At 64.5% G+C, this 54,352-nt stretch carries 54 protein-coding genes, 1 pseudogene and 2 riboswitches (1 of these 57 running past the window's edge); of the genes and pseudogenes, 24 read left to right on the top strand and 31 right to left on the bottom strand.

What is annotated here, in order from left to right; translation table 11 throughout:
• Positions 1–5 precede the first annotated feature (5 nt).
• A complete protein-coding gene (locus CIT39_RS22520; RefSeq protein ID WP_094972196.1) occupies positions 6–470 on the bottom strand; it encodes an SRPBCC family protein in 465 nt (154 codons plus the stop codon).
• Positions 467–802 carry an ArsR/SmtB family transcription factor gene (locus CIT39_RS22515; RefSeq protein ID WP_063195294.1) on the bottom strand — a complete coding sequence of 112 codons (336 nt, stop codon included), beginning with the start codon at positions 800–802 and terminating at the stop codon, positions 467–469. Before CIT39_RS22515 ends, CIT39_RS22520 begins: the two co-directional genes overlap by 4 nt.
• 107 nt (positions 803–909) lie before the next feature.
• On the opposite strand from CIT39_RS22515, the gene CIT39_RS22510 reads away from it, so the two are divergent.
• From CIT39_RS22510 to CIT39_RS22485, 6 genes are all read left to right on the top strand, one after another.
• Complete coding sequence (locus CIT39_RS22510; RefSeq protein ID WP_244607434.1) at positions 910–1,584, top strand: TetR/AcrR family transcriptional regulator; 675 nt, start codon at positions 910–912, stop codon at positions 1,582–1,584.
• Entirely contained in the window at positions 1,581–2,369 is a 789-nt protein-coding gene (locus CIT39_RS22505; protein WP_094972195.1) for an HlyD family secretion protein, read from the top strand. Before CIT39_RS22510 ends, CIT39_RS22505 begins: the two co-directional genes overlap by 4 nt.
• Positions 2,366–3,298, top strand: coding sequence for an ABC transporter ATP-binding protein (locus tag CIT39_RS22500; protein WP_094972194.1), 933 nt, complete (start codon positions 2,366–2,368; stop codon positions 3,296–3,298). Before CIT39_RS22505 ends, CIT39_RS22500 begins: the two co-directional genes overlap by 4 nt.
• Positions 3,295–4,458: an ABC transporter permease gene (locus tag CIT39_RS22495; protein WP_094972193.1), complete on the top strand. Its 1,164-nt coding sequence runs from the start codon at positions 3,295–3,297 to the stop codon at positions 4,456–4,458. The genes CIT39_RS22500 and CIT39_RS22495 overlap by 4 nt, the downstream gene beginning before the upstream one ends.
• 29 nt (positions 4,459–4,487) lie before the next feature.
• Positions 4,488–5,795, top strand: coding sequence for an adenylate/guanylate cyclase domain-containing protein (locus tag CIT39_RS22490; protein ID WP_094972192.1), 1,308 nt, complete (start codon positions 4,488–4,490; stop codon positions 5,793–5,795).
• A gap of 150 nt (positions 5,796–5,945) precedes the next feature.
• Positions 5,946–6,860: a PhzF family phenazine biosynthesis protein gene (locus tag CIT39_RS22485; protein ID WP_094972191.1), complete on the top strand. Its 915-nt coding sequence runs from the start codon at positions 5,946–5,948 to the stop codon at positions 6,858–6,860.
• A 111-nt stretch (positions 6,861–6,971) separates the two neighbouring features.
• Here the strand turns inward: CIT39_RS22485 and CIT39_RS22480 are convergent, their stop codons facing one another.
• Genes CIT39_RS22480 through CIT39_RS22470 form a run of 3 tightly spaced genes read right to left on the bottom strand, consistent with a single transcriptional unit; the run spans position 6,972 to position 8,433 of the window.
• The gene (locus CIT39_RS22480) at positions 6,972–7,433 is read right to left on the bottom strand and encodes a DUF488 domain-containing protein (RefSeq protein WP_094972190.1); all 462 of its coding nucleotides are present in this window, start codon (positions 7,431–7,433) and stop codon (positions 6,972–6,974) included.
• A gap of 8 nt (positions 7,434–7,441) precedes the next feature.
• Entirely contained in the window at positions 7,442–8,278 is an 837-nt protein-coding gene (locus CIT39_RS22475) for a DUF72 domain-containing protein (RefSeq protein WP_094972189.1), read from the bottom strand.
• Positions 8,279–8,301: 23 nt separating this feature from the next.
• Complete coding sequence (locus CIT39_RS22470; RefSeq protein ID WP_256471808.1) at positions 8,302–8,433, bottom strand: hypothetical protein; 132 nt, start codon at positions 8,431–8,433, stop codon at positions 8,302–8,304.
• Between CIT39_RS22470 and CIT39_RS22465 the strand changes: the two genes are divergently transcribed.
• From CIT39_RS22465 to CIT39_RS22450, 4 genes are all read left to right on the top strand, one after another.
• Entirely contained in the window at positions 8,381–8,761 is a 381-nt protein-coding gene (locus CIT39_RS22465; protein WP_094972188.1) for a hypothetical protein, read from the top strand. The two genes, CIT39_RS22470 and CIT39_RS22465, sit on opposite strands and share 53 nt — an antisense overlap.
• Positions 8,762–8,874: 113 nt before the next feature.
• Complete coding sequence (locus tag CIT39_RS22460; protein ID WP_094972187.1) at positions 8,875–9,078, top strand: hypothetical protein; 204 nt, start codon at positions 8,875–8,877, stop codon at positions 9,076–9,078.
• Between the two features lie 242 nt (positions 9,079–9,320).
• Positions 9,321–10,454, top strand: a complete 1,134-nt coding sequence (locus tag CIT39_RS22455) for a glycosyltransferase family 2 protein (protein ID WP_094972186.1) — start codon at positions 9,321–9,323, stop codon at positions 10,452–10,454.
• Positions 10,455–10,460: 6 nt separating this feature from the next.
• Positions 10,461–11,957, top strand: coding sequence for a glycosyltransferase family 39 protein (locus CIT39_RS22450; RefSeq protein ID WP_094972185.1), 1,497 nt, complete (start codon positions 10,461–10,463; stop codon positions 11,955–11,957).
• A gap of 5 nt (positions 11,958–11,962) precedes the next feature.
• Here the strand turns inward: CIT39_RS22450 and CIT39_RS22445 are convergent, their stop codons facing one another.
• Together CIT39_RS22445 and CIT39_RS22440 are read right to left on the bottom strand one after the other, a co-directional pair.
• Complete coding sequence (locus CIT39_RS22445; RefSeq protein ID WP_094972184.1) at positions 11,963–13,849, bottom strand: CHASE2 domain-containing protein; 1,887 nt, start codon at positions 13,847–13,849, stop codon at positions 11,963–11,965.
• Between the two features lie 79 nt (positions 13,850–13,928).
• Positions 13,929–14,444, bottom strand: coding sequence for a FecR domain-containing protein (locus tag CIT39_RS22440; RefSeq protein WP_162308619.1), 516 nt, complete (start codon positions 14,442–14,444; stop codon positions 13,929–13,931).
• A 654-nt stretch (positions 14,445–15,098) separates the two neighbouring features.
• Here CIT39_RS22440 and CIT39_RS22435 point away from each other — a divergent pair.
• Positions 15,099–16,190, top strand: coding sequence for a DUF2778 domain-containing protein (locus tag CIT39_RS22435; RefSeq protein WP_162308618.1), 1,092 nt, complete (start codon positions 15,099–15,101; stop codon positions 16,188–16,190).
• 29 nt (positions 16,191–16,219) lie between these two features.
• Here the strand turns inward: CIT39_RS22435 and CIT39_RS22430 are convergent, their stop codons facing one another.
• The 3 genes from CIT39_RS22430 to CIT39_RS22420 all read right to left on the bottom strand — a co-directional run bounded on the left by CIT39_RS22430 (position 16,220) and on the right by CIT39_RS22420 (position 18,890).
• Positions 16,220–17,545, bottom strand: coding sequence for a caspase family protein (locus tag CIT39_RS22430; RefSeq protein WP_094972181.1), 1,326 nt, complete (start codon positions 17,543–17,545; stop codon positions 16,220–16,222).
• A gap of 110 nt (positions 17,546–17,655) precedes the next feature.
• On the bottom strand, positions 17,656–18,285 hold the full coding sequence (locus CIT39_RS22425; protein ID WP_094972180.1) for a glutathione S-transferase family protein: 630 nt from the start codon (positions 18,283–18,285) through the stop codon (positions 17,656–17,658).
• Between the two features lie 11 nt (positions 18,286–18,296).
• Complete coding sequence (locus CIT39_RS22420; RefSeq protein WP_094972179.1) at positions 18,297–18,890, bottom strand: cysteine hydrolase family protein; 594 nt, start codon at positions 18,888–18,890, stop codon at positions 18,297–18,299.
• 129 nt (positions 18,891–19,019) lie between these two features.
• On the opposite strand from CIT39_RS22420, the gene CIT39_RS22415 reads away from it, so the two are divergent.
• Positions 19,020–19,859, top strand: a complete 840-nt coding sequence (locus CIT39_RS22415; RefSeq protein ID WP_094972178.1) for a LysR family transcriptional regulator — start codon at positions 19,020–19,022, stop codon at positions 19,857–19,859.
• A 126-nt stretch (positions 19,860–19,985) separates the two neighbouring features.
• A complete protein-coding gene (lepB, locus tag CIT39_RS22410) occupies positions 19,986–20,735 on the top strand; it encodes a signal peptidase I (protein WP_094972177.1) in 750 nt (249 codons plus the stop codon).
• A 94-nt stretch (positions 20,736–20,829) separates the two neighbouring features.
• Here lepB and CIT39_RS22405 read toward each other — a convergent pair.
• The 3 genes and pseudogenes from CIT39_RS22405 to CIT39_RS22395 all read right to left on the bottom strand — a co-directional run.
• Positions 20,830–21,024, bottom strand: a pseudogene (locus CIT39_RS22405) (GIY-YIG nuclease family protein); the annotation flags it as partial.
• A gap of 98 nt (positions 21,025–21,122) precedes the next feature.
• Positions 21,123–22,763 (bottom strand): chaperonin GroEL, encoded by a 1,641-nt coding sequence (groL, locus tag CIT39_RS22400; RefSeq protein WP_094972176.1) that lies wholly within the window; start codon positions 22,761–22,763, stop codon positions 21,123–21,125.
• A 44-nt stretch (positions 22,764–22,807) separates the two neighbouring features.
• Positions 22,808–23,122, bottom strand: a complete 315-nt coding sequence (locus CIT39_RS22395) for a co-chaperone GroES (RefSeq protein ID WP_008139213.1) — start codon at positions 23,120–23,122, stop codon at positions 22,808–22,810.
• 376 nt (positions 23,123–23,498) lie between these two features.
• Between CIT39_RS22395 and CIT39_RS22390 the strand changes: the two genes are divergently transcribed.
• Positions 23,499–23,786 (top strand): usg protein, encoded by a 288-nt coding sequence (locus tag CIT39_RS22390; RefSeq protein ID WP_094972175.1) that lies wholly within the window; start codon positions 23,499–23,501, stop codon positions 23,784–23,786.
• Positions 23,787–23,794: 8 nt separating this feature from the next.
• Here the strand turns inward: CIT39_RS22390 and CIT39_RS22385 are convergent, their stop codons facing one another.
• Positions 23,795–25,924 carry an O-linked N-acetylglucosamine transferase, SPINDLY family protein gene (locus CIT39_RS22385; RefSeq protein ID WP_094972174.1) on the bottom strand — a complete coding sequence of 710 codons (2,130 nt, stop codon included), beginning with the start codon at positions 25,922–25,924 and terminating at the stop codon, positions 23,795–23,797.
• Between the two features lie 221 nt (positions 25,925–26,145).
• Here CIT39_RS22385 and CIT39_RS22380 point away from each other — a divergent pair, with 221 nt between their 5' ends.
• The 3 genes from CIT39_RS22380 (at position 26,146) to CIT39_RS22370 (ending at position 28,975) form a co-directional block, all read left to right on the top strand.
• A complete protein-coding gene (locus tag CIT39_RS22380) occupies positions 26,146–26,673 on the top strand; it encodes a cupin domain-containing protein (protein WP_094972173.1) in 528 nt (175 codons plus the stop codon).
• 310 nt (positions 26,674–26,983) lie between these two features.
• Complete coding sequence (locus CIT39_RS22375) at positions 26,984–27,406, top strand: MgtC/SapB family protein (RefSeq protein WP_094972172.1); 423 nt, start codon at positions 26,984–26,986, stop codon at positions 27,404–27,406.
• A 351-nt stretch (positions 27,407–27,757) separates the two neighbouring features.
• Complete coding sequence (locus CIT39_RS22370) at positions 27,758–28,975, top strand: rhomboid family intramembrane serine protease (RefSeq protein ID WP_244607432.1); 1,218 nt, start codon at positions 27,758–27,760, stop codon at positions 28,973–28,975.
• 104 nt (positions 28,976–29,079) lie between these two features.
• Here the strand turns inward: CIT39_RS22370 and CIT39_RS22365 are convergent, their stop codons facing one another.
• Positions 29,080–30,348 carry a NupC/NupG family nucleoside CNT transporter gene (locus CIT39_RS22365; protein WP_094972171.1) on the bottom strand — a complete coding sequence of 423 codons (1,269 nt, stop codon included), beginning with the start codon at positions 30,346–30,348 and terminating at the stop codon, positions 29,080–29,082.
• 153 nt (positions 30,349–30,501) lie between these two features.
• On the opposite strand from CIT39_RS22365, the gene CIT39_RS22360 reads away from it, so the two are divergent.
• Entirely contained in the window at positions 30,502–31,740 is a 1,239-nt protein-coding gene (locus CIT39_RS22360) for an MFS transporter (RefSeq protein ID WP_094972170.1), read from the top strand.
• Positions 31,741–31,980: 240 nt separating this feature from the next.
• On the opposite strand, the gene CIT39_RS22355 is transcribed toward CIT39_RS22360, so the two are convergent.
• The 6 genes from CIT39_RS22355 to CIT39_RS22330 form a co-directional block, all read right to left on the bottom strand.
• Positions 31,981–32,739, bottom strand: a complete 759-nt coding sequence (locus tag CIT39_RS22355; RefSeq protein ID WP_094972169.1) for an SDR family oxidoreductase — start codon at positions 32,737–32,739, stop codon at positions 31,981–31,983.
• Positions 32,740–32,763: 24 nt separating this feature from the next.
• Entirely contained in the window at positions 32,764–33,522 is a 759-nt protein-coding gene (locus CIT39_RS22350; RefSeq protein ID WP_094972168.1) for a proteasome-type protease, read from the bottom strand.
• Positions 33,523–33,651: 129 nt separating this feature from the next.
• The gene (locus CIT39_RS22345) at positions 33,652–34,059 is read right to left on the bottom strand and encodes a carboxymuconolactone decarboxylase family protein (RefSeq protein ID WP_094972167.1); all 408 of its coding nucleotides are present in this window, start codon (positions 34,057–34,059) and stop codon (positions 33,652–33,654) included.
• A gap of 71 nt (positions 34,060–34,130) precedes the next feature.
• Positions 34,131–34,979 carry a transglutaminase family protein gene (locus CIT39_RS22340; RefSeq protein WP_094972166.1) on the bottom strand — a complete coding sequence of 283 codons (849 nt, stop codon included), beginning with the start codon at positions 34,977–34,979 and terminating at the stop codon, positions 34,131–34,133.
• Positions 34,980–35,148: 169 nt separating this feature from the next.
• Positions 35,149–36,093 (bottom strand): alpha-E domain-containing protein, encoded by a 945-nt coding sequence (locus CIT39_RS22335; RefSeq protein ID WP_094972165.1) that lies wholly within the window; start codon positions 36,091–36,093, stop codon positions 35,149–35,151.
• Between the two features lie 4 nt (positions 36,094–36,097).
• Positions 36,098–37,516 carry a circularly permuted type 2 ATP-grasp protein gene (locus CIT39_RS22330; protein WP_094972164.1) on the bottom strand — a complete coding sequence of 473 codons (1,419 nt, stop codon included), beginning with the start codon at positions 37,514–37,516 and terminating at the stop codon, positions 36,098–36,100.
• Positions 37,517–37,738: 222 nt separating this feature from the next.
• Between CIT39_RS22330 and CIT39_RS22325 the strand changes: the two genes are divergently transcribed.
• From CIT39_RS22325 to CIT39_RS22315, 3 genes are read left to right on the top strand one after another with little or no spacing between them, the layout of a single operon-like run.
• Positions 37,739–38,476 (top strand): competence/damage-inducible protein A, encoded by a 738-nt coding sequence (locus tag CIT39_RS22325; protein ID WP_094972163.1) that lies wholly within the window; start codon positions 37,739–37,741, stop codon positions 38,474–38,476.
• Positions 38,477–38,512: 36 nt separating this feature from the next.
• A complete protein-coding gene (gene gpt, locus CIT39_RS22320) occupies positions 38,513–39,040 on the top strand; it encodes a xanthine phosphoribosyltransferase (RefSeq protein ID WP_094972162.1) in 528 nt (175 codons plus the stop codon).
• A gap of 16 nt (positions 39,041–39,056) precedes the next feature.
• Entirely contained in the window at positions 39,057–39,719 is a 663-nt protein-coding gene (locus CIT39_RS22315; RefSeq protein ID WP_094972161.1) for a hypothetical protein, read from the top strand.
• 26 nt (positions 39,720–39,745) lie between these two features.
• Here CIT39_RS22315 and CIT39_RS22310 read toward each other — a convergent pair whose 3' ends face one another.
• Positions 39,746–40,768, bottom strand: a complete 1,023-nt coding sequence (locus CIT39_RS22310; protein ID WP_094972160.1) for a methionine synthase — start codon at positions 40,766–40,768, stop codon at positions 39,746–39,748.
• Between the two features lie 121 nt (positions 40,769–40,889).
• On the opposite strand from CIT39_RS22310, the gene CIT39_RS22305 reads away from it, so the two are divergent.
• The 3 genes from CIT39_RS22305 to CIT39_RS22295 all read left to right on the top strand — a co-directional run bounded on the left by CIT39_RS22305 (position 40,890) and on the right by CIT39_RS22295 (position 43,315).
• Positions 40,890–41,591: a glutathione S-transferase N-terminal domain-containing protein gene (locus tag CIT39_RS22305; protein ID WP_094972519.1), complete on the top strand. Its 702-nt coding sequence runs from the start codon at positions 40,890–40,892 to the stop codon at positions 41,589–41,591.
• 138 nt (positions 41,592–41,729) lie between these two features.
• A complete protein-coding gene (locus CIT39_RS22300; RefSeq protein ID WP_094972159.1) occupies positions 41,730–42,338 on the top strand; it encodes a 2-hydroxychromene-2-carboxylate isomerase in 609 nt (202 codons plus the stop codon).
• Positions 42,338–43,315: an NADPH:quinone oxidoreductase family protein gene (locus CIT39_RS22295; RefSeq protein ID WP_094972158.1), complete on the top strand. Its 978-nt coding sequence runs from the start codon at positions 42,338–42,340 to the stop codon at positions 43,313–43,315. Before CIT39_RS22300 ends, CIT39_RS22295 begins: the two co-directional genes overlap by 1 nt.
• Before the next feature lie 104 nt (positions 43,316–43,419).
• Here CIT39_RS22295 and CIT39_RS22290 read toward each other — a convergent pair whose 3' ends face one another.
• From CIT39_RS22290 to CIT39_RS22250, 9 genes are all read right to left on the bottom strand, one after another.
• Positions 43,420–44,310, bottom strand: a complete 891-nt coding sequence (locus CIT39_RS22290) for a crotonase/enoyl-CoA hydratase family protein (protein ID WP_094972157.1) — start codon at positions 44,308–44,310, stop codon at positions 43,420–43,422.
• 141 nt (positions 44,311–44,451) lie between these two features.
• Positions 44,452–45,873, bottom strand: a complete 1,422-nt coding sequence (locus tag CIT39_RS22285; RefSeq protein ID WP_094972518.1) for an amidase — start codon at positions 45,871–45,873, stop codon at positions 44,452–44,454.
• Positions 45,866–47,038 carry a M20 aminoacylase family protein gene (locus CIT39_RS22280; RefSeq protein ID WP_094972156.1) on the bottom strand — a complete coding sequence of 391 codons (1,173 nt, stop codon included), beginning with the start codon at positions 47,036–47,038 and terminating at the stop codon, positions 45,866–45,868. The genes CIT39_RS22285 and CIT39_RS22280 overlap by 8 nt, the downstream gene beginning before the upstream one ends.
• Before the next feature lie 14 nt (positions 47,039–47,052).
• Positions 47,053–48,558: a M81 family metallopeptidase gene (locus tag CIT39_RS22275; protein ID WP_094972155.1), complete on the bottom strand. Its 1,506-nt coding sequence runs from the start codon at positions 48,556–48,558 to the stop codon at positions 47,053–47,055.
• A gap of 255 nt (positions 48,559–48,813) precedes the next feature.
• Positions 48,814–50,463: an ABC transporter ATP-binding protein gene (locus tag CIT39_RS22270; RefSeq protein ID WP_094972517.1), complete on the bottom strand. Its 1,650-nt coding sequence runs from the start codon at positions 50,461–50,463 to the stop codon at positions 48,814–48,816.
• Between the two features lie 11 nt (positions 50,464–50,474).
• Positions 50,475–51,365, bottom strand: a complete 891-nt coding sequence (locus tag CIT39_RS22265; protein WP_094972154.1) for an ABC transporter permease — start codon at positions 51,363–51,365, stop codon at positions 50,475–50,477.
• Between the two features lie 21 nt (positions 51,366–51,386).
• Positions 51,387–52,328 carry an ABC transporter permease gene (locus CIT39_RS22260; RefSeq protein ID WP_162308617.1) on the bottom strand — a complete coding sequence of 314 codons (942 nt, stop codon included), beginning with the start codon at positions 52,326–52,328 and terminating at the stop codon, positions 51,387–51,389.
• A 165-nt stretch (positions 52,329–52,493) separates the two neighbouring features.
• Positions 52,494–53,795: a D-amino acid dehydrogenase gene (locus tag CIT39_RS22255; RefSeq protein ID WP_094972153.1), complete on the bottom strand. Its 1,302-nt coding sequence runs from the start codon at positions 53,793–53,795 to the stop codon at positions 52,494–52,496.
• A gap of 68 nt (positions 53,796–53,863) precedes the next feature.
• Positions 53,864–53,977: riboswitch (glycine riboswitch) on the bottom strand.
• A 3-nt stretch (positions 53,978–53,980) separates the two neighbouring features.
• Positions 53,981–54,084, bottom strand: a riboswitch (glycine riboswitch).
• A gap of 94 nt (positions 54,085–54,178) precedes the next feature.
• Positions 54,179–54,352, bottom strand: the 3' end of a protein-coding gene (locus CIT39_RS22250; RefSeq protein WP_094972152.1) for a M20/M25/M40 family metallo-hydrolase. Its footprint extends 957 nt past the window's final position; only the last 174 of its 1,131 coding nucleotides appear in the window; its start codon lies beyond the right edge, outside the window; it ends in the stop codon at positions 54,179–54,181.

Genomic DNA, 54,352 nt, shown 5'->3' with positions numbered 1-54,352 from the left:
CTTCCTCACTTGTCTTCGCCGGAGATGGCATCGAGCCGCTGCAGCACCTTGACCCAGCCGTCGCTCATGTTGCGATAAGCCGTGTCGTTCGTCGGCGTCACGAAGCCCGAATGCACCACGCGCACGCGCGTTCCTGCTTCGACCGGCGTGAGGGACCAGGTGACGACGGTGTCGAGCGCCGAGCCGTAGCCGGTATTGCTGGCGTCGCCGCCCTTCCAGGCATAGGCGAAGCGTTGGTTCGGCACGACCTCCAGAACGCGGCAATGGATCGTGCCATCCCACGCGCCGGCCGGATTGGTCTTGAAGGTGAAGGTATTGCCTTCGACCGCCTCGAAACCGGTCGGCGGCATCAGCCAGCGCGCGATCAGCTGGGCGCTGGTCAGCGCCTTCCAGATCGTCTCGGCGGCGTGAGGGAAGATCTCGTCGATGACGATGTCCTGGGTCTGGATATTGGAAGCAACAGCACTCACGGATCGATCTCCTTCAAGAGGTCACGCAGATTCTGGAAGCGCTCGCGCCAGAACACGCCGTAATGGTCCATCCAGGTGACCAGCGGTTCGAGTCCCTGCGGCGCGGCGCGGTAATAGACGTTGCGGCCCTCGGCGCGCTCGGCGACGAGGCCCGCCTGTTTCAGCGACTTCAGGTGCTGCGAGATCGCGCCCTGGGTCACGCCGCTGCCGCGCGTCAGTTCGGCGACGGTGATCTCCTTGCTTTCGAACACGCGCTCGAACACGGCCCGGCGGGTCGGGTCGGCGAGGGCGCGCATCACGGTGGTGACGGGGTTTGGAGCGGCTTCGATCATACCTTTCAATTAGTCAATACTAATACATTAGTCAAGACTAATTCGATCATTCGCCGCACACTCTTCGCGTCTTGACGATGACTGACTGGTCAGTCATAAAATGAGCCATGAGAAAGCCGGCCGACAAGCCTGCACAGAATGCGAGGCCTGCGTCCGTAGCCCGCGGAGAGGTGCCTGCATCGAACCGCGCTACGCGGGCGCAGGAGCGGCGCGCGGCGATCGTGGACGCCGCGATGGAGGAGTTCATCGCCCGCGGCTTTGCTGCAACGCGCCTCGACGACATCGCCAAGCGTGCCGGCGTCGCCAAGGGCACGATCTACCTGCACTTCAAGGACAAGGAATCGATGTTCGAGGAGCTGGTGCGCATCGTCATCGTGCCCGTCGTGGCGCGGCTGACTGCGCTGCCGCCGCCGACGGGATCGGTGCGCAACCTCATCGAGGCCTTTGCCGGCAATTTGCTGAAAGAAGTCATCGGCACCCGGCGCGGCGACCTGGTGCGGCTGATCGTGGCGGAGGGGCCGCGCTTTCCGGCCGTCGCCGACTTCTACTACCGCGAGGTCGTCTCGCGCGGGATCGCCGCCATGCGCGCGCTGATCGAGCTGGGCATCGCCCGCGGCGAGATCCGGGAGAAGGACCTCGCGCGCTATCCGCAGATCCTGGTCGCGCCGGCGATGATCGCGGTGATCTGGCAAAGCCTGTTTGCGCGGCACGCGCCGCTCGACGCGCAGGAGATGCTGCGTGTCCATCTCGATTTGATTTTTGGCGAACGGAGGACGACATGAGGTCGTCGCGGGTATTTTCTGTAGTTGCATTGGCGCTCGTGCTCGCAACCGGCCTTACCGGCTGCAACGACAAGCGCGATCCCGGCTTTCAGGGCTGGGTCGAGGCCGACATGATTTTCGTCAGCCCCGATGAAGCCGGTCGGGTCACGAAGCTCAATGTCCGCGAGGGTGATGAAGTCAAGGTCGGCGATGCCCTCTATTCCGTCGACGACGACCTCCAGCTCGCCGATCTCAACCAGCAAAAGGCAACGCTTGCCAACGCGCAGCAGACCTATGATCGCGCGGCCTCGCTGAGCAAGACTGGCTCGGGCACGCAGGCCAATCTCGACTCCGCCGTGTCGTCCCTGCGTGTCGCGGAAGCACGGGTGGTGACGTCGGAGACGCGGATGGCGCGGCGCAAGGGCTTTGCGCCCGTCGCCGGCACCATCCAGCAGATCTATTTCCGCGAGGGCGAGATGGTGGCGGCGCAGCGCCCGGTGCTGTCGATCATGCCGCCCGGCAACATGAAGCTGCGCTTCTTCGTGCCGGAGACCCAACTGCCGAAGCTTGCGATCGGCGATACGGTGCGCATCTCCTGCGACAATTGCGCGGCCGATCTCACCGCAAAGATCTACTTCATAGCGACCTCGGCCGAATACACCCCGCCTGTCATCTACAGCCTCGATGAGCGCAACAAGCTGGTCTATCTGATCCAGGCGCGGCCCTCGCGCCCCGACGCGCTGCGGGTTGGACAGCCGATCGACGTCTATCTCAATCCGAAGACCCCGATGGCGGACAAGCGATGAACGGCGGCAACGGCATCGCAATCGACGTCAAGGGGCTGACCAAATCGTTCGGCGGCCGCGAGGTCGTGCACGATCTGTCGATGCAGGTGAAGCGCGGCTCGATCTACGGCTTCCTTGGCCCCAACGGCTCGGGCAAGACCACGACCATCCGTATCCTCTGTGGACTGCTCACGCCCGATAGCGGCGAGGGCACCTGTCTCGGCTACGACATTTTGCGCGACGCCGAAAAGATCAAGCGCCAGGTCGGCTACATGACCCAGCGCTTCAGCCTGTATCAAGACCTCTCGGTGCGGGAAAATCTCGAATTCGTCGCGCGCCTCTACGGTCTCGCCGACGCACGCGGCGCCGCGCGCGACATGGTCAAGCGGCTCGGACTATCCGGGCGCGAGGAGCAGCTGGCGGGCGAACTCTCCGGCGGCTGGAAGCAACGGCTGGCGCTGGGGGCCTGTACGCTACCCAATCCGCAATTGCTGCTGCTGGACGAGCCGACGGCGGGCGTCGATCCCAAGGCGCGGCGCGATTTCTGGAACGAGATCCACGCGCTCGCGGCCGACGGCCTCACTGTGCTGGTCTCCACCCATTACATGGACGAAGCCGAGCGCTGCCATGAGATCGCCTACATCGCCTACGGCCATCTGCTCGCGCACGGCACGGTCGAGCAGGTGATCGCGAAATCCGCGCTGACGACCTACACTGTGACGGGCGAGGGGCTGAACGAACTCGCTGCCGGGCTCACCGGCAAGCCCGGGATCGACATGGTGGCGCCGTTCGGCACCTCGCTGCATGTTTCCGGCCGCGACGTGGCCGCGCTCGAAGCCAGCATCGCGCCGTGGCGGGAAAAAAGCGGCTTGCATTGGCACCAATCGTCGCCATCGCTGGAAGACGTGTTCATCGAACTGATGGGTCGCTCCAAGGACAATTTCCAATGAGTGCCGTCGACCATCCCGCGCCGCGCCGCGAAATCCGCGAGCGCTTCGGTTTCCTGCGGCGCTCTTATGCAATGCTGATAAAGGAGTTCATCCAGCTCAAGCGTGACCGCGTGTCGTTCGCGATGATCGTGATGCTGCCGGTGATGCAGCTGATGCTGTTCGGCTATGCCATCAACACCACGCCGCACAATCTGCCGAGCGCGGTGCTGCTGCAGGAGGACTCCGATCTCGCCCGCTCGATCCTGAAGGCTCTCGAGAACACGGCCTATTTCCGCTTCCTCTACGAAGTCCATGATGTCGAGGATTTCGACAACCTCCTGAAATCCGGCAAGGTGCTGTTCGGCGTGGAGATCCCGCGCGGCTTCGAGCGCGCGGTGCGGCGTGGTGACAGGCCGGCGCTGCTGGTGGCGGCCGACGCCACCGATCCGGTGGCGGCCAGCGCGGCGATCGGTTCGCTCGGCATGATCGTGCAGACCGCGCTCAAGCACGATCTCTATATCGGCGATCCCCCGGAGATGCCGTTCGAGATCCGCGCGCACGCCCGCTACAACCCGGCCGCGTCCTCCAGCCTCAACATCGTGCCGGGTCTCGTCGGCACCATCCTCACCATGACCATGCTGATCTTCACCGCGCTGTCGGTCACGCGCGAGGTCGAGCGCGGCACCATGGAGAGCCTGCTCTCGATGCCGATCAAGCCGGTCGAGGTGATGTTCGGCAAGATCGTGCCTTACGTGCTGGTCGGCTTCCTGCAGGCCTTCCTCATCATCGGCATCGGCGTCGGCCTGTTCGGCGTCCCCGTGCTCGGCAATCTGTTTCTGCTGGCACTGCTCTCGACACTGTTCATCACCACCAATTTGTCGATCGGCTACACGATCTCGACTGTGGTGCAGAACCAGCTCCAGGCCATGCAGATGTCGATGATGTTCTTCCTGCCGAGCATTCTGCTGTCCGGCTTCATGTTCCCATTCGCGGGCATGCCGACCTGGGCGCAATATGTCGGCGAATGCCTGCCGCTGACCCACTATCTGCGCATCGTCCGCGCCATCATGCTGAAGGGGGCGAGCATGCAGAATCTGCGCTTCGACACCCTGGCGCTGGCGGCCCTGATGCTGCTCGCCATGACCATCGCCGTGACGCGCTTCCGCCGCACGCTGGATTGAGGCACAATGCTTCCGGAATCGAGGGGCAAATGGTCAGGTTTGCGAGCAGGAAGACGCGGCACCAAGCCGTGCTGTCGGAGAATTTCGAGCGCGAGCTGACGCGGGAGGTGTTGCGCACCGAGCTGTTGCGGGTGCGGGCACTGATCCTGACGGGCTGCATCATGATGCTGTTGCTCACCTCGATCTATTTGATCGACCCCGGCGTGGTGAACCGGGTGTGGCGCGGAACGGACGGGATTATCGCGGTCTATGCTCTACTCGCCGGCTTCATTCTGTTCGAGGTCTGGGTCCACACCCAGATCAGAAAGAACCTGCGGCTCGATCGCGACGTACCGGTCGTCAGGCGCTATATCGGCACGCTGATCGAGACGTCGCTGCCCACGGTGATCCTGATCCTGCAAACCCGCACCATGGGCGCAAGCCAGGCGCTCGGCTTCGCCGTGCCGCTCATGTACTTCATCTTCGTCATCCTCTCGACCCTGCGGCTCGATTTCTGGCTCTCTGCATTCACTGGCTTCGTGGCTGCAGCCGGGCTTCTGTCCGTCGCGCTGTACTACAATTCGGCGGACGAGGCCGGCGATCCCCTGATCTATTTCCACGCTGTGCGCAGCGTCATCATCCTGATCTGCGGCGTGCTGGCGGGCGCCGTCGGCGCGCAGCTGCGCCGCCAGTTTGCCGCGAGCATCGCGGCGGCGAACGCACGAGACCGGGTGACGAACTTGTTCGGGCAGCATGTCTCCCCGCAAGTGGTGGAGCGCCTGATGGCGGCCGGGACCAGCGGGGGCGGCGACGTTCGCAGCGTTGCGGTGATGTTCGTCGATTTTCGCGGCTTCACGGCGGGCGCGCAGTCCCGCACTCCGCAGGAGGTGGTCGACCGGCTCGACGGCGCCTTTGCAGTGCTGGTGGACATTCTCGACCGTCAGGGCGGCATCGTGAACAAGTTCCTGGGCGATGGCTTTCTTGCCTTGTTCGGCGCGCCGCTGGAGGCCTCAGACGCGGCGGAGCGTGCCGTTGCCGCGGGCCGCGAGATGCTGAGCGCGATGGACCGCATCAACGCGCAGACGAGCTGGCCGCTTCGAATCGGTATCGGCATTCATTTCGGCGAGGTCGTCGCCGGCAATATCGGCTCGCCCCGGCGCAAGGAATACACCGTGATCGGTGACACCGTGAATTTCGCCTCGCGGCTGGAGGCACTCAACAAGGAGTTCGGTTCGCAACTCCTGATTTCCGCGACCGTGCGCGAGGCGCTGGGCAACGACGGTGACGATGCCGTTGCGCTCGGCGAGGTCGAGGTGCGCGGCTATGAGCGGAAGGTGGCGGTGTTTCAGCTCGGATAGGGCGCGCCACACCTTGTAGCACACAGTTTCTCTTGCATCGGCGATTGCTCCGATTGCTCCGAATTTTGGGGCATGACGAGTGATGTTTTCGGCTTGTAGACTGCGCGCGATGCGGCCGGTCGTGGCCGCGATTTGCATGAGGAAGAGACGATGCAGCGCCGCTACATCACCGTCGACGTGTTCACCGATCGCGCCTTCGGCGGCAACCAGCTCGCCGTGGTGCTCGACGCTGGCGGGCTCACGACGGCGCAAATGCAGGCGGTCGCGACCGAGTTCAATTATTCCGAGACCACCTTTGTGCTGCCGCCGCGTGACAAGGCCAATGATGCCGAGGTGCGCATCTTCACGCCGGTGCGGGAGCTTCCCTTTGCCGGCCATCCGAACGTCGGGACCGCCTTCGTGCTGGCAACGCTCGCGAAGGAGCCGAAGTCGCGCCTGCTGTTCGAGGAGAAGGCGGGCCTCGTGCCGGTCGATATCTTTCGCGAGCGGTACCGAGTGATCAGCACCGAGCTCACCGCGCCGCAGCCGCTGTCCCGGTTTGCGCAATGTTCTGCCGATGAGGTCGCGGCGTGCCTTTCCTTGAGCGCCGATGACATCAGGACCGATCGTCACGCGCCACAAGTCGTCAGTGTCGGGACTCCCTTCGTGGTAGCGGAAGTGCGTTCACGCGAAGCGGTGCGTCGCGCAAAACCCGATGCCGCCGCGTTCGGACGGATGCTGCCGCGCGATGGCGCTTTTTCGATTTGGTTCTATACGCAAGATGTGCCTGCGGCCGAGGCGTCGTGCGAGCGCCAGGCGCGGATGTTCATGCCCGGTGCCGGCAGCCTGGTCGAAGATCCCGCCACCGGCAGCGCCACAGTTGCCGCGGCGGCGCTTTTCGCCGACCTCCATCCCGTGCGCGATGGCGAACTCAAGCTCACGGTCGGCCAGGGCTTTGACATGGGCCGGCCCAGCTTCCTGCTGACGCGCGTGCACAAGCAGGCCGGCAAGATCGTCTCGGCGCATGTCGGCGGCAGCTGCGTGCAGATGATGGAGGGGACGTTCAAGCTGGCGGGGGTGGCTTAGCCCGTCATTCCGGGGCAGCGCGAAGCGCTGAGCCCGGAATCCATCGGGTCGCGGAGTTGGTGGATGAATGGATTCCGGGCTCGCGTTACGCGCGCCCCGGAACGAGGTTCGCTACACCTGCCGTCCCGCCAGATTCTTCACCGCAACCGCATCGCGCTCCTCGATGATCTCCGCAATCATCTGGCGGTGGCAATGGGTGTGGTCGCGCTCGTAGCAGAGCAGGCACACGGGGCCGGCCTTCTTCACCAGCGCCGAGAGTTCGTCCATCGCCTCTTTGGCCTCCGGCGCCTTCAGGTGCTTCGAGAATATCTTCTCCAGCAAATCGTATTGGCCGCTGCGCGCAGCGAGGCGACCTTCCTTCGGCGTGCCCAGCGCGGCGAGGTGGACGTAGGCGATGCCGCGCTCGTCGAGACCCGCGGCAAGCTGCTTCTTGGAAAATCCCGGCCGCCGTGACGACGTCACCGCGCGCACGTCGACCACGAGCTTGACGCCGGCCTGTTCGAGCTCGTCCAGCACCGCCTCGGGCGGCGTCTGCTCATAGCCGATGGTGAACAGCTTCCTCGCCTTTGCCATGGCCCACCTCAGTTCACCCTTGCAATCAATTCCATGGCGCCGGCGGGGGCGCGCACCTTGCCTTCGTGGATGACATAGGCGAACACGTCGCGCGGCTCTTTCTTCGGCTTGGCCTTGTCGACTTTGGGCAGGTCCTCCGGTTCACCGCCAGAAGCCCAGGCCTGAAGACGCTCGGCCCAGGCATCGAGCTGCTTCGGCGGGTAGCAGGTCTTGATATCGTCATTGCCCTTCTGCAGCCGGGCATAGACGAAATCGCCGGCGACATCGGCAATCGCCGGATATTTGCCGTGTTCGGCGAACACCACGGGCGTCTCGAACTCGCGGATCAGCGCCACGAAGTCCGGCGCGCAAAAGCTGTCGTGGCGGACCTCGACGACATGGCGCAACGCGCGTCCCTCGAGCTTGCGCGGCAACAGCTCGAGGAACTTGCCGAAATCGGCGCCGTCGAACTTCTTGGTCGGCGCGAACTGCCACAGTACCGGCCCGAGATGGTCGCCGAGTTCCAGCACGCCTGAATCATAGAACCGTTTGATGGAATCGCCCGCTTCCGCCAGCACCCGCCGGTTGGTGGCGAAGCGCGGTCCCTTCACCGAGAACACGAAGCCGTCGGGCACCTCGCTCGCCCATTTGCGAAAGCTCTCCGGCTTCTGCGAGCCGTAATAGGTGCCGTTGATCTCGATCGAGGTCAGCTTCGAGGCCGCGTAGGACAGCTCCTTCGCCTGCGTCAGCTTCTCCGGATAGAACACGCCGCGCCAGGGCTCGAAGGTCCAGCCGCCGATGCCGATGAAGATGTTGCCTGATTTCTTGGACGCGGTTTTTGCTTTGGCCACGGAAGGATCTCGCATCGACGTGGAGGGGATGCGTCATCCTAATCAAACCAGTTGTGATTGGCCAGTTGCTGCGTCCGGTCTAAGGTTGCCACGGGATCTGCGATAAAGGAGAAAAAGATGCGGATGCTGATGGTGGGGGCGGCGCTCGTCATGATGACATCTGCTGCCATGATATCTCCGATCATGGCGGATGACGACGATGCGAAGGGCGCGCAGAAGCTTGCCATGCAGGGCCGCGACGATTACTGGCATTGCCTGGCGCGGGAATATTCGCGCGACAGCAATCAGGGAATGTCGCAACAGGATTTTGGCCGCTCGGTCGCCGGCGCCTGTCCGTCGGAGCGGCAATATTACCGGGTGGCGCTGCTCGACTATCTCACCACGCAATATCCCGATATCGATGCCGGCGCCCATCTCGCCACCGCGAACAGGGCGGTGGAGGCCGCGCAGAAGGACATCGTGACGGCCTTCGTCAAGCAGAGGCCGCCGGCGAAATAGCGAGTGGCGAGCAGGGAAGACGCCTGCGCCGCCTCATTCGGCGCCCGGCGCCCTTCCGGCTCAGCGCGCATCCGTGATATCAGGAGGCCTATCTGGAACAGGGATGGGTTTCCATGGCGTCTGAGTCGGTAGGGGGCATTTTCGGCGCGATCGTTGCCGCGGTCGTGCTTGCGGTCGCTGTCGTGTTCGGGCCGATCGGCCAGTACGGCAAGCCGCCCAAACCGGCGAAAGTCGAGCCGGCTCCGGCTGCGGCACCCGCCGCCCCCGCCGCGCCTGCGCCGCGCGGGCCGATTATCCGGGAAGTGCCGAACCAATAAGGCACAAAAATCGTCGTTTTCGTCCCTTGCGAAGCGATCCTGTCATTCCTATCTAGCCTTTAACGGCGACGTTGAGCGAAAACTCCGGCGCTGGAACGACCTTGGAATAGCTTAAGGCTTGCGCCGGATGTACGCGCAGCCCGCCGTTCCGGGGTCGTTGGCATTTTAGGGTCCCTTTTGGGGCATTCCCCACAGAACCTCCGGCTTGGCAGCGCAGGACGCGGCGGATATACGCTGCCGTCATGAATGAAGCGATCAGACCGGGCTCCGACAATCAGCTGCAGGCTCTCGAAGGGCCGGAACTGTCGGTCATCGTCCCGACCTTCAACGAGCGCGACAATGTCGCTGTGCTGTATCGGCGGCTGGAGGCGACACTCGCCAACGTCGCCTGGGAGGTCGTGTTCGTCGACGACAATTCGCCCGATGGCACCTGGGACGTCGTGCGCGCGCTGGCGCAGCAGGACAGCCGCGTGCGCTGTATCCGCCGCATCGGCCGCCGCGGCCTGTCGGGTGCCTGCATCGAGGGCATCCTGGCCTCCAGCGCGCCCTATGTGGCCGTGATCGACGCCGACCTCCAGCACGACGAGACGCAACTGCCGAAAATGCTGTTGCTGCTCGCAAGCGACGAGGCTGACCTCGTGGTGGGCAGCCGCTACATCGAGGGCTACAAGACCGAGGGCTTCAACAAGCAGCGCGCCGGCGCCAGCGCGCTGGCGACCGAGTTCGCGAGGAAGATGCTACGGGTCGAGATCGCCGATCCCATGAGCGGCTTCTTCATGATCCGCCGCGATCGTTTCGAGCAGCTCGCGCCGAAGCTATCCGTGCACGGCTTCAAGATCCTGCTCGACGTCGTCGCGTCCGCGCACGGCGGCTTGCGGGCCGTCGAGATTCCCTACACTTTCGGCGCCCGCCAGCACGGCGAGAGCAAGCTCGATTCCATGGTCGCGCTCGACTTCCTCGGCCTCGTGCTGGCCAAGCTGAGCAACGACATCGTCTCGCTGCGCTTCATCCTGTTCGCGATGGTCGGCGGCATCGGCCTCGTGGTGCATCTCACCACGCTGTTCATCGGACTTCGGCTGTTCAAGGCGCCGTTCCCGGAAGCGCAGGCCGCCGGCGCGATCGTCGCCATGACCAGCAATTTCATCCTCAACAACTTCCTCACCTATCGCGACCAGCGGCTGAAGGGCTTTGCGCTGCTGCGCGGCCTCATCGCTTTCTACATCGTGTGCAGCGTCGGCCTGCTCGCCAATGTCGGCGTCGCCTTCTCGGTGTACGACCAGGAGCCGATCTGGTGGCTGGCCGGCATGGCGGGAGCGCTGATGGGCGTGGTGTGGAACTACGCGATGTCAGGCCTGTTCGTCTGGCGCAAGAAATAGCGCGATATGGCTGACGCGCGGATCGTCCGCAACACCGCGCTTTTGATTCTGGCGCTGGTCGGCCTGCGCCTCGTTGCGGCCGCGTTCACGCCGATCACTTTCGACGAAGCCTATTACTGGATGTGGTCGAACAACCTCGCCGGGGGCTATTACGACCATCCGCCGATGGTCGCCTACGTGATCCGCGCCGGCACCATGATCGCCGGGAATACCGAGTTCGGCGTCCGGCTCGTTTCGGTCCTGCTGGCGCTGCCGATGAGCTATGCGGTCTATCGCTCTGCCGCGATTCTGTTCGGCGGCGCGCGCGTGGCGGCGACCAGCGCGATCCTGCTCAACGTGACCATGATGGCCTCCGTCGGCACGCTGATCGTGACGCCGGATGCGCCGCTTCTGGTCGCATCCAGCTTCGTGCTGTTCTTCCTCGCAAAAGTACTGGAGACCGGCCGCGGCGTCTGGTGGCTCGCGGTCGGTGCGGCCGTCGGGGCGGCGCTGCTGTCGAAATACACGGCGATGTTCTTTGGCGCCGGCATCCTGATCTGGCTCGCTTGCGTGCCGAAGCTGCGTCGCTGGTTTCTCTCGCCATGGCCCTATCTCGGCGGGTTCGTTGCGTTGGCGCTGTTCTCGCCGGTGATCCTCTGGAATGCGGATCACCAATGGGTCTCGTTCGCAAAGCAGCTCGGGCGCGCGAAGATCGAGGACTTCCGTCCCGTCTTCATCGCCGAGCTGATCCCGACCCAGATCGCGTTCGCAACGCCGCTTGTCTTCATCCTCGGTGCGATGGGCCTGCACGCGCTGACCTGGCAACGCGCCGGCGCCCTGGCCTCGCGCGTGCTGATCGAGACGATGTTCTGGACCATCGTCGCCTATTTCGTCTGGCATTCGCTGCATGCCCGCGTCGAGGCCAACTGGTTCGCGCCGGTCTATCCGCCCTTCGTTGTTGCCGCTGCGGCCGCCGCGAACCTTGCGCAGTGGAAGCCGCGTGCGCGGCGCCTGGTGGATTTCTGCCTGCGCTGGGCCGCGCCTGTCGGCATCGTGATGTTTGCGGCGCTGATCGTGCAAGCCAACACCGGCTGGCTCTCGGGATATCGCCGTGATGCCACCGTGCGCAGCGTCGGCGTCGGTTGGCGCGAACTCGCCGCGGGAATCGAAGCCATGCGCGCGCGCTATGGCGCGACCTGCGTGCTCGCGCAGGACTATGGCACTACGGGTTGGCTCGCCTTCTACTTGCCGCCCGGCACCTGCGTGGTGCAGCAGAACCAGCGCATCCGCTGGGTCAACATGCGCGAGCCCGATCCAAAGCTGCTTGCGGGCAAGCTGCTCTATGTCGACGAACTGCGTCCGGACGGTCATCCCGTCCTCGACGACCTATTTGCGAAAGTCACGCAGGTCGCGCAATTGCAGCGCAAGCGCGGCCCGCTCGTGGTCGAGACCTACGGCGTCGATCTGCTGGAGAACGCCAAGGGCGACGTGCTGGACCGCTCGCCGCCGCCGGAAGCAAGGTAGCGGCCTTAATCGATCATCTCGGCCCTGGCCGCGGCCTGGCTCGGTCCGTCCCGGTCGCGCCAGAACCACACGGTCACGACGCCGGAGCGGCCACGGATCCGGGCGAGCAGGGGGCCTGACAGAACGCCGTCGGGAGCCCCGTGGAAGTCGGCCGTATCCAGCAGCGTATTGCTCAGGGCGAGCCGTGCATCGTTCTGGACGGCGACTTCCATCAGCCGGCTCGCGACGTTGACGGTGTCACCGGTCGCGGTGATGTGCTGATGGCTTTCGCCGAGGCGGGAGGCGACGATCTCGCCGAAATGCGCGCCGATCTTGAAGCCGAGCTGACCGCCGATCGCTGACGGCAGCGAGGCAATCCAGTGTTCGACGCCGCGATGCAGGTCGATGGCGCATTTGAGCGCGCGCGCGGCATCATCGGGCATCGCAGCCGGCAGACCGAACAGGATCATGGCGCCGTCGCCGAGAAAGCCGGTGATCATGCCGCCGCAAGCGACTGCGACCTTGTCGATCAGCGCGTGAAACGCCTGCAGGATTTCTTGAAGCGCATCCGGATCGATCCGTTCGCTTAACGACGTGAAACCGGAGAGATCGATGAAGACGATTGCGGCGTCTTGCCGGACCGGTTTGGACAGGAAGTTCGGATCGCGCGCCAGCCATTCCTGCACGGCCGGTGCCTGGAATTGCGCGAGAGACCTGCTCTTGGCGGCGAGATATTGCGTTCGGCGGCCTCCGGCCCACAGCTGCACACCGGCAAAGATCGCAACCGGCGGCACCGCGGCGGCGAGCGTGGTTGCCGCATTCAACCAAACGCCATGCGTGAACGCGAACGCATTGAGACCGGCCCAGGCGATCATCACAGTGGCTGCGGCCATGATGCCGAGTGCGCTGCGCCGCCACGCCAGCAAGCCGACCAGCAGCATCGGCAGCAGGATCGCAGCAAACGCGTCGGCGATACGGACCCTGTGGTCGCGCACGATGCCGTCGCCGGCGACCAGATGAGTGATCGCGGTCGAGACGACCTCGACGCCGGGCATCAGGGAATCGAACGGTGTGGGATAGAAATCGCCTCCGCCTGCGACCGAGGCGCCGATCACGACGATCCGGTTCTCGATCGCCGAGCGATTGAGCGTGCCGTCAAAGACGCTCTGCGCGCTGACGGTGCGGATGGTGCGGCGCGGGCCGTAATAGGTGATCGGCAGCGCGAAGTCGGTATCGGTCGGCACGGTGCGGTCGCCGAGCATGAGATGATCGGGCGCGATCGTCAGCGGCTTGTCGAGCGCGCGCGTTGCGACGCGCAACGGGAACGACAGTTCGACTTTGTCGCGGGTCCGGAACAGCATCGGCACCGAGAGCGGCGAGCCCGATTGTCCCGTCGCGACATTGACGATGCCGACCTCGGCGTGATCGGCGAACGCAGGCAGCGGCAGCAGGAAACGTTCGGCTTGCGGCAGCACGGCGAGGGGACCTGCGCTGCCGGCCTCCACGGTCTCGCTGGCGGAGGGGAAGATCGCCGCGGCGGCGAGCACCATGGGGCCGGTGGCGAGCGTGTTGGCCAGCGTGGCGTCGCCGATCGCCGCGCTGCGGTCGACCAGCAGAAGATCGATCGCGACGACCTTCGGCTTGAATTGCACGATGGTGTCGACGACGCGGGCGAGATCGGCGCGCGGCAGCGGATAGCTGCCGCCGCGCTTCACCACGGTGTCATCAATCGCGACGATGGTGACGAGATCGGGCGGACGCTGCACGCCGCGGACCTGGGTCCGCCAATCGGTCAGCGTTGCTTCCAGACGGTCGAGAAAGCGGAGATGGCCGCCTGCGTGCGCGGCATAGATGCCCGCGCCCCACAGCGCGGTGAGAGCGAGTGCCGCCAGGATCTGAACGCGTCTCGTCATTACGTCTTCTTTTTCGTCGGGGCCTGCGGGCCGCGGTCTATTGACCAAGTCTCATCGACCAAGCCCTATTGACCAAGTCTTATTGGCCAAGTCTTGCCATGAGAGCGTCGATGCGCGGCTGGCCCCACTGCTTCACCGTCAAGGGCCCGGTCGCTTCCACGTCGACGCCTTCGCCGGGGCCCAGCACGACGCCGCGCCCACGCGCCCTGCGGCTGACGCCGACGCGACCGTCGGCGACGAAGACGGAGGTCTTGGCCTCAGCGACATCGACGGCCCATCTGGTGCCGCGCACCGCTGCAATCGCCTGCGGCGTCAGCACCTTGAACGGGTTCCCGCCCGGCTTCCTGGGCACTTCGACCAGCAGGGCTTTGCTGCTCAACTCGACGGAGTCAATATGTCCGTCGCGGTTGGCGTCCTTTAGTTCAAATCTGGCGCCGTTTTCTGCGACGATGGTGATGCCGTTGTCGCAGCGCCAGGTCTGCGTGCCCGCGGCCGAGGCCGACGATGTGCAAGCTGCATTGGCAGGCTGCGCGACCGTTCCAATCAACAACGACCATGCCAGAGCAAAACATCCGGCGCGCGCGAACCTTCTCATGCCAGCCTCCGTTTGCATGCCCGGCACAGTTCAAGGCGATGTTGATACGGTACCGTATCACACGCAGAGGCTGCTGAAAAGTGCCGCTCCACTAGCTATTTTCTCGCCCCGGCCTTTTCCAGAGAGGTGCGATCAACTTTCGGTCAGGGGCGCAAGTGTGAGCGTCCGAACGCGCTGTGTGATGTGCGTGACCTTGCCTCCCTCGCTTGTGTCACTCGCGCTGTTGGGAAGGGCAATGCACCAGCCTCGCGCAACGCTTCCCCGCTATCTTCCAGGTGTCGAAGGCCACGAAAACGACTTGGTTGGGTGGCCTTGGAGAGGTGACCGGAGGAGCCTGCTCGCTGCGCCGATCCTGCCGAGAATTATAGTTAACAGACCCGACTAAGTCCGTAGTTCCGCGGGCTTTTTTCTCGAAATGGGACGACTTGGGGAGTTGCCCCACATCTGCCCGAACTTAATCCGCATTTAACTAAAAGTCGCCTTAATGACGCTCCGACCCTCTGCGAAATGCTGTTCCCGGATCGTGACCAGCGGCACTTTGAAGGGGGACTGAGTGACACCGTCCTGGACGCAAGGCGAATGAGTACGAGTATCGCTGCGCAGAGTAACGCGGCACGGAAGTCTAAGAATTCTCTTCGGAATTCTTCCCGGAAAATGACAACGACCAATTGGCTCGGCGCCGCGGCCGTCGGCTGCGTCGTGATGGGCGCCGGCTGGACCATCTACAGCAACGTCTTTGGCGCGAGCGTCTATCCGACCGTCGGCAGCACCGGCTATGACGCGCCGGTGCTCAAGCGTGCGCCCAAGGTCGCGCTGCGCGAGGCCGGCGACGCTATCAAGGACGCTTTTGCGCTCCTGCCCGACCGGTTGCAGGTCGCCGCCCCGATCTCGCGTGAGATGTTCAACGAGCGCTTTGCTGCGGCTGCGACCCAAGGCGTGGCATCGAACGCCGCCAGCGCGGCGCCGGCAACCCAGGTTGCCGTGGCTAAAGACGCGCCGAAGCAGAGCGTGATCGCGAGGGTCGCGGAAGCGCTGAAGCCGTCGGCCCCGGCCAAGATGGCCGAGAAGGCGACTGACAAGGCTGCCGACAAGTCCAAGCGCACTCCGGATGCCCAGATGCAGCTGGCCTCGGCCGATCCGGCGCAGATCGTGCCGGCGCCCGAAGCCAAGAAGTCGTTCGCCGATCGCGCCAAGGCAGCGGTGATGTCGATCACCGGTCCGCGCCAGTCGATGGTCGAAAAACTCTGGGGCAAGCGCGAGCCGTCAGGCGGGCTGCTGGCCTATGCCTCGGCCGATGCCAGCGTGACCGCGTCCATCGCGCCGAAGGAGCAGAACCCGATGTTCGGCGGTGCGCCGCCCTACGAGCGGGACACCGCGGTCTACGATATCACTGCCAAGACGGTGTATCTGCCCGACGGCACCAAGCTCGAAGCGCATTCCGGCCTCGGCTCCAATCTCGACGATCCGCGCTCCCAGCGCACGCGCATGCGCGGCGTGACGCCGCCGCACATCTACACGCTGAAGCCGCGTGAAGCGCTGTTCCACGGTGTGCCCGCGTTGCGCCTGACCCCGGTCGGCGGCGAGAGCGCGATCTACGGCCGCGACGGCCTGCTTGCCCACACCTTCATGCTCGGGCCGAACGGCGATTCCAACGGCTGCGTGTCGTTCAAGGATTACTACGCGTTCCTCGACGCCTACCGCAACAAGGGCATCCGCAAGCTCGCGGTGCTGGCGCGGGTGGAGTGAGGCCGGTGCGCGGCGCAAAGCGCGCCCGGCTACCGCTTGACGAAAGTGAAACTGCACGGACGCAATTCGTTGCGTTTGCCACTGCCGCGGCTCCGCTCGAACTGCGCGTCGATCGTGTAGCCATAGGGTGAGCCGGGAGCGCTGTTGTTGACGGTATAGGCGCTTGGACCCGTGAGGCCTCGCGCGCTCAGCGTGGTTTTCCCGTCCGCTCCTATTTGTCCATCGATCGCGAGCGTGCTGTTCGTCCGCGGGTCCCGATCCTCCGCATGAAATAGGCCATTGGCGATGGTGGCCGACAAGGCTCGGGTATAGCCCATGGCCTTGCCGGAGCTGGCACAGCTCACGGTCACGTCCCACTTGCCGTCAAAGGTCCTGCTTTCGCCGGCCGCAGGGGCCGCTGCCACCTTCTGCTTGAGGCCATCCATCCGCGCCCTGGCGAGACTGGCAAAACTGCAATTCGAAAATCGCGCCAGATGATCCTCGAAGGCGCCGACGGTGCCGATGCCGTCCGCGGCCTTCCAATGCGCCTCCGCGGCCGCGCAAGGGTCGGCCCGCGGCGCGGCCGGCGCGACGGTCACCGACACCGGTCCGTTCAGGTAGAACTTGCCGATGATCGACAGCGACAGCTCCGGAAGCTGCGTTTTGCCGCTCGCGTCGTAGACGTCGCTGCTGATGTCGCGAAAGACGTCGCCGATTTCCTGCGGCTCCTCGATGTGTTTCAGGAACGCCGTCGTGTACGGGCTGTTGCGGCCGGCGCCGTCGGCTGCGACCTGGCCAGATTGCGTCGAGAACGACACGATGGTGCCGCGCGGCGCCTCGACCCTCGACAGGCCACGCCCGACCGAGGCGGCCCGCGTCGCAGAACGTTTGAGAGTTTCCGCCAGCGGATTGTCGCGGCAGGAATCGAGCACGAGGATGCGCAGGTTCTTGGCCTGCTGCAGATCGTTCACGATGTCGTCGACCCGCACGAAGCGCTTGAGGTCGGCCTCATCGGTCAGCATGGCGTCGACAGGCATCAGATAATTCACGCCGTTGTACTGCATGGCATGGCCGCTGTAATAGAATATGGCGACGTCAGCTCTGCTCGCGGCGCGCGCGAAGCGGATGGTCAGGTCCTGCATGTCGGCCTGGCGCAGGTCGATGCCCTGGATCACCTCGAAACCGCTGCGCTTGAGCGAGCTTGCGACGTCCTCGGCGTCGTGTGACGGATTGGGAAGTTGAGCCGTGGAGGTATAGGCGCCGTTACCGATCACCAGCGCGACCCGCGTGTCCGCAAAGACGGAATCAAGGCCAAGCCAATAGGCGAGGAGAGCCAAACAGAATCCGGGCAGGTGACTTTTAAAAAAGAAGCGCATGAAAGCCGTCCGGGAAAAATTGAAAAATATCCCGTCAGATTAGCGCATGCCGCGCCGACTTCAATGCCCTCGCGATCGCGCCTCTAAATTTGGCAGCCGTGGCATCCTTGTCACGCCGCGAGGGTTTTGCGCAGCGCCATCTCCGTTGCGACCGCCTGCCGCACGGCTGGCCGCGCCTGCATGCGCGCGAGATAGGCCGACAGAGACGGCCATTGCGCGATGTCGACGCCCGCGGGACGGAGCAGCAGCAAGGCCCAGGTGAGATGCGCATCCGCGACGGTAAAGCTGTCACCGACGAGGAATTCGCGCTCCGCCAGATGCGCTGCCGGCACCGCCAAGGTCTGTGTGATCCTCGCACGCGGCTTGGCGAGCGAGCCGTCGTCCTTGTACCAGAAGGTCGGAAACAGGAACGCCTTGTGGATCTCGGCGCCGACGAAGCTCAGCCATTCCTGCAGGCGATAGCGATCGGGATCGCCGAACGCCGGCGCAAGGCCCGCCTTCGGATTCAAATCTGCGATGTATTGCAGCACTGCCGCGCTCTCGGTCAGCCGTTCGCCGCTCTCCAGCATCAGAACCGGCACCGCGCCCTTCGGCGACACGCCGCGGAAATCGCTTCCGTCGTCCACGACCTGCTTGGTCCAGATGTGGGCGAGGTGATACTGCGCCTCGATACCGGCCTCCATCAGCGCGATGCGGCTCGAGAGCGAGCAGGCCATCGGAAAGAAATAGAGTTGCAGCATCGGATGCTCCGTCAGGCCAGCGCTTCGCCTTGCGTGATGATCGCGAAGCGATCCGACAGCTCCGCCAGTGCGACCTCGTGGATCGTCCGGGCATCCAGCGTGCCGCCGCGGCCATCCGGCAGGTCGCGGGTCGCGCAGGCATCGGCCGCGATCGTCGTGCGCAGGCCGAGGTCGAGCGCGGCACGGGCGGTCGAGGAGATGCACATGTGGGTCATGAAGCCGGCGAGTACGATGTTCTTGCATCCGGCCGCGGCAAGCCGGGTTTGCAGATCGGTGCCGGCAAAAGCGTTCGGCAGTGCTTTTTCGATTACGGGCTCGCCTGCGAGCGGCGTCAGGCGATCGACGATCGCGCCGCGCGCGGCCTCGCGGTCGAACAGGCCGCCGGCGCGGCCCTTGTGCGCGACATGAATGATCGCAGCGCCGCTCTCCCGGGCCCGCGCGAGCAGGCGCGCCGCCGCGGCGATCGCGGGCTGCGCATCGGGCAGGGCCAGCGGGCCGGCGCAATATTCGTTCTGAAGGTCGATCAGCACGAGGCAGGCCTCGTTGAGCTTCGGCGGATTGAGATCGGCGCCGGAGAGTTCGAGCAGGGTCTTGGGAGCAATCATGTTGGTCAGGCCTTCCAGGCATATCGATGACACGACACTAGCGCAGCATGGGCCTGCCATTGTGCAGGACTATTGCAGCTTGTGGCTGCAGAATTGCAGGGGACAGCGAGCCCTGCTAGGCTCGCCGCCATGAACTGGGACGATCTGCGCATCATCGCTGCCGTGAGGGACGAGGGCACCTATGCCGGCGCCAGCGCGCGGCTGCGCATCGACGAGACCACCGTCGGCCGCCGCCTCGCGCGCATCCAGCGCGATCTCGGCGTGCCGTTGTTCGATGCCGTGGATGGCCAGCGCCGTCCGACGCGCCATTGTGAAGCGGTGCTCGAGCATGTCGGCGCGATGGCCGCCCATGTCGCGGCGATCGACCGCATCAAGGAGAGCCAGTCCGGCCCGGTCGGCCGCCTGCGCATCGCCTCGACCAATGCGGTGGCTGAAGAGCTGCTGGCGCCTCACGCGAGCAGCTTCCTGCGCGATCATCCCGGCCTGACCCTGCAATTCCTGACCTCCAGCGGCAACGTCAAATTCTCGCGCTGGCAGGCCGACCTCGCCATTCGCCTGCGCAAGCCGGAGAAGGGCGACTTCACCATCTCCAAGCTCGGCGATGTCAGGCTGTATTTCTTCGAGCCCGCCGACCGCATCGGCGGCGAGCCGGTCGCGTGCGTGTATCCGGACGAGCTCGACACGATTCCGGAGCAGCAATTCCTGCGAGCGAAGCGGCTGACCAACGTGCGCTGCGTCACCGACAATGTCCGCATCATCAGGACCATGATCCAGTCGCACCAAGTCGTCGGCGTGCTGCCCGAGCACAGCTGCGAAGGCCTGCTCGCCGACCGCAGCCTGCGCGCGACGCTGCTGCCGAGGCGCCGCGACGTCTGGCTCTTGGTGCAGAACCACCTCAAGCGCGATCCCGCGACACGCGTGACGATCGACTGGGTGAGGCACTGCTTCAAGGAGCTTTCGCGCGGCTGACGTTTGCCGACGTTCGGGCCTTCGCATTGAACGCAGTCTGCGCGACCTGCGACCAAGATCAGAGCGGAGATTGCACGCGCGCGAAGGTTGTGTAATCTCGCGACAGGTCTCGATCAGGGCAAGTGCATGACCACTCTTTCGCAAACGATCCGGCCGTCGAGGGCGCAAGCGCGGGAATGGAAGGCGATTCTCATCCTGATCCTGCTGGTCCCGGTGCTGTGGTCCCCGCTGATCCTGTTTCGCTTCGTCCTGTACCAGCCGTTCAGCATACCCTCCAATTCGATGGTGCCGACGCTGATGGTCGGCGACTATGTCTTCGCCGCGAAATATGCCTATGGCTACGGCCGGTATTCCCTCCCGTTCGCGTTGTCCTGGATCTCGAGCCGCGTCTTTGCTGCCAATCCGGAATACGGGGACATCGTCGTGTTCCGGACGGCGAAAGACAATTCGTCCGACTACGTCAAGCGCGTGGTCGGCCTGCCCGGCGACCGCATCCAGATGCGGCAGGGCCAGCTCTTCCTCAACGACAAGCCGGTGACGCGGGTTGCACTGAAGGAGACGCTTGCCGGTTCTGCCTGCGGTGTGGACGACGGCGCGACGGTCAAGCGCTGGCGCGAGACGCTGCCGAACGGTGCGAGCTACGTGACGCACGACTGCGTCGACAACGGTTACCTCGACAATACCAATGTCTTCACGGTGCCGCCGGGCCATTTCTTCGTGCTCGGCGACAACCGCGACAATTCCACCGACAGCCGCATGATGTCGGCGTTCGGTTTCGTGCCGATGGACAACCTCGTCGGCAAGGTGACGCGCATCTTCTGGTCGCTTGATGAAGACGGCGAGCCGCGCTTCGAGCGGATTGGGAAGGTGGAGTGAAGGCCACCGTCATTCCGGGGCGCGCCCACCATTCTCTCGTCATTCCGGGGCGCGCCCCTTTTGGGCGCGAGCCCGGAATCCATAACCACAGGCCTTAATTGGCTATCCCAGGATAGAGATCATCCCAATTTGGGTTCTGCTCCTCGATGAGCCGCGTCTTCCAGTCGCGGCGCCACTTCTTGAGTTCTTTCTCGCGGGCGATGGCGGTAACTGCATCGTCGTAGATCTCGAACAAGACGAGCTTCTCGACGCCGTACTTCGTCGTGAATCCGCGCTTTGCGCCGCCCCGGAATGACGAACTTGCCACCATCTTAGCGTGTACCGCCCCTCAAACAAAAACCCCGGCATCGCTGCCGGGGTTTCGTAGGTCTCGAGGGTGCGTGGACCTTAGAAGTCCATGCCGCCCATGCCGCCGCCGGGGGGCATTGCCGGGCCGGCGCCGCCCTTCTTGGGCAGCTCGGCGACCATGGCTTCCGTGGTGATCAGCAGGGCCGCAACCGAAGCTGCGTTCTGGATCGCTGCGCGAACCACCTTGGTCGGGTCGATGATGCCCTTCTTGACCAGATCGCCGTACTCGCCGGTCTGGGAGTCGAAGCCGTAGGCGTAGGTCTTGTTCTCGAGCACCTTGCCGACGATCACGGAGCCGTCTTCACCGGCGTTGATCGCGATCTGGCGAGCGGGCGCGGAGAGCGCCTTGCGCACGATCTCGACGCCGGTCTTCTGGTCGTCGTTCTTGGTGCGCAGGCCCTTGAGCTGCTCGGAAGCACGGAGCAGGGCGACGCCGCCGCCCGGGACGATACCTTCTTCGACAGCCGCGCGGGTCGCATGCATCGCGTCATCAACGCGATCCTTGCGCTCCTTGACCTCGACCTCGGTCGCGCCGCCGACGCGGATCACCGCGACGCCGCCAGCGAGCTTGGCAAGACGCTCCTGGAGCTTCTCACGGTCGTAGTCCGAGGTGGTTTCCTCGATCTGCGCCTTGATCTGGGCCACGCGTGCCTCGATGTCGGCCTTCTTGCCGGCGCCGTTGACGATCGTGGTGTTCTCCTTGTCGATCATCACCTTCTTGGCGCGACCGAGCATGTTGAGCGTGACGTTCTCGAGCTTGATGCCGAGATCTTCCGAGATCGCCTGGCCACCGGTCAGGATCGCGATGTCCTGCAGCATCGCCTTGCGGCGATCGCCGAAGCCCGGAGCCTTGACGGCCGCGACCTTCAGGCCGCCACGGAGGCGGTTCACGACGAGCGTGGCGAGAGCTTCGCCTTCGACGTCCTCGGCGACGATGACCAGCGGCTTGCCGGTCTGTACCACGGCCTCGAGCAGCGGGAGCAGCTCGTTCAGCGAGGAGAGCTTCTTCTCGTTGATGAGGATGTAGGCGTCGTCCATCTCAACGCGCATCTTGTCGGCGTTGGTGACGAAGTAGGGCGAGATGTAGCCGCGGTCGAACTGCATGCCCTCGACGACGTCGAGCTCGGTCTCGAGCGACTTGGCTTCCTCGACGGTGATGACACCCTCGTTGCCGACCTTCTTCATGGCGTCGGCGAGGAACTTGCCGATCTCCGCGTCACCGTTGGCCGAGATGGTGCCGACCTGGGCGATCTCGTCGTTCGAGGTAACCTTCTTGGAGTTCTTGACGAGGTCCGCAACGACGGCTTCCACCGCCATATCGATACCGCGCTTGAGGTCCATCGGGTTCATGCCGGCGGCAACCGACTTGGCGCCTTCGCGCACGATCGCCTGCGCCAGCACGGTCGCGGTGGTGGTGCCGTCGCCGGCCGCGTCAGCGGACTTGGAGGCGACTTCGCGCACCATCTGCGCGCCCATGTTCTCGAACTTGTCGTCGAGTTCGATCTCCTTGGCGACGGTGACGCCGTCCTTGGTGATGCGGGGAGCGCCGAACGACTTGTCGAGGACGACATTGCGGCCCTTCGGGCCGAGCGTCACCTTGACGGCGTTGGCGAGGATGTCGACGCCACGCAGCATCTTGTCGCGTGCATCGACGCCGAATTTGACTTCTTTAGCTGCCATCTGGATTTTTCCTTAGGTGTTTGGCTGGGTGAGAGAGGGGGCTCTTAGGCCGCCTTCTTCTTGGAAGCGGGGACGTCGAGGACGCCCATGATGTCGCTTTCCTTCATGATCAGCAGGTCGACATTGTCGATCTTGACCTCGGTGCCGGACCATTTGCCGAACAGCACGCGGTCGCCGACCTTCAGATCGATCGGGATCAGCTTGCCGGCTTCGTCACGGCCACCAGGGCCGACGGCGACGACTTCGCCCTGCGAAGGCTTTTCCTTGGCAGTGTCGGGAATGATGATGCCGCCAGCGGTCTTCTCTTCTGCGTCGATGCGCTTGACCACGACGCGGTCGTGAAGCGGACGGAATTTCATGCAGTCCTCCTAAGCAATTGCTCGGGTTGATGTTTCTGGATTGTTAGCAATCCCTGCTAGCGAGTGCCAGCAAGGCACTGCTCAGATAAGCCAGGATTTTTGCGGGAGCAAGGGCTTGTAGCAGATAAATAAGCACTCGAGAGAGCAGGTTGCCAAATCCCTTAGCCATCGTTAACCGGGCTTTGTGACCATATTAGCACGGAGCCGCATCTGCTGCTAAAGCATTGAATTTCAACAGCTTGTTAAACTTTTGGGCTTGAGATGGGTTGTCAGTTTGCGTCACATTTCTCTCATGTGAGCGCATCTCCTCCGGGTGACTCGTAAGCAGCGTACCGGCAAGCCACCCTTTGAATGCGCTCCTGCAAAGGAGGTTGGCATGGTCTCGCGGGTTGGGGTTGTTTCCGACGACTTCCGGAAACAGGTGCTGGGTTACGGGCTGACGACGGCGCAAATTCTCTATCGGATGCCGGATCATCCCTCGCTGCTTCAGACCTACATCTGGCAGAACTACGACATGTTTCCGAAATTCCCGGCCCTGAAGGATTTTCTGGCCTTCTGGCAGGAGAAGCTCGATGGTCCCCTCCATTCAGTCACCGTCGCGCACTCCAAGCTGATCAAGCCGGCCGAGTTGCGCGCCGTGGATGGCGTGTTCCGGCTGCATTGAGACGGCGATCAGGCTCCGGCGCCGCAATAGCGTCTCCACATCGCGCGATAGGCGTCGTCGACCGCTCGCCCGTATGAGACCGGGTTGCTGGCGGCTGCGGTCCGGATCTTGTCGGGCAATTCGCGGCGCAACCGATCGAGCTCGCTGATCGCAGAACCTCGGCTGGTTGCGATCTCGATGTACGCCTCACGGCTGTCCGTGACCCAGTCCGGCAGGCCAAGCGCCGTGAGAATGGAGCCGGCAGCACGGCTGGGCAGGCTGTTGCCGAGCTTCGCCACCACCGGCACGCCCATCTGCAAGGCTTCCCATGTGCTGACACCGCCATTCTGCGGGAAGGGGTCGAGGCAGATGTCGACGCGATTGAACGATGCCAGATGGTCGCTTCGCAAGGTTGCGCCGAGCAGATCGACGCGTTCGGCCGGCAATCCGCAAGCCTCGAACCGCGCCAGCAGGTTCTCGCGGACCAGCTGGTCGTCCAGCGCAACATCCTTGACCAGCAGTCGCGAACCCGGCACCCGCTCGAGAATCCTGGACCAGACTTGCGCGGCCTCGTCCGAAATCTTGCTGATGCGGTTGAAGACGCCGAAGGTGACGAAGCCGTTCGAGATCGCCGGCGTTGGCGCCCGCGGAATCTCGGTCGGCAGCGATGCCAGCGTGACGAAGCACGGCAGGTCGACCACAGTCTCGGCAAACAGATGCCGAACCTCGAAGGGAATCGCGACCGGGTCCGAGATCAGGTAATCGATCGTCGGCAGCCCGGTGCCGGTGCCGTGACCCCAGCCATGCACCTGGATGGGTGCCGGCTTGCGCGCAAACACGCCGAGACGGTTCCCTCTGGTATGGCCGGACAGATCAATCAGGATGTCGATGCCGTCGGCGCGGATCTCGGCGGCGAGGCGATCTTCGGTCCATTGCGAGGCGTCGCGCCAGCGATCCGCGATCCCCTGAAATTCGCTCGTCGTCGCGTCCACTTTCGACGAACAAGCGTAGCACACGACCTCGAACTGCGTGCGGTCGTGGTGTTGAAGGACCGGCTTGAAAATCAACGCGGCCGAATGCGCGTTGAAATCCGACGAGACATAGCCGAGCACCAGGCGGCGATCCGGATCGCGGCTGTTGTCATGCGGTGCCATCGCCTCTGAAGCGATTTTCGCGCCGACACGCTCCCACCACACCCGGCGCGCCTGCTGATGCCGTTCGACGGTGGCGTCCCCCGCAAAATCGAGCGTGAAGATCTTGTTGGAGATCGCGCTCTGGAGGTCGGGCTGGATGTCGAGGGCTCTGTCGAAACTGGCGAGGGCTTCGTCGACCCGGCCAAGTCCGGCAAGGCAAAGGCCCAGCACCAGGTGAGCTTGAATGGAATCGGGATCAATCGCGAGCGCCTGCTCGCAATCGTGCGATGCCTGGGCAATCTGCTGGATCTGGAGTAGGACACTGGCCCGGGCGAGCCAGCCATTCGCGTCATCGGGAGCGAGCGTGATGGCCTGGTTGCCGTCTGCCAGCGCTTCGTCAAATCGCTGAAGCTCCCGTAGAGCAGTGGCACGGTTCGCCAGCGCCGCGGCATAGTCGGGCTTGATCGACAACGCGCGGTTCAAGCTTGCGAGGGCCTCGTCATAGTTGCGCTGACGGCACAGCGCCCAACCCCGGCCGTTGTGGGCTTCGGCAAGGTTTGCGTTCAGTGCGATCGCCTTGTCGTAGCTGTGGAGCGCCTCCTCGTGAAGATCGAGGGCCACGCTCGCGTTACCGAGATTGGAGAGGGTTGCGGCGTGGTTGGGCCGCAAGGCGAGGGCCTTTCGATAGCTCGCGCAGGCCTCGTCGTGCCGCCGCAGCCCGTTGAGCGCGATGCCCAGGCTCATATGAGCATCGGCAGATCGCGGATCCGCGGCGACGGCTCGGCTCAGCAGGATTTCGGCTTGCTGATAGTTCTTTGCATCGGACTCCAGAGCGCCGAGCATGTGCAGCGCCATGAATTGGTTGGGCGCGAGCTGCAGGATTTGGCGATAGGCAGCCCGGGCCTCGGGGAGAAGCCCCATCTTGTGGAGCTGGAGCGCGTGCCCGAGCAGCGGCAGCATTTCGGCTTTTTGCCGTTTCTGAAGCCGGGCATTTTGAAATGCACGCTGACCTACGCTGTTGCCCATGAATTCATTCCCCCAGAATCTCCCCTTCGAGATTAATTCAGCGGGAAAACGAATACGAGACGATGGCCGCGCGCCACGACAGCTTCGGACAAGCTACGACCGATTGGGTCATCGTGCTGCCGGACCTGCGCCCCGGCAATTGCCGCCTGATCCGGGACTGGATAGTCTGCCCTCGGGTTGTGCCTGTCCGGCGGGCCCGGCTCAGATCAGGGAGGCAGACAATGGCCAAGCAAAAGACATCAAGACCCGCCACGAAGACCGCGGCGAAGAAGCGGAGCGGCGTCAAGGCGGCAGCGCGATCCCCGGCACGCAAGGCGGTGAAGGCGAAGGTTCGCGCTGCCGAGCCGAAGAAGCCCGCACGCCCCAGGCAGCGCATCGCGATCAGCCATCACCGCGAGGAGGACTTCAAGGCCGATGGCCTGCGCGCTTACGCGAAATACCGCGACCTCGGCATCGCCGACGCCAGCCGCGGCCTCGCGCAAGCCCACGTGATCCGTCTGCAAGGTCCTTGCGATCCGGCCGAGGTGTCGAAACTGCATTTTCACGACGTCGACTTCCAGATGGTCTACGTGCTCAAGGGCTGGGTGAAGACCTACATGGACGGGCAGGGCGAGACCTTGATGAAGGAAGGCAGCGCCTGGACCCAGCCGCCGAAGATCAAGCACATGATCCTGGATTATTCCGACGACGTCGAACTGCTGGAGGTGATCCTGCCGGCGGAATTCAAGACAGTGGAGCTGAAGGCGTAGGCCGGTCTCGTCTCTCTCCGCCTTCATTGCGAGCGATGCAATCCAGACCATCTCTGCGGACGCATTTCTGGATTGCTTCGCTTGCAATGGCGAACCGGCTCGCAGCCCGGATGCAGCGCAATCCGGGACAGTGCATCTGGCAGGCGATCATCTTGGATTACGCTTGCGCCAATCCAGGCTGCGCGCCTCCCCGCGAAACGCGCCCCTGCAAGACGCATGCGACAAATTCGCCCGTTAGGAAACCATCAGCAGCTTAGCCGCGTTGCAGCCGGCTTGATATTAATCGCGGCTTTCGTTTCGGGGTTTTGCTTTGGACAGGTTCAACATCGGCGTTCATGTCGTTGCGCTGGCGGCCTCGTTTGCGCTTGCCGTTCCGATCGGGTGGGATCGCGAGAAGCGCGCGCGAAGCGCGGGCCTGCGCACATTTCCACTGGTCGCGCTGGCAAGCTGCGGCTTCGTGCAGGCGAGCGAAAGTCTTCTGGTGCATTCGCCCGACGGCATGGCCAAGGTGATCGAGGGCCTCATCACCGGCATCGGCTTCATCGGCGGCGGCGCGATCCTAAAGCAGGGCAATTCGGTACACGGCACCGCCACGGCCGCAAGCCTGTGGTCCACCGGTGCCATTGGCGTCTCCGTCGGGCTCGGTGCCTACGATGTCGCGGTGACGATTGCGGTGTTCACATTCCTGACACTTCGATTGCTGACGCTGGCCAAGGAAGAGGGAGACCTCTGATCGGGGCTGCTACGGGCTCTCTCGTCATTCCTCGCCGCTTGGCGCGAGCCCGGAAACCATTTTCCGTTATACACCCGCGGCCCAAATGGATTCTCAGTTGCGCAGTGCGCACCGGAGCTCGCGACTTCGTCGCGCCCCGGAATGACGTCGGAGAGACTTACGACAGCACCCCAACGACCGCGCCTATCAAACACGCGTCAGCGTTCCCGTCACGATCGCTAAAAAGCAACCGATCTGCGAAACCGCGCAATTACCAGTCGGATGGTTTAAGCTGCCCTGCAGCGCGGGCGCTAACCAGTCGAAAATACCTCTCCCATCAACTCAAAGCTGTGAAAACGCGGGAATGCTTTCATGGCGACCAACACTTTTGGCCGACGTGGCGTCGCGGCGCCGCCCTCAAGAGCGTCGATTCAACCCGTCGTCGCGCCGATCGCTCCGGAGATCGTGCGTGACCCCGCTCGGCCCTTTCCCAGTGAGGGGACGCTTTTCGGCGATAACAAGCTTCTGGCCGATATCCCTTTTCTCACCATTGGCCTGATTTTTGGCCTGCTCCTGATCTTCGCCCTGCAACGCAGTCTGGCCATCGACATTGCGCGGGACGGCGACCTTGATGTCCGCTCGCTGATTGCTCAGGGCGCCTCCGGTTATGATCTCGTCGTCGGACGAGGAGAGTGGTGGAGGATTGGCCTTGCGCCGCTGCTGCACGGCAGCGGGTGGCACCTCATCAGCAACTGCGTTGGATTGTTCATCGTCGGCGTCAGGTTGGAGTCTCTGATCGGCCGTGGCTGGTTTGCGCTGATCTTCGTCGCCAGTGCAGTGGCGGGTGAGGTCGGCTCTCTGTTGGGCAATGGCCCCGGCACGGTGGGCGTCGGCGCGTCCGGCGCCATTACCGGGCTCATCGCCGCACTGTTCGTCGCGAGCTTCGATCCCGAAGCGGATGCCGATCAAACCATATCGCGATTGAAGACGTCGCTCTTCTTCGGTGTGCCCGCATTGCTGCCGTTGGCCTTCGGTGCCTCGGGCAATGTCAACTATTATGCCCATGCGGGCGGTGCGGTGGCCGGCGCCGCGCTTGCGATCACGCCGTGGCTCGCCTTTTGGTCCTATGACAGCCTGCCGCGGAGCGCCAGCATGACGTTGCTTGCAGCCTCCCTCGGATCTCTGATCTGCGCCGGCTTCGCCGCCGTCCATTATGCGTCCTACATGGCCGATGCCGTGCATTATATCCGTGCGTCGGAAGTGCCGGCGAAGGCTGACGAGATGGTCAGGCGGTCGTTCGATCTCGTCACCCGCTACCCACGAGATGCGCGGGCCCACGTGTTCCGTTCAGTCTTCTTCCTGGAACAAGCGAACCTCAGTGCCGCCGAGACGGAGGCGCGAACCGCCCTGTCGCTCGCTGCTTCGGATGTGGCGGGTGCGCCGGTGCGCTCCGGGGCGCAGGGCTTGATGGCGGTGTTACTGTGGGCGCAGGGACGAACGAGCGAGGCGAAGGCCATGGCGGTCGAGCCCTGCCGTGCCAAGCTGGCTGAGGTGCGCCGCATCTTGCAGAAGTCGAAATTGTGCAGTTGACCGGAATGACCGGTTCGTCGCCCGGATGAGCGCCGCAACATCCGGGAAAGTCTCTGCGCGGCGAAGCTGATCCCGGATATCGCTGCGCTCATTTGGCTACGGCATCAAGCCAATACCCCCACCACCGCGCCCATCAAGCACGTCGTCAGCGTCCCCGACACGATCGACTTCAACCCGAGCGCGTTGATCTCCTTGCGCCGTTCCGGCGCCATCACGCCCAGGCCGCCGATCATGATGCCGAGGCTCGCGAAGTTGGCGAAGCCGCACATGGCGTAGAGCATGATCAGGCGCGAGCGCGGGTCGAGCGTATCAGGCGGCAGCTTCGAGAAGTCGACATAGGCGATCAATTCGTTGAGCACCGTCTTGGTGCCCATCAGGCTGCCGGCGGTGATCGCCTGATCCCACGGCAGTCCCATCAGCCAGCACACCGGCGCCATCACGAGGCCAAGCAGGCGCTGCAGCGAGATCGCGGCGCCGCCGACATTCGGCAGCATGCCGAGCATGGCGTTGACGAGATAGACCAGGGCCACCAACACCAAGAGCATCGCGACGATGTTGATGAGCAGCTCGATCCCTGCGCCGGTGCCCTTCACGATCGCGTCCATCGTGCTGGAGACCTCCATCTCGGGATCGCTAGCGACCCGGGGATCCTCCAGCTTGCCGCCGGTGCGCCTGTCGGAGGTTTCGGGCACCATGATCAGGCTGACGAGGATCGCGGCCGGCGCGCCCAGCACGGAGGCGATGACGAAATGCGCGGCCGCATCGGGAATGAGGGGCGCCAGCAGCGTCGCATAGAGCACCAACACGGTGCCGGCGATGCCCGCCATGCCGCCGGTCATCACCAGGAACAACTCGCTGCGGGTCATCTGCTTCAGATACGGCCGCACGAACAGCGGGGCCTCGACCATGCCGAGAAAGATGTTGGCGGCGGTCGAGAGGCCAACCGCGCCGCCGACGCCGAGCGTTCGCTCCAGCAGCCAGGCCATGCCGCGGACGACAGGCGGCAGCACGCGCCAATAGAACAGCAGCGTCGTCAGCACGCTCATCACGAGCACGATCGGCAGCGCCTGGAATGCCAGGATGAAATCGGCGCCCGGCACCTTGACGTCGAAAGGCAGCGTGCCGCCGCCGACATAGCCGAACACGAAGGCGGAGCCGGCGCGCGAGGCCGCGGAAATCGCACCGACAGCGTGGTTGATGGTGCCGAAGGCGTGCGCGACGACCGGCAGCTTCAGGAGCATGATCGCGGTGACGAAGGTTGCGACGAGGCCGATGGCCGCCTGTCGCAGCGACACGGCGCGCCGGTTCTCCGCAAGCGTGAAGGCGATCAACAGCAATGCGAAAACGCCGAGTGCCGATTGCAAGCGCAGCATGATGTCCCCAAACCCTCAATGATTATGGCCGCGCCTGCGCTGCAAAGGCAATGCCGGGAATGGTGTTGGCCGTCCCGCTGTTGACAAGCCGGTCTGCGTCAGCCACGCGGAAGACATCCAAGGGAGCGACGGTCAGGGGTGACCTAACAGGCGATGCCAGAGCAGCCAGCAGTCGTGAATCCGCCGGTGACCGCCGGCCAACTCCTGACCCATCGCGCCTTCCTGTTCTTCCTGCTCTCGCGCAGCCTGTCGCGCTTTTCCAGCCAGATCGCGGCGGTCGCGATCGGCTGGCAGATCTATGATCTCACCGGTTCGGCCTTCGATCTCGGCATGGTCGGCCTCGTGCAGTTCCTGCCCACCGCGCTGCTGGTGTTCGTCGCCGGCCACGCCGCCGACCGCTATGAGCGCAAGCGCGTGGTCCAGCTCTGCCAGCTCGTTGAGGCCGCCACCGCGGCCTATCTCGCAATCATCACCTATCTCGGCGCGGTCGGCGAGGTGCAGATCTTCATCGCGACCTTCGTGCTCGGCATTGCCGGCGCGTTCGAGAGCCCGACCACGGCGGCGCTGCTGCCGCTGATCGCGCCGCAAGGGTCGCTGCAGCGCGCCACCGCCGTCTCCAGCGGCGCGGCGCAGGTCGCGACCATCACGGGGCCCGCCCTCGGCGGCTTTGCCTATGCGGTCGCTCCGCATCTGGCCTATGCCATGATGGTGTTGTTCTGGATTTTTGGAATGATCCTGACCGGTTTCATCCGGCCGCGCCCGCAAGCCGTCGCGAAGGAGGGAACGGACTCGGACAACATCTTCGCCGGGGTCCGCTTCATCCGCAGCAACCCGGCGATCCTCGGCACCATCTCGCTGGACCTGTTTGCGGTGCTGTTCGGCGGTGTCACCGCGCTGCTGCCGATCTATGCGCGCGACATCCTGCAGACCGGCCCGGTCGGGCTCGGCGTGCTGCGTGCCGCGCCCGCAGTCGGCGCGCTCCTGATGACCATGGTGCTGGCGCGTCACGCCATCTCCAGACATGTCGGCTTGCGCATGTTCCAGGCCGTGATCGTGTTCGGTTTCGCCACCATCGTGTTCGCGCTGTCGTCCTGGATGTGGCTGTCGGTGCTGTCGCTCGCCGTGCTCGGCGCCGCCGATACGATCAGCGTCGTGATCCGCTTCTCGCTGGTGCAGCTGTCCACGCCCGACGAGATGCGCGGCCGGGTCGGCGCGGTGAACTTCCTCTTCATCAACGCCTCGAACCAGCTCGGCCAGTTCGAGAGCGGGGTAGCAGCTGCGCTGCTCGGCGCCATGCCGGCCGCCGTGCTCGGCGGCGTCGCCACCGTTGCGGTGGCGCTCTTGTGGATGAAGCTGTTTCCGAGCCTGCGGAAAGTGGAGAGCTTGGAGTAGGGGAGGCATCGTGTCCCGGACAAGCCGCAACGCACCAACGTTGCGGCGCAGAGCCGGGACCCAGAAGTCCAACAACGAGATCGCGCGGGCGTAGGCCCCGGCTCAGCAGCGCGTCATTGCATGCCACGCTGCGTCCGGGAACGAGACGAACGACCTGGATGCCCCCGAAAGCTGCGGACAAAGCACAGAGGAATCAATGAGATCCCTACTGTGCATGGGGTTGTTTTCGCAAATTTTGCTTTAGCCCCGCCCGACGAACGGCATCTTGGTCGCCATCACCGTCATCGTCAGCACGTTGGCGTCGAGCGGCAGGCCGGCCATGTAGGCGACGGCATCGCCGACCGCCTTGGCGTCCATGCGCGGTTCGTGCTTGGTGGTGCCGTCCGGCTGCAGCACGCCGGGTCCGTTGACCATGCGGTCGGTCATCGGGGTCGCGGCATTGCCGATGTCGACCTGGCCGACCGCGATGTCGTACATGCGACCGTCGAGATTGCTGGCCTTGGTCAGGCCGGTGATGGCGTGCTTGGTCGAGGTGTAGGCCGCCGAGAACGGGCGCGGCGCGTGCGCCGAGATCGAGCCGTTGTTGATGATGCGGCCGCCGCGCGGGCTCTGCTCCTTCATGATGCGGAAGGCGTGCTGAGTGCACAGGAACGGGCCGGTGAGGTTGGTGTTCACCACGGCCTGCCATTGCTCGAGGCCAAGGTCTTCGAACGGCACGGCCGGCGCGCCCATGCCGGCATTGTTGAAGAGCACGTCGAGGCGGCCATAGGTGGCCTTCACCTTGTCGAACAGTGCGGCGATCTGGTCCGGCTTGGTCATGTCGGCGGTGACGCACAGGCTTTTGCCGGCGGGTCCGAGCTTTGCGGTCTCCTCGAGCATGTCGAGCCGGCGACCGACCAGCACCACGGTGAAGCCGGTGTTCATCAAGGCCAGCGACGCTGCGCGCCCGACGCCGGTGCCGGCGCCCGTCACCAGGGCGATCTTCTTTGCTTCACTCATCGTTTCCTGCCTTTTCTTCAGTTGTCAGGTTTTCGGTTCTTTTTCGTTCTTGTAGGGCGGCCGCGGAATGTTCTGATGCGCCGCGCGCAGCGCCGCGGACCAGCGCGAGCGCAGATCGTGGAAATAGGGCTCGCCCGCCTCGATGCGGTGGTTGAGATCGGCATCGCAGGCGTCGGCACGCACCACCAGCACGTCGATCGGAAGGCCGACGCCGAGATTCGAACGCATCGTCGAGTCCATCGAGATCAGGCCGGTCTTCAGCGCCTCGTAAAGCTCGACGTCGTAATGCATGGCGCGGTCGAGCACCGGCTTGCCGTATTTGTGCTCGCCGATCTGCAAGTAGGGCGTATCGGTTGTGCACTCGATGAAGTTGCCGGCGGTGTAGACCATGAACAGGCGCATCCGGGAGCCCTTGATCTGGCCGCCGAACAGGAAGGAGACGTCGAAGGAGACGTCCTCGGATTTCAGCGCCGGGCCTTCGGTGGCGTGCACCGCCCGGATGGCGCGGCCGATGCGCTGGGCGGCCTGAAACATGGTCGGCGCGTTCATCAGCGTCTCGATCTCGCCCGTGTCGGGGTCTTCCAGGCCTTCGGTCAGCGTCGAGAGCACCGACTGGCTGATGGCGAGGTTGCCGGCACTGGCGATCGCCATGATGCGCTCGCCGGGCTTTGAGAAGATGTGCAGCTTGCGGAAGGTCGAGACGTTGTCGAGGCCGGCATTGGTGCGGGTATCGGCGATCATCACCAGACCGTCCCGAACCAGGATTCCGCAACAATAGGTCATTTCCAGTCCCCGAACGCGTTTGCGCGGAATTACTAGCCAATTTCGGGGAGGCATGAAACCCCCGATTCCGGCCGTCATTCCGGGGCGCGACGAAGTCGCGAGCCCGGAATGACGGCGTGAGACAGCAGCCTACTCGGCCGCGTCGACCAGAAACGCCTCGTCGACCGGCACGCCGAGCGCCGTGACCAGCCGGTTGGTCTCCGCGGCCATGCCGACGATGGCGAGCATCTCGGCATATTCGGCCTCGGTCATGCCCTTGGCCCGTGCGCCGGCGGTGTGGGAGTGAATGCAGTAGCTGCAGCCATGTGCGATCGAAACCGCGACATAGAGCATTTCCTTGACCTTGGGATCGAGCGCGCCGGGGGCCATCACCTCCTTGATGCTCTCCCACGTCCTCCGCAGCGTCTTCGGATCATGCGCCAGCGCGCGCCAGAAATTGTTGACGAAATCCGACTTCCGCACCTTGCGGATATCGTCGAAGACGGCGCGCGCTTCAGGAGAGAGTTCATCGTCCGAAAGCAGCTTGACGGTTGCCATGGGGTACCTCGCAGGGGAGCAGATCTGATCCCCGCGAGTGTAGCACGGCCCGGGCGTTCGGATGGCTGCGCCTAGCTCTGTCGCTGAGATTGCGATTGCGACGGCCCGCCGCGGCTGGCGTGCTCGACCTTCACGGCCACGGTCAGAGTCTCCGCGCCGCCGCCATAGCGGGTGCCACGCACCGGGGCTGCGCCAAGATAGTCGAGCCCGATCGCGACGCGGACATGGGCATCGGTGGCGCAGATGCTGTTGGCGGGATCGAAGCCGACCCAGCCGAGATCGGGCACATAGGCTTCGGCCCAGGCATGGCCGGCGTCCTGATGCACCGTGCCGTCCGAGCGCAGGAAGTGGCCGGAGACGAAGCGCGCCGGCACGCCGCTGGTGCGGGCGCAGGCGATGAAAATGTGCGCATAGTCCTGGCAGACGCCGCGCTTGAGCGTGAACGCCTCGGCGGCCGACGTGCCGCTGTTGGTCGGGTCCTCGTCGAAGGTCATGTGATCGCCGATCTCCGTCATCAGCGTGTGCAGGAAGCCGAGCGTGTCGCTCTCGGCCTCGCTGCGCAACTGGCGCGCGATCGCCATCATCGCCGGATTGGCCGAGGTGAGGTCGGTGATGCGCAAGAACATGCCTGCCGGGAAGCGCTCGTCGGTGCCGCGCAGCACGCCGCCGGTGTCGTGGGTTTCGATCAGGCCCTCGGCGGTGATCTTGATGTCGCCGACGGGCCCGCAGGACAGCACATGGGTGACGTTGCCGAACGCGTCCTCGTGGGCATCGAGCCTGGTGTCGGTGGAGACGTCGATCTGCCATTCCGCAACATATTGCCCGTCATGGCTGCACGGGGTCATGCGCAGGATCTGGATCACGCTGGTGGCCGGCGGCTCGTAGCGATAGGTCGTCGTGTGCAGGATTCGCAGGCGCATGGTGGACCGTGAAGTTAGTGGTTAGCCTGACTGCTTACCGTGAAGAAGCTCGTCATGCCCGGGCTTGTCCCGGGCATCCACGATCTTCTTCGGCGCGCGAAGGCAAGAACGTGGTTGGCCGGGACAAGCCCGGCCATGACGATATCCCGTTTTCGTCAGCCGGGGGACATCAGATCAGATACTGCTTCGTGATGATTTCGCCCAGCCTGGAATTGTCCGTGATGAATTCCTGAATGAATTCATGCACGCCATGCTGGAAAATGTCGTTCATATTGCTGTGTTCGAGCCGGTTGCGGATGCCGCGGGCGTGGCGCTGGGCCGGGCCCTGGCGGCCATAGGCGACGCCGATCTGGTCGAGGTTGCGCACGAGATTGTCATAGCAGCTCGCCAGCGAGCGCGGCAGCGTGCCGTTGAGGATGAGCAAATCCGCGACCAGCCACGGTTTGAGCGTTTCGCGATAGACCCAGTGATAGGCCGTCAGCGCCGACACAGAGCGCAGGATCGAGCTCCACTGATAGAAATCCAGCGGGCCGCCGACGTGCTCCTCTTCCGGCAGAAGCACGTGATACTTCACGTCGAGAATGCGTGCGGTGTTGTCGGCGCGCTCCAGATGCAGGCCGAGCCGGGAGAACCAGTAGGCGTCGTTACGGAGCATGGTCCGGTACGCCGAGCCGTCGAAGCGCAGCGAGGTCTCCTGCACGAAGCGCAGGAACTTTGCCAGATCCTCGCGCGTCGAGGTGCCCTTGCTCCAGACCGCCTGAAGCTCGATCCACGCTGAGTTGATCGTGTCCCACATCTCGCTGGTCAGTGCGGTGCGCACCGAGCGCGAGTTCAGCCGCGCCGCCTCGATGCAATTCCGGATCGAGGACGGATTGTCCACGGAGAACGAGAGGTAGTCGACCACGTTGTGCTCGTTGGCTTCCTCGTAGGTCTGATAGAAGCTGGCGGCGACGCCGGCGGTGAGCAGCGCCGAGTCCCATTCATTGGTCTTGCCGATATAGGCGGCCGGCAAGGCCGTGACGCGCAGCGTCGCATCGATGGTGCGCGCGAGATATTCCGCCCGTTCGACGTAGCGGGCGAGCCAGTAGAGGTTTTCGGCGGTACGCGACAGCATCTCTCTACTCGTCCAAAATCCAGGTGTCCTTGGTGCCGCCGCCCTGGCTCGAATTCACCACCAGGGAGCCTTCCTTCAGCGCGACGCGTGTCAGCCCGCCCGGCACGATCGTGGTGCTCTTGCTGCCGGTGAGCACGAACGGCCGCAGATCCACGTGGCGCGGCGCGAGGCCGGAGGCTGTGCAGGTCGGGCAGGTCGAGAGCGCCAGCGTCGGCTGGGCGATGAAGCCTTCAGGCTCGCGCTTGAGCTTCTCGCGGAACGCTTCGATCGTTGCCTTGGTCGCGGCGGGCCCGATCAGCATGCCGTAGCCGCCGGAGCCGTGCACCTCCTTGACGACGAGCTCGCTCAAATGATCCAGCACATAGGCGAGGTCCTTCGGCTCGCGGCAGCGCCATGTCTGCACGTTCTTCAGGATCGGCTCCTCGCCGAGATAGAATTTCACGATGTCGGGCATGTAGGAGTAGATCGCCTTGTCGTCGGCGATGCCGGTACCGACGGCGTTGGCGAGCGTGATGTTCCCGGCCGCATAGGCCGACATCAGCCCGGGCACCCCGAGCGCGGAATCGGGGCGAAAGGTGAGGGGATCGAGGAAGTCGTCATCGACGCGGCGATAGATCACGTCGACCCGCTTCACGCCCTCGGTCGTCCGCATGAACACTTCGTTGTTCTTGACGATGAGGTCGCGGCCCTCGACCAACTCGATGCCGAGCTTGTCGGCGAGGAAGGAGTGCTCGTAATAGGCCGAGTTGTAGACGCCGGGGGTGAGCAGGGCGACGGTCGGCTCGCCCGAGGCGCTTAGCGGGGCGACGGAGCGGAGTGCCGAGAGCAGCTCGTCCGGATAGCGCTCGACCGGCGCCACCCTGTGGCGGGCGAACAGATCCGGAAACAACCGCATCATGATCTCGCGGTTCTCGAGCATGTAGGACACGCCTGACGGCGTCCGCGCATTGTCTTCCAGCACGAGGAAGTCGTTGGCGTCGACCCGGACGATGTCGATGCCGGCGATGTGCACGTAGATGTCGTGCGGCACCTGCTGGCCGTTCATCTCGGGCCGGAACACCGGGTTCTGGAAGATCAGATCTTCGGGCACGATCCCGGCGCGGAGGATGTCGCGGCCATGATAGACGTCGCGCAGGAACATGTTCAGCGCCTTCACGCGCTGCTTCAGCCCCTTTTCCAGCACCCCCCATTCCTTGCCGGACATGATCCGCGGGATCACGTCGAACGGGATCAGGCGCTCGGTCGATTCGGAATCGCCATAGACCGCAAAGGTAATGCCGATGCGGCGGAACAGGAGCTCGGCTTCCTGGCGGCGATATTCGAGCGCCTCGGGAGGCGTCTCCTTGAGCCAGCGTGCCAGCTCCTGATAGGCGGGGCGAAGGTCCCCACCGGGAATATTCATTTCGTCAAACGCGACTGCCATAGATCCCGACGTGTCTCCCTGGCCATGCGGCAAGAGTGCATGACTTTGAGGAGGTAGCAAGGGGCGGGCCAGCGCGATAAGCATGGGGAGAGGGCATTTGCCGGGGATGCTTGGCGGCCTGCCTGAAAAAATGGCTGAGGACTGCTTATTTCGGCAGCAAAACCGCGTGACTTCAACGCGTTACCTCGGCAAAGTCGGGACCAGAGGTGAGGGACTTAAGGTATGAGCGAGATCGTCACGGCGGGCATTCTGGTCATCGGGGATGAAATCCTGTCCGGCCGGACCAAGGACAAGAATATCGGCTTCATCGCCGAATACCTCACCAACATCGGCATCGACCTGAAGGAAGTCCGGGTCGTCTCCGACGACGAGCCCGACATCATCGCGGCCCTGGATGCACTGCGGCATCGCTACACCTATGTCTTCACCACCGGCGGCATCGGCCCGACCCATGACGACATCACCGCCGACAGCGTGGCCAAGGCGTTCGGCGTCGGCATCGACCATCACCCGGAGGTGGTCGCCCGCTTCCGCGAGCGCTGGAGCGAGCAGGACCTCAACGAGGCCCGCCTGCGCATGGCCCGCATCCCCGATGGTGCCGAACTGATCCAGAGTGCCACCATCCTCGCCCCCGGCTTCAAGATCGGCAATGTCATCGTGATGGCCGGCGTGCCATCGATCATGCAGGCCATGATGGACATCGTCTCGCCCAAGCTGAAATCGGGCGTGCGCATGCTCTCCGAATCGGTCCGCGCCAATGCGCGCGAAGGCGACATCGGCAGCCCCTTGCGGGAAATCGCCGCCGCCCATCCCGACACCATCATCGGCAGCTATCCCTTCATGGACGAGGAGCAGAAGCCGAATACGAACCTCGTGGTGCGCTCGCGCGATGCGGACAAGCTCGCGGCAGCGATGGCCGCGGTGAAGGAAATGCTGGCGGGATTGAACATCACCCGTTAGCAGGGAATTTGCCGGCAGGCGAAGCAGGAGACGACAATGGCTGGTGAAGCACCGGAACTGAGCGCACAGGAGCGGTCGGGCAGGGCCTTCCCGGTCTCGTGGGACCAGTTCCACCGCGACTGCCGGGCACTGACCTGGCGGCTCAACGAGGTCGGCCCGTTCCACGCCGTGATCGCGATCACTCGCGGCGGCCTGGTGCCGGCCGCGATCGTGGCGCGCGAGCTCGGCGTGCGTGTCATCGATACGGTCTGCATCGCCAGCTACGACCACGACAAGCAGGGCGAGCTCCAGGTCCTCAAGGGCATTTCGGAGCAGGCCATGAAGCTCGGCGGCGGCACCGGCAAGGGGCTCTTGATCGTCGACGACCTCGTCGACACCGGCAAGACCGGCAGGCTGGTGCGCGAGATGCTGCCCGATGCGCATTTCGCCACCGTCTACGCCAAGCCGAAGGGCCGCCCGCTGGTCGACACCTTCATCACGGAAGTCTCGCAGGACACCTGGATCTTCTTTCCCTGGGACACCGCGTTGTCCTATCACCCGCCGCTGCGCGACGGCGCGGCGTGATCGGCGCGAGTGGCGAATGGCGAATAGAAGGGCTTCCACTCGCCATTCGCCAATCGCTACTCACCCGCTCCAGAACCGCGTCACGCCCACCGGCGACATCATCGCCACGCCGCATCGCGGCCTGTTCACCGGCAATCGCGGCATCATCCACGATCCCGCGACGAAGACGCTGCTGAACAAGCGCTGGTCGTCGCCGGCGTGGATTACATGTCTGTGTGAATTCCGCGGCTGGCGTCGGCCGGTGATGGCGCGGCGGAGCTGGACCGAGTTGTTCTTTCTCGACGAAGCCACCGCCTTTGCCGCCGGCCATCGTCCCTGCTTCTTCTGCCGGCGCGAGGATGCCAACCGCTTTCGCGCGGCGTGGGAGACGGGGAATGGCGTGAGCAAGGTGAGTGCGAAGGCGATGGACGCCCAGCTCCACCTGGAGCGTCTGGATCATGGCCGCAAGCGCCTGCACGCGCTGCCGATGCCGGTGGCAGAATTGCCCGACGGCGCGATGGTGCAGCAGGGCGAGGAAAGCTTTCTGGTGACGAAGGCTCGGCTGTGGCGATGGTCGCCAGCCGGCTATGCCCGCGCCAGCAACGAGCTGGAGAGCCCAATGCTGCTGACGCCCCCGTCGACATTGCGTGCGCTGAGCGCCGGATATCAACCGGCGCTGCATCCGACGGCGCTGGATTAGCAGAGCGGTCTGCGGACCCTTGCCATTTATCCCAATTTCTCTCGCGCCAGCGCGGCGCCGGCGCCGAGCGCCATCAGCTTGGCTTCGGCGATCTCGCGCCGCATCGGCGCCATGCCGCAATTGGTGGTGGCGATGATGTTGCTCTTGGGCACGAATTTCGACACCGCGTCGATCGTCTTGACGACATCCTCGGCGGTCTCGACCGTGTCGCTGGCGACGTCGATCACGCCGGCCTGCACGATCTTGTTCTTCAGGAGCGCGAGCAGGTCGAGCGGCACCTTGGAATTGCGGCACTCGATTGCGACTTGCTGGATCGGGCTGGCGTCGATCGCCGGAAAGATCTGCTCGTATTGGCGCCACTGCGTGCCGAGCGTCTCCTTCCAGTCGGTGTTGGCCTTGATGCCGTAGCCGTAGCAGATGTGAACGGCGGTGGCGCAGGTCAGCCCCCGCGCGGCCCGCTCCAGCGCCTTGATGCCCCAATCGTTGACCTCGTCCATGTAGACATTGAAGGCGGGCTCGTCGAACTGCACGAGATCGACACCATCGGCCTGCAAGGCCTTGGCTTCCTCGTTCAGCAGTTCGGCGAAGGCGAACGCCATCTTGACGCGATCGCCATAGTAGCGATCGGCAATGGTGTCGATGATGGTCATCGGGCCGGGCAGGGTGAACTTCAGCTTCCTCTTCGTGTGCGTGCGCGCCACGCGCGCCTCGAAGGCATGGACGCGCTCCTTCAGCCGTAGCGGGGCGACCACCTGTGGCACCATCGCCTTGTAGCGGTCCTTGCGGATGCCCATCTCGACCTTGTGGGCGAAATCGATGCCTTCGATCTTCTCCAGAAAGCCGTGCACGAAATGCTGCCGGGCCTGCTCGCCCTCGGTGAGGATGTCGATTCCGGCGTCCTCCTGGATCTTCAGCCAGATCAGCGTCGCATCGCGCTTGGCGCGCAGCAGCTCGTCGCCCTGCGCCTTCCAGGGGGCCCAGAGCATGTTGGGCTCGGCGAGCCATTCCGGCTTCGGCAAGGAGCCGGCGATCGTGGTTGGAAACAGCATGGCGGCCCTCCCGGCGGGTTGTGTTGCGCCCCTTCCTGCCATGTCCTAACGTCGAGGTACAGAACAACAAAAGTCGCTCTCCAGTCCGGTGACGAAAGCAGGGAAGGCCAAAGGAAAGGTCATGATCGACCTCTATTACGCGCCGACGCCGAACGGCTGGAAAATCTCGATCATGCTGGAGGAACTCGGGCTTCCTTACACCGTGAAGCCCGTCAACATCCGTGCCGGCGAGCAGTTCAGCCCGGAGTTTCTCGCGATCTCCCCGAACAACCGGATTCCCGCAATCGTCGATCACGCGCCCGCCGATGGCGGCGAACCGTTCTCGGTGTTCGAGACCGGCGCGATCCTGATCTATCTCGCGGAGAAGACCGGCCGCTTTCTGCCCACCGATTTGCGTGGACGATCCACCACGATTCAGTGGGTGATGTGGCAGATGGCAGGCCTTGGTCCGATGCTCGGCCAGCACGGCCATTTCGCGCTCTATGCGGCGGAGAAGATCCCCTATGCGATCGAACGCTACCGCGACGAGGCCGCGCGGCTCTATGGCGTGCTCGACCGGCAACTCGGCAAGACCGGCGCCTATGTTGCCGGCGACTATTCCATTGCCGACATCGCCTGCTTCCCCTGGACCATGACCCACAAGGCGCAGGGCTTTACGCTGGACGACTATCCAAACGTCAAACGCTGGTATGCCGAGGTCCGCGCCAGGCCGCAGGTGCAGGCGGGGCTTGCGATCGGAAAGTTCGTGAAAGAGCCGTTCGACGAGGAATCACGCAAGATCATGTTCGGGCAACGGGCTAAGGAAGTGTTGGGAAAGAAGTGACGGCCACGCCGTCATTCCGGGGCGCGACGACGTCGCGAGCCCGGAATCCATCGAGCTTCAGCGAATGCTGCGAAATGGATTCCGGGCTCGCGCCCAAGAGGGCGCGCCCCGGAATGACGAGAGCACAAAGGAAACGCCATGATCGAATTCTTCTTCGACTGCTCCAGCCCCTGGACCTATCTCGCCTTCCACAACATCCAGCCGCTCGCCAGGGAATTGGGCGTCGAGATCGGCTGGCGGCCGATCCTGGTCGGCGGCATCTTCAACACGGTCAATCCGAGCGTCTATGCGCAGCGCGAGACGCCGGTGCCGCTGAAGGCGCGCTACATGAAGAAGGACCTCGCCGACTGGGCGCGCTCGGCCGGCCTTGCGATCAAGATGCCGCCGACCGTGTTTCCCGTCAACAGCGTCAAGGCGATGCGCGGCTGCATCTGGCTCGGAAAGGACATGGTGCCGTTCGCGACGGCCGTGTTCGAGGCCTATTGGGGCGAGGACAAGGACATCTCGCAGGACGCGGTGCTCGCGGAGATCTGCAAGCGGGTCGGCATCGACGAGAAGGGATTCTTCGCCGGCATCTCGGCGCAAGCGATCAAGGATCAGCTCAAGGCGAATACGGAAGAGGTCGTCGCCCGCGGCGGCTTCGGCTCGCCGACGATCTTCGTCAACAAGACCGACATGTATTTCGGCAATGACCGGCTGCCGCTGATCCGGGATGCGCTGTTGCGCAGCAAGGCGAGCGCGGCCTGATGGTGCGCGCCGTCGTCTGTCGCGCGCTCGGCGCGCCCGAAACCTTGCGGCTGGAAGAGTTTCCGTCGCGCGCCCTGAGGCCGGGCGAGGTGCGGGTCGCGATCCGTGCCGCCGGGCTGAACTTTCCCGACGTGCTGATGGCCGCCGGCCAATATCAGCTCAAGCCCGAGCTGCCGTTCACGCCCGGCATGGAAGCCGCCGGTGACGTCACCGAAATCGGCGCCGAGGCGAGAGGTGTAGCCGTCGGAGACAAGGTCATCGTCAAGATGCGGCACGGCGCGTTCACTGACGAGGCCGTGGTCACGCCGTCGCAGCTCACGCCGATGCCATCGACATTCGACTACGCGGAAGCTGCGACCTATCTCGCCGGCCATGGCACCGCCTATCATGCGCTGATCGATCGCGGCCGGATCGAGCCGGGAGAGGTGCTGCTGGTCCATGGCGCCGGTGGCGGTGTCGGCCTTGCCGCCGTCGAGATCGGCAAGATGCTGGGCGCGACCGTGATCGCGACCGCGTCCAGCGACGAGAAGCTCGCCATCGCCAGGGCGCGAGGTGCCGATCACCTCATCCGCTATGACTGCGAGCCGTTTCGCGATGCCGTCAAGCGCATCACCGATGATCGCGGCGCGGACGTCGTGTTCGATCCCGTCGGCGGCCAGGTCTTCGAAGACTCGATGCGCAGCATCGCCTGGGGTGCGCGGCTCTTGGTGATCGGCTTCACCGGCGGCATCGGCTCGGCCAAGACCAACCTGCTGCTGATCAAGGGTGCCAGCGTCCTCGGCGTGCGCGCGGGCGAGGCCGTGCGGAAAAATCCGGCGCTCGGGCAGGTGCGCCTCAAGGCGCTGCTGCAATGGGCGGAGGAGGGCAAGCTGCGCCCCAACGTCTCGCACCGTCTGCCGCTGGAAGATTATGCGAAGGCGATGCGGTTGTTGCTCGACCGCAAGGCGATCGGTCGCGTGGCGCTGGTGATGGAGTGACGGTGCCGTAGGGTGGGCAAAGGCGCTCTTGCGCCGTGCCCACCATGTCTCTCGATCGCGAAAAGTGCGTGGGCACGCTTCGCTTTGCCCACCCTACGAGAGGATCACTTGTATTCCCGCTCGCTCCACCACGGGAAATAGTCCGGCATGTCGCTGGACACCTTGTCCTTGAATTGCGCCGGTCGCTTCTCCAGGAACGACACCACGCCTTCCTTGACGTCCCCGGAGCGGCCGCGGGCGTAGATGCCGCGGCTGTCGACCTTGTGGGCTTCCATGGGATCGTCGGCGCCCATCATTCGCCACATCATCTGGCGGATCAGCGCGACCGACACAGGTGCGGTCTTGGCCGCGAATTCCTTGGCGAGCGCGCGGGCGGTCGGCAGCAGATCATCGGGAGCGACGACCTTGCTGACGAGGCGGCCGGCGAGGGCTTCCTGGGCTGGGAAGACACGGCCCGAATAGCACCATTCCAGCGCCTGCGAGATGCCGACGATGCGCGGCAGGAACCAGCTCGATGCCGCCTCCGGCACGATGCCGCGCTGGGAGAACACGAAACCGAAGCGTGCGGCATCAGAGGCGATGCGAATGTCCATGGCGAGCTGCATGGTGACGCCGATGCCGACGGCCGGGCCATTCACCGCGGCGATCACGGGCTTGAGGCATTTGAAGATGCGCAAGGTCACCTGGCCGCCACCGTCGCGCACCTGCGGATCGCTGTAGTCCACCTTGCCGTCGGCGAAGCGCTTCACCGGTCCGCGCCGAGCGTCGCGATCGAAGGTATCAGCACCTGACGATAGATCGGCGCCCGCGCAAAAACCGCGGCCGGCGCCTGTCACGATGATGGCGCGGACGTTGTCGTCCTTGTCGGCGGCCTCGAACGCGTCGATCAGCTCTGCCTGCATCTGCGCGTTGAAGGCGTTGAGCTTGTCGGGCCGGTTGAGGGTGATGGTGAGGATCTGCTCGGCGACCTCGTATTTGATCGTCTCATACGCCATGGTGGTTTCCTTCCTTGCCTTGAATTCTGTCTCGAAGTGACGTCATGCATGGTCGTCACCGTCCGTCTTGCGCGGACTGGGCATGTGGCGGCCGGTACGAGACCGTGGGTGGCCGGGACAAGCCCGGCCATGACAGAATGCTTACTTCGCCGGCGGCTTGGGCCAGGGCCTCTGCGCTCCGCGCAGGCCCTCAAACGCCTTGGCCATGCCGAGCACGCCGATATCGTCGAAGCGGCGGCCGACGATCTGCACGCCGATCGGGAAGCCCTCGGCGTCGAAGCCGCCGTTGAGCGAGACGGCTGGGTTCTCCGACATATTCCACGGCACGGTATAGCAGATGTGTTCGAACGGCCTCATCGGATCGTTGGTGGGCGAGGCCCATTCCGCCGAATAGTTCACGTTCGGCGCGGTCGGCGAGATCACGTAATCGAGTTCGCAGAACAGCTTTGACGCCGCCGCGCGGATCGCCATGGTCTGGTTGAAGCCGCGGATGACATCGACGCCCGACAGCTTCGCGCCGGATGCGCCCCACTCGAAGATATAGGGCAGCACCTTGGCCTGTTCGGCCGGCGTCAGCTTCGACAGATCGTCCCACATGCGGGCCCGCCAAAAATTGTCGAGGCCGTCGAGCATCTCGCGCGTCAGGATGCCGTCGATCTCCGTGACGACGGCGCCAGCAGATTCGAATGCCTTTGCAGCTTTCACCGCAACCTCACGAACGGACCTTTCCGCGGGCAGGCCGACGCCGGCATCGAGCATCAATCCGATGCGTAGCTTGCGCGGTGATTTCTCCAGGCCCTTCCAGTTCAGCGGCTCGGCCGGCAGGCTCATGCCGTCGCGCCGGTCGGGCTTTGCGATCACGCTCATCATCAGTGCGCAATCGTCGACCGTGCGGGTCATGGGGCCGGCGACGCGGCCGACATAGGTCGGATCGATCGGCACGCGGCCGAAGCTCGGCTTCAATCCGACGAGGCCGCACCAGCCCGCGGGCAGGCGGACCGAGCCGCCGATGTCGGTGCCGAGATGCAGCGGGCCATAGCCGGCCGCCGCCGCGGCGCCGGCGCCCGCACTTGACCCGCCGGGATTCTTGGAGAGGTCCCAGGGGTTGCGCGCGAGTGCGTGGAAAGAGGAGAGCCCGGAGGACAGCATGCCGTAATCGGGCATGGTGGTCTTGGCGAAGATGATGCTGCCTGCCTCGCGCAGGCGCGCGGCGGGCGGGGCGTCCTTCTCGGCCGGGACGAGCTTGACGCTGGCGGCGCCCAGCGGCACCGGCACGCCCTTGGTCGCGATGTTGTCCTTCACCGTCACGGGTACGCCGTCGAGCGCACCGGACGGCTCGCCGCCGGTCCAGCGCGCGGTCGAGGCCTTGGCGGCCTCGCGCGCGCCGTCGGGATCGAACGCATAGAGCGCCTTCAGATGCGGTTCCCACGCAGCGACGTGCGCGAGCAAATCCTCAAGCACCTCGCTGGGCGAGAATTGCTTGGCGCGATAGCCCGCGATCAGATCGACCGCGGACAGATCGTGCAGCGAGGTGACCGCCTCTTCAACGCTCTTCTTAGGCATGAGCGCCAACCGGCATGCGGGTCTCGATGATGCGGGCGAACATGCTGGCGCCGATCGGCAGGATCTTGTCGTCGAGCACGAAGCCGGGATTGTGCACCGGCACCGAGCCGTCATGGCCGACCCAGAAATAGGCGCCGGGAATGGTCTGCAGCATGTCGGCGAAATCCTCGCTGCCCATCTTGGGCTGGGCGCGGGTGATGACGTTGGCGGGGTCGACGATAGTGCGCGCGACTTCCTCGACCACCTTGGACTGCTCAACCTGGTTGATCAGCACGTCGAAGGTGTCGCGGATGTCGACGTCGATCACGCATTCGTAGGCACTCGCGATGCCGGCGCAGATCGTACGGATGCGTTCCGCTATCAGAGTGCGGACTTCTTTCGAGAAGGTGCGGATGGTGCCGCAAAGATGCGCGTCGCCGGGGATGACGTTGTAGGCCGAGCCGGCATGGATCTGCGTGATCGAGATGACGGCGGCCTGGAGCGGCTCGACGTTGCGGCTGACGATGGTCTGGATCGCCTGCGCCAGCGTGGTCGCGATGATCACCGCGTCCTTGGAGCGCTCCGGCATCGCGCCATGCGCGCCGTAGCCGGTGATGCGCAGGTCGAAGAAGTCGGCGCTGGCCATCGCCGGGCCGGGCAGGATCGCGATCTCGCCGTGGTTGAGGTCGGGCGCGTTGTGCAGGCCGTACAGCTCGTCGCAGGGGAACTTCTCGAACAGGCCGTCCTTGATCATCGCGCGGGCGCCGCCGAGACCTTCCTCGGCCGGCTGGAAAATCAAATGTACGGTGCCGTCGAAGTTCTTGGTCTCGGCGAGGTAGCGCGCGGTGCCGAGCAGCATGGTGGTGTGGCCGTCATGGCCGCAGCCGTGGAAGCGGCCGGGGATTTTCGAGCTCCACTTCAGATTGGTGTTCTCCTCCATCGGCAGTGCGTCCATGTCGGCGCGCAGCCCGATGCGCTTGCTGCCCGAACCCTTGCCCTTGATGACGCCGATCACGCCGGTGCCGCCGAGGCCGCGATGCACCTCGATGCCCCAGCTCTTCAGCTTGTCGGCGACGATGCCGGAGGTGCGCACTTCCTCGAAGCCGATTTCGGGATGGGCGTGCAGGTCGCGGCGGATGGCGGTGAGCTCGTCGGCGTAACCGTCGATGCGGTCGATCGTGGGCATGTGTCTCTGTCCGGTTAGCGTGAGGGAGGCGTGAAAACGGAGCCGTTCGGCTTGATGCGGATGCCTGGCCGCAGGCGCGTCCAGGGCAGGGTGGCGGTGTCGGCCGGCATCGCGCCGGGGGCGGCGCAGATCATCAGCTCCTCCGCGATCGGCTCGAAATCGGCGCGGAAATGCACAGAGCTCTTGTTGACCAAAATCTTCTGCTCGGTCGGCTCGATGCCGACATAGCGGTACATCGCCTGGTCGGCGAGTTGCGCCTTGTGCGAGGAGACGACGACGCGGACGTCGCCGATGCGCAAGCAAGCTGAGGGGCCCATCTCCATCTCGCGGCCGCCATAGTACGGGCCGGGCGCGATGAAGCGGCCGTCGGAGAGGTTTTCGACCACGAAGGTCTCGGTATAGGGTTCGTCGCCGGGAATGCCGGACTTGCCGCCGAGCGACAGCGTCACGGTGGCACCGACGCCGGCGTCATGCGCGGCCTTGGCCGAGACCGGATCGTAGATCGCGCCGGTCGCCGCACTCGCTCTGTTGCGGACCAGCGCGCGCAGCATGCCTGTGGTGTCGGAATCGCCGCCGGCGCCGGGATTGTCCTGGGTGTCGGCGATGATGATCGGCTTGCTCGCGCCCTTCGCAAGTTCCATGGCGTGCCGCACGCCGTCGTCGGGCGACCAGATCTTGCCGTCGAAATCGTCCTCGTGGCTTTCGATCAGCTTGACGATCGCATCCGCCGCGCGATCGGCGTCCTCTTGCGTCTTGCCGTAGGCGAACACGCTCGGGCCGCAGTCGCGGAAATCGGCGGCGGGAAAGCCCGGTGCGAAAGACAGCGTCGGAACTGCGTCGGTCTCCAAGGCGGCGAGCTTTTCGTAGATGCCTTTGGTCGGCTGGTCGTTGGTGCATTGCCAGCTGATCGGGATCAGGAACGGCAATTGACGGAACGCTTTTGCAAAGCGCTGCTTCGTGTTCAGCAGCAAAGCGAGATGCCGCGCCGAGGCACGGCCGGTCTCCGCCATGTCGACATGCGGATAGGTGCGGTAGGCGATCAGCGCGTCGGCGTGTTCCATCATCTCGGGCGTGACGTTGGCGTGCAGGTCGAGGCTGGTGACCAGCGGAACGTCCTTGCCGATGACGCGGCGCACGCGCGCCAGGATCTCGCCTTCGCCGTCGTCGAGATGCTCGGTCACCATGGCGCCGTGCAGATCGAGATAGACCGCATCGAGCGGGCCGGCGGCCGCGATGCCATCGACCATCAACTTGACGATGCGCTCGAAGGCATCCCGGGTGACGTGCGCCGACGGGCTTGCACCGCAGGCGATCGTCGGAACGAGTTCCCAGCCATTGGCCTCTGCGCCGTCGACGAAGCCGGCAAGGCCGACATTGATGCGGCGCATCACCTTCAGGACGTCGGCGCCTTCAGTCATCGCCGGCCAGCCGCCGCCATGCTGGAAGTCGGCGAAGGTCGCCTTGGTGGGAGCGAAGGTGTTGGTCTCGTGCAGGAAGCCGCCGACGGCGATGCGTGTCATCAATTCTGGTCCGGTGAGCAAAGAGGGGGACGTTAGCCTTGGCCTTGCGGAGAGAGCAAGGCGGGACGCACTCGCGCCGCGCATAGGGTCAAGACGTTTTAGGAATGCTGCTCCGCCGTCATTCCGGGGTGCGCCAGTTGGCGCGAGCTAGGGTGCGCAATTGCGTACCCGAGAATCCATGGTGCAGCAAACTCTGTAGTTCGGTGCATTCCGGGCTCATCGCTTCGCGATGCCCCGGAATGACGACTGAGAGATTTAGGCGCTCGCCGCCACACCTTCCGACACCGGCCGAAAGTTCGCGAAATCCCAACCACGGCCCGGTGCTGCTTCCAGCAGAGCCCTTGTATAATCCTCTTTCGGATGCGTCAGCACCTCGGCGGCTGGGCCTTGCTCGACGACGCGGCCGTGCTGCATCACCACGACCTCGTCGCAGATCTGGGCGGCAACGCGCAAATCGTGGGTGATGAACAGGATCGCGATGCCGAGCCGATTCTGGATCTCGTCGAAGAGTTCCAGCACCTGTGCCTGGACCGAGACGTCGAGCGCCGAGACGGCTTCGTCCGCGACCAGCACGTCGGGATCGAGCGCGAGCGCACGGGCGATGGCGATGCGCTGGCGCTGGCCGCCGGAGAACTGGTGCGGATAGCGCGACACGGCGTCGGCCGGCAGGCCGACCAGCTCGAGCAGCTCGCGAGCGCGTTTCATCGCGTCGGCATGCGCGACGCCGTAATTGATCGGACCTTCGGCGATGCTCTCGCCGACGGTGACGCGCGGGTTGAGCGAGCGGTAGGGATCCTGGAACACGATCTGGATCTTCTTGCGGTGCGGCTGCAGCAGGCGGCGCGAGATGTCGGCGATCTCGCGGCCGGCGAGGCGCACGCCGCCGGAGGTCGGATCGATCAGGCGGACGATGCAGCGCGCCACCGTCGACTTGCCGGAGCCGCTTTCGCCGACGATGCCGAGCGTGCGGCCCTTGCGCAGCGTCAGCGTCACCTTGTCGGCGGCAACGACCTCGCGGCCTTTGCCGAAGAACGCGCGCTCCTTGTAGACCTTGCTGAGCTCGTTGGCTTCCAGCACGACAGGCTCGCGGCTCTCGTCGCGCGCCGCCCGCGGCACCAGGCTCGGCACCGCCGCGAGCAGATTGCGGGTGTATTCCATGGTCGGATTGCGCAGCACGGTCTCGAGCGGGCCGGTCTCGACCAGCCGGCCCTGACGCATCACGGCGACGCGGTCGGCGATCTCGGCCACCACGCCCATGTCGTGGGTGATGAACAGCACCGCTGTGCCGTGATCGCGCTGGAGGTCGCGGATCAGGGTCAGGATCTGCTTCTGCGTGGTGACGTCCAGCGCTGTGGTCGGCTCGTCGGCAATGAGCAGCTTCGGCTCGAGCACCAGCGCCATCGCGATCATGATGCGCTGGCGCTGGCCGCCGGAGAGGCGGTGCGGATAGGAGGCGAAGATGCGCTCGACCTGGGGCAGGCGCACCTGCTCCATCATCTCGAGGATGCGCTTCTTGCGCGCCCTGGCGTCGAGACTGGTGTGCGCGCGCAGCACCTCGTCGATCTGGCCGCCGACCGGCACCACCGGATTGAGCGCGGTCATCGGCTCCTGGAAGATCATCGCCATCTGCGTGGCGCGAAGCTGGCGCAGGCGGCGGTCGGTCGCGGTGAGGATCTCCTCGCCGACCAGCTTGACGCTGCCGGCGGTGGGCACCAGCGTTCCCTTCGGCAACAGGCCCATGGTGGTGAGCGAGGTCACCGACTTGCCCGAGCCGCTTTCGCCGACCAGGCACAGCGTTTCGCGCTCGCGGACCTGGATCGAGATGCCGTCGATGATCTTTGGCCCGCCCGGCTTCCTGCCGACGGAGACCACGAGGTTGTTGATGTCGAGGATGGTGTTGGTCATCACTTTATCGGTCATAACTTGCCTTCCCGCTGCTTCATGCGCGGATCGAGGGCGTCGCGGGCGGCATCGCCGATCAGGTTGATACTGAGGATGGCGATCGAGAGCAGAAGGCCCGGCCAGAAGATCAGCGACGGCTTGATCTGGAAGTACTGGCGGCCCTCGGCCATGATGTTGCCCCAGGTCGGCGTTTCCGGCGAGATGCCGGCGCCGAGGAAGGAGAGGATCGCCTCGGTGAGGATGGCGCTCGCGCAGACATAGGTGCCCTGGACGATCAGCGGCGCGATGGTGTTCGGCATCAGGTGCCGCCACATGATCTTCGGCAAGGACGAGCCGACCGAGATCGCCGCTTCCACATAAGGCTCCTCGCGCGCCGACAGCACCACCGAGCGCACCAGGCGCGCCACGCGCGGAATCTCCGGGATGGTGATCGCGATCAGCACCGTCCAGATGCTGGCGCCTGACAGTGAGACCACGGCGATCGCGAGCAGGATGCTCGGCATCGCCATCAAGCCGTCCATGACCCGCATCAGCACCGCGTCGACCAGCTTGAAGAAGCCGGAGACGAGGCCGATCGCGAGTCCGATGACGATCGAGAGGACCGCCGAGCCGATTCCGATCAGAAGCGAGATGCGGCCGCCATAGAGGACGCGCGAAGCCAGATCACGGCCATAGGCATCGGTGCCGAGCAGGAACTGCGCGGACGCCGGCTTCAATCGCTGCGACGGCGCGAGCTGGATCGGATCATGCGGCGCGATCAGCGGCGCGAGGATCGAGATCAGCACGATCAGCGTGAGCAGGATCGTCGCCATGGCGATGATCGGCGTCGAGGTCAGGAATCCGAAGCGCGGCCGCAGCGGCGACGTGATCGGAATGGACGACTGGGGAAGGGTATCGACCGACATGTTTGTCCTTAAATCCTTGCCTCAGTACCGGATCCGGGGATCAAGCAGGGTGTAGGCGACGTCGATGAGAAGATTGACGACGACATAGATCAGCGACGTCAGCAGGATCATCGCCTGGATCACCGGATAGTCGCGCGCCAGCACCGCATCCACGGTGAGACGCCCGATGCCGGGAATGTTGAACACGCTCTCCGTAACGACGACGCCCGAGATCAGGAGCGCAAAACCGGTGCCGATCACGGTAATGACAGGCACGGCCGCGTTGCGCAGCGCATGCCGCATCATCACGGCGACCTCGTTGATGCCTTTGGCGCGTGCGGTGCGGACGTAATCCTCGCCGAGCACGTCCAGCATTGCCGCGCGCGTCATGCGCGCGATCAGCGCGACGTAGATGAAGGAGAGCGCGCAGGTCGGCAGGATGATGCGCTCGAAGAACGGCCCGAAACCGGCGCTGATGCTCTTGAAGCCCTGCACCGGAACCCAGCGCAGATCGATCGCGAACACCTGGATCAGGATGTAGCCGACCACGAACACGGGCACCGAGAAGCCGAGCACCGACAGCCCCATCACGAAACGGTCGATCCAGGTGCCGTGCTTCCACGCCGCGATCACGCCTAAGGGAACGGCGACGATGACGGCGAGGATGATGGTCGACAGCGCGATCGAGATCGAGGGCTCGACGCGCTGGCCGATCATCTTCATGACGGGCAGGTTGGAGATCAGCGAGGTCCCGAGATCGCCGTGCAGCAGCTTGTTCACCCAGGTGATGAACTGCACGATCAGGGGCTCGTTGAGGCCGAGCGACGTGCGGATGCGCTCCAGCCGCTCCGGGGTGGCGTTGTCGCCGGCGAGGATCGCGGCGGGATCACCCGGCGTCAGCCGCAGCAGCAGAAACACGAACAGCGCGACGACGCCCATCACGGGCACCGCGGCCAGAACGCGACGAATGAGATAACCTAGCATACACCTATCTCCGGCTTCGGAACTTGGGTGGCCGCGAGGCCACCGTCGGATCTGTCGTATCTATCATGCGCGCCTGTCATCCGGAAAAGCCGTCCCTTGCGGGGCAAATAGTGTGCCAAGGGCAGGGCGGTAGCAAGGGGCCGCCCTGCGTGCGATCGGGACCACTCAGGATGCACGGCGTAGCTCGTGCTCGCCCCTGAGCGCGGGCACGGTCGACGGTGCGTTGAGCCCGCGCCAGCCGTCGATGGTGGCGGCAATCATCTGCGCGGTTGCGGCCGACAGCGTCCAGCCGAGATGGCCATGGCCGGTGTTGAAGAACACGCCCGGCAGCCGGCCCGCGCGCACCACCGGCATCATGTCCGGCATCATCGGCCGCAATCCGGCCCATGGCACGACGCGCGACGTTTCGACGTCGGGGAAGTTACTGCGCACCCAGTCGACCAGTGGTTGCACGCGGTCGGCGCGGATGTCGCGGTTGAAGTCGTTGAATTCGGCCGTGCCGGCCACGCGGAAGCGGTCGGCGCCGAGCCGGCTGGTGACGATCTTGGCGGCCTCGTCGAGCAGGCTGACGGTCGGGGTCGCGTTGCGGCTTGCAGCCGTATCGAGCTGCACGGTGATCGAGTAGCCCTTCACCGGATAGACGTTGACGCGCTCGTTGAGCAGAGTGGCGAAGTGGCGGCTCGCCACGCCGGCGCAGACCACGACGCCGTCCACCTTCAGCATGCCACGCGCGGATACGGCTGCATCGCTTGCCGCAAGATCAGCCCAGCCGATGACGTAGCCAGCGCCGGCTGGGGCGATCGAATCGATGTTGGCTTCGTGGACGAAGGTCGCGCCACGACGCTTGCAGGCCTCGGCAAGTCCGCGCGTGAATTTGTGGATGTCTCCGGTCGCATCCGAGGGCGTGAAGAAGCCGCCGTAATACTCTTTGCGCAGCGTCGGTTCGATGTTGCGGATCTCCTCCGCCGTCACCGGGCGGCGGTCGAGGCCTCCCTCCTGCAACAGCGCGTTGACGCGCAGGCCGGATTCGAAACCCTTCTTGTCGTGGTAGATGTGGAGAATGCCGCGGCGTTCGAGATCGAACTCGATGCCTTCGCGTGCCGCGATCTCGAACAGAAGCTTGCGGGCTTCGATCGCGAGGCGCGTCGTCTGGATGGTGTTGGCGCGATAGTTGCCGATGTTGGCGACGAACTCGCTCATCCACGAATATTTGTGCCAGTTCGGCCGCGGGTTCATCAGCAATGGCGCATCGCGCCGGAACATCCAGCGCAGGCCTTTCAGGATCGTCGCGGCGCTGTTCCACACTTCGGCATTGCTGGCGGAGAGCTGTCCGCCATTGGCGAACGAGGTCTCCATCGCGGCGTAACGGTGCTTGTCGAGCACCGTCACCTTGTAGCCGCGTTCGAGCAGGGCATAGGCAGTCGTTACGCCGGTGATGCCGGCGCCGATGATCGCGATATGGGTCATGATAGGTTCGGGGCTCCCGTGAGTTAAAGACGGCTAACCGCTGGCCGAAAGGCCGTTGGCGGCGCCCCATCTGTCACGGTTACCTGAGAGCTTGATCCGGCACCGACCCCAAGAAGTCAGCTCCGGACTATCCCCTTCGGTGGACGTCACGACCAGATCCGTCATGCCGTCTCTCTCCAGATCGTCCTGACGATACGGTCCTTTTGCCTGAGAGTTTCCGGGGCGGTTGCTCCGTCGGCGCCGCAAAGAAGGCCAAAACCCGCTTTGCGATCTCTCCCGCGTCGTCGCGTGGACCATCGAGCAGTACGATGCGCCTCATTTTTAGACAAGGCTAAATTTCGCCCTCGGCTGCCACGGTATTGTGCAGTGCAAAGGCGCTTCGATCACGCGAGAGTCGCCAGTAGTCCCGCCATCAGCCGGCCGCGCTCGACCAGGCTCTCGACCTCGATATACTCCTCCAGCGTGTGGCCATTGGCTCCACGCACGCCTAGGCCGTCGAGCGTAGGGATCCCCATTGCGCCGGTGAAGTTGCCGTCGGAGCCGCCAGGGGAGCTCGC

The sequence above is a fragment of the Bradyrhizobium symbiodeficiens genome (assembly GCF_002266465.3).
Classification (GTDB): domain Bacteria; phylum Pseudomonadota; class Alphaproteobacteria; order Rhizobiales; family Xanthobacteraceae; genus Bradyrhizobium; species Bradyrhizobium symbiodeficiens.
This window is presented reverse-complemented; position numbering and strand designations above follow the sequence as displayed.

What these genes read in the sequence shown, in the direction of transcription:
- CIT39_RS22515 (WP_063195294.1), bottom strand. Translation starts at nt 802, where the DNA reads ATGATCGAAGCCGCTCCAAACCCCGTCACCACCGTGATGCGCGCCCTC.
- CIT39_RS22510 (WP_244607434.1), top strand. Translation starts at nt 910, where the DNA reads ATGAGAAAGCCGGCCGACAAGCCTGCACAGAATGCGAGGCCTGCGTCC.
- CIT39_RS22505 (WP_094972195.1), top strand. Translation starts at nt 1,581, where the DNA reads ATGAGGTCGTCGCGGGTATTTTCTGTAGTTGCATTGGCGCTCGTGCTC.
- CIT39_RS22500 (WP_094972194.1), top strand. Translation starts at nt 2,366, where the DNA reads ATGAACGGCGGCAACGGCATCGCAATCGACGTCAAGGGGCTGACCAAA.
- CIT39_RS22495 (WP_094972193.1), top strand. Translation starts at nt 3,295, where the DNA reads ATGAGTGCCGTCGACCATCCCGCGCCGCGCCGCGAAATCCGCGAGCGC.
- CIT39_RS22490 (WP_094972192.1), top strand. Translation starts at nt 4,488, where the DNA reads ATGGTCAGGTTTGCGAGCAGGAAGACGCGGCACCAAGCCGTGCTGTCG.
- CIT39_RS22485 (WP_094972191.1), top strand. Translation starts at nt 5,946, where the DNA reads ATGCAGCGCCGCTACATCACCGTCGACGTGTTCACCGATCGCGCCTTC.
- CIT39_RS22480 (WP_094972190.1), bottom strand. Translation starts at nt 7,433, where the DNA reads ATGGCAAAGGCGAGGAAGCTGTTCACCATCGGCTATGAGCAGACGCCG.
- CIT39_RS22475 (WP_094972189.1), bottom strand. Translation starts at nt 8,278, where the DNA reads ATGCGAGATCCTTCCGTGGCCAAAGCAAAAACCGCGTCCAAGAAATCA.
- CIT39_RS22465 (WP_094972188.1), top strand. Translation starts at nt 8,381, where the DNA reads ATGCGGATGCTGATGGTGGGGGCGGCGCTCGTCATGATGACATCTGCT.
- CIT39_RS22470 (WP_256471808.1), bottom strand. Translation starts at nt 8,433, where the DNA reads ATGGCAGCAGATGTCATCATGACGAGCGCCGCCCCCACCATCAGCATC.
- CIT39_RS22460 (WP_094972187.1), top strand. Translation starts at nt 8,875, where the DNA reads ATGGCGTCTGAGTCGGTAGGGGGCATTTTCGGCGCGATCGTTGCCGCG.
- CIT39_RS22455 (WP_094972186.1), top strand. Translation starts at nt 9,321, where the DNA reads ATGAATGAAGCGATCAGACCGGGCTCCGACAATCAGCTGCAGGCTCTC.
- CIT39_RS22450 (WP_094972185.1), top strand. Translation starts at nt 10,461, where the DNA reads ATGGCTGACGCGCGGATCGTCCGCAACACCGCGCTTTTGATTCTGGCG.
- CIT39_RS22445 (WP_094972184.1), bottom strand. Translation starts at nt 13,849, where the DNA reads ATGACGAGACGCGTTCAGATCCTGGCGGCACTCGCTCTCACCGCGCTG.
- CIT39_RS22440 (WP_162308619.1), bottom strand. Translation starts at nt 14,444, where the DNA reads ATGAGAAGGTTCGCGCGCGCCGGATGTTTTGCTCTGGCATGGTCGTTG.
- CIT39_RS22435 (WP_162308618.1), top strand. Translation starts at nt 15,099, where the DNA reads ATGACAACGACCAATTGGCTCGGCGCCGCGGCCGTCGGCTGCGTCGTG.
- CIT39_RS22430 (WP_094972181.1), bottom strand. Translation starts at nt 17,545, where the DNA reads ATGCGCTTCTTTTTTAAAAGTCACCTGCCCGGATTCTGTTTGGCTCTC.
- CIT39_RS22425 (WP_094972180.1), bottom strand. Translation starts at nt 18,285, where the DNA reads ATGCTGCAACTCTATTTCTTTCCGATGGCCTGCTCGCTCTCGAGCCGC.
- CIT39_RS22420 (WP_094972179.1), bottom strand. Translation starts at nt 18,890, where the DNA reads ATGATTGCTCCCAAGACCCTGCTCGAACTCTCCGGCGCCGATCTCAAT.
- CIT39_RS22415 (WP_094972178.1), top strand. Translation starts at nt 19,020, where the DNA reads ATGAACTGGGACGATCTGCGCATCATCGCTGCCGTGAGGGACGAGGGC.
- lepB (WP_094972177.1), top strand. Translation starts at nt 19,986, where the DNA reads ATGACCACTCTTTCGCAAACGATCCGGCCGTCGAGGGCGCAAGCGCGG.
- groL (WP_094972176.1), bottom strand. Translation starts at nt 22,763, where the DNA reads ATGGCAGCTAAAGAAGTCAAATTCGGCGTCGATGCACGCGACAAGATG.
- CIT39_RS22395 (WP_008139213.1), bottom strand. Translation starts at nt 23,122, where the DNA reads ATGAAATTCCGTCCGCTTCACGACCGCGTCGTGGTCAAGCGCATCGAC.
- CIT39_RS22390 (WP_094972175.1), top strand. Translation starts at nt 23,499, where the DNA reads ATGGTCTCGCGGGTTGGGGTTGTTTCCGACGACTTCCGGAAACAGGTG.
- CIT39_RS22385 (WP_094972174.1), bottom strand. Translation starts at nt 25,924, where the DNA reads ATGGGCAACAGCGTAGGTCAGCGTGCATTTCAAAATGCCCGGCTTCAG.
- CIT39_RS22380 (WP_094972173.1), top strand. Translation starts at nt 26,146, where the DNA reads ATGGCCAAGCAAAAGACATCAAGACCCGCCACGAAGACCGCGGCGAAG.
- CIT39_RS22370 (WP_244607432.1), top strand. Translation starts at nt 27,758, where the DNA reads ATGGCGACCAACACTTTTGGCCGACGTGGCGTCGCGGCGCCGCCCTCA.
- CIT39_RS22365 (WP_094972171.1), bottom strand. Translation starts at nt 30,348, where the DNA reads ATGCTGCGCTTGCAATCGGCACTCGGCGTTTTCGCATTGCTGTTGATC.
- CIT39_RS22360 (WP_094972170.1), top strand. Translation starts at nt 30,502, where the DNA reads ATGCCAGAGCAGCCAGCAGTCGTGAATCCGCCGGTGACCGCCGGCCAA.
- CIT39_RS22355 (WP_094972169.1), bottom strand. Translation starts at nt 32,739, where the DNA reads ATGAGTGAAGCAAAGAAGATCGCCCTGGTGACGGGCGCCGGCACCGGC.
- CIT39_RS22350 (WP_094972168.1), bottom strand. Translation starts at nt 33,522, where the DNA reads ATGACCTATTGTTGCGGAATCCTGGTTCGGGACGGTCTGGTGATGATC.
- CIT39_RS22345 (WP_094972167.1), bottom strand. Translation starts at nt 34,059, where the DNA reads ATGGCAACCGTCAAGCTGCTTTCGGACGATGAACTCTCTCCTGAAGCG.
- CIT39_RS22340 (WP_094972166.1), bottom strand. Translation starts at nt 34,979, where the DNA reads ATGCGCCTGCGAATCCTGCACACGACGACCTATCGCTACGAGCCGCCG.
- CIT39_RS22335 (WP_094972165.1), bottom strand. Translation starts at nt 36,093, where the DNA reads ATGCTGTCGCGTACCGCCGAAAACCTCTACTGGCTCGCCCGCTACGTC.
- CIT39_RS22330 (WP_094972164.1), bottom strand. Translation starts at nt 37,516, where the DNA reads ATGGCAGTCGCGTTTGACGAAATGAATATTCCCGGTGGGGACCTTCGC.
- CIT39_RS22325 (WP_094972163.1), top strand. Translation starts at nt 37,739, where the DNA reads ATGAGCGAGATCGTCACGGCGGGCATTCTGGTCATCGGGGATGAAATC.
- gpt (WP_094972162.1), top strand. Translation starts at nt 38,513, where the DNA reads ATGGCTGGTGAAGCACCGGAACTGAGCGCACAGGAGCGGTCGGGCAGG.
- CIT39_RS22315 (WP_094972161.1), top strand. Translation starts at nt 39,057, where the DNA reads ATGGCGAATAGAAGGGCTTCCACTCGCCATTCGCCAATCGCTACTCAC.
- CIT39_RS22310 (WP_094972160.1), bottom strand. Translation starts at nt 40,768, where the DNA reads ATGCTGTTTCCAACCACGATCGCCGGCTCCTTGCCGAAGCCGGAATGG.
- CIT39_RS22305 (WP_094972519.1), top strand. Translation starts at nt 40,890, where the DNA reads ATGATCGACCTCTATTACGCGCCGACGCCGAACGGCTGGAAAATCTCG.
- CIT39_RS22300 (WP_094972159.1), top strand. Translation starts at nt 41,730, where the DNA reads ATGATCGAATTCTTCTTCGACTGCTCCAGCCCCTGGACCTATCTCGCC.
- CIT39_RS22295 (WP_094972158.1), top strand. Translation starts at nt 42,338, where the DNA reads ATGGTGCGCGCCGTCGTCTGTCGCGCGCTCGGCGCGCCCGAAACCTTG.
- CIT39_RS22290 (WP_094972157.1), bottom strand. Translation starts at nt 44,310, where the DNA reads ATGGCGTATGAGACGATCAAATACGAGGTCGCCGAGCAGATCCTCACC.
- CIT39_RS22285 (WP_094972518.1), bottom strand. Translation starts at nt 45,873, where the DNA reads ATGCCTAAGAAGAGCGTTGAAGAGGCGGTCACCTCGCTGCACGATCTG.
- CIT39_RS22280 (WP_094972156.1), bottom strand. Translation starts at nt 47,038, where the DNA reads ATGCCCACGATCGACCGCATCGACGGTTACGCCGACGAGCTCACCGCC.
- CIT39_RS22275 (WP_094972155.1), bottom strand. Translation starts at nt 48,558, where the DNA reads ATGACACGCATCGCCGTCGGCGGCTTCCTGCACGAGACCAACACCTTC.
- CIT39_RS22270 (WP_094972517.1), bottom strand. Translation starts at nt 50,463, where the DNA reads ATGACCAACACCATCCTCGACATCAACAACCTCGTGGTCTCCGTCGGC.
- CIT39_RS22265 (WP_094972154.1), bottom strand. Translation starts at nt 51,365, where the DNA reads ATGTCGGTCGATACCCTTCCCCAGTCGTCCATTCCGATCACGTCGCCG.
- CIT39_RS22260 (WP_162308617.1), bottom strand. Translation starts at nt 52,328, where the DNA reads ATGCTAGGTTATCTCATTCGTCGCGTTCTGGCCGCGGTGCCCGTGATG.
- CIT39_RS22255 (WP_094972153.1), bottom strand. Translation starts at nt 53,795, where the DNA reads ATGACCCATATCGCGATCATCGGCGCCGGCATCACCGGCGTAACGACT.